The sequence below is a fragment of the Planctomycetota bacterium genome (assembly GCA_035384565.1).
Lineage (GTDB): Bacteria > Planctomycetota > PUPC01 > DSUN01 > DSUN01 > DAOOIT01.
Genome location: DAOOIT010000026.1, coordinates 36813 through 79889, shown reverse-complemented (window position 1 = coordinate 79889; position 43077 = coordinate 36813). Strand labels below are relative to the sequence as shown.

The window sequence follows — 43077 nt, the reverse complement described above, 5'->3', positions numbered from 1 at the left end:
GGGCTATCCTATTTCGCTCCTTCGGAGCTCCCGCAGCCACCCACAATTCCGGCCCGCACCCCGGGCGCCCCCACGAGCTTGACACCGCTGCCGCAATGTGATACCCCCATAGGGAAGACCACAGGAGGCCGGCCCGCGGGGCGCAGGCACGTCGTGGCCCCGTCTCACCGCTTCGGGGTGCATCTCATGCGCGAGGACCTGCGGCGACTCGGCGAACTGCCGGGTATCGCCAACGCGATTCTGGCCACCTACCGAGAGCAGAAGACGATCCACCACATCGGCGTCGTGCCCCTGCCGTCGAAGGACGCCACGGTGCGCATCCTCGACCTGCTCTTCGACATCCTCTACCCCGGCTACTTCGGCGAGCAGGGACTCGACGAGTCGAACGTGAGCTTCATCGTCGGGCACAAGCTCAACGACCTCTACGACCTGCTGACGGAGCAGGTCTACCGCGCCATCAAGCACGAATGCCGCCGCCTGGGGAGCGTGTGCACCCACTGCAAGGTGCGGGGCGAGGACCTGGTCATTGATTTCCTGCGGGCGCTGCCGGCGCTGCGCGAGCGGCTGGCCGAGGGCGTGCAGGCCGCCTACGACGGCGACCCCGCGGCCAAGAGCCACGGCGAGGTCATCTTCAGCTACCCCGCCACCGTGGCCATCACCACCTACCGCATCGCCCACCAGCTCACGGAGCTCGGCGTGCCGCTGCTGCCGCGCATCATGACCGAGCACGCCCATTCGCTCACCGGCATAGACATCCATCCGGGGGCGCAGATCGGCCACAGGTTCTTCATTGACCACGGCACCGGCGTCGTGATCGGCGAGACGACGATCATCGGCGACGACTGCAAGATCTACCAGGGCGTGACGCTGGGCGCCATGAGCTTCCCGAAAGACGAGGACGGCCAGCTCATCCGCGGCCGCAAGCGGCACCCCACGCTCGAGGACCGTGTGACCGTGTACGCCGGCGCCACCATCCTGGGCGGCGACACCGTGATCGGCCACGACAGCGTGATCGGCGGCAACGTGTGGCTCACCAAGTCGGTGCCCCCCAACAGCAAGGTGCTCATCGAGAACCCGCGCCTCATCATCCGCGGCGCCCAGCCCTGACCCTCGGAAAGAAGGCTCTTCCGTACCTCGCGATCCTGGTTCGACTGGCCTGGTGCGGGGGAGCCGGTTGCGGTGCACACTTTGGCCTTCGCCGGAGGCACTGACTGCGCCCGCAACCGACACGCGAGCGCCTCTCCCGGACGTTCCAATACGCTCCTACGCTCTGCTCTCCTCCTCGTCCCTACGCTCTGCGGGGGAACGGGCCTCCTGGCCGCTCCGCGGCCTCTTCTCCTCCGAGCGGGAACCTCCCGCGGGTTGCGAACCCGCGGGAGGCTGTTGGATGCGTGAGGGCTGTGGCAAGGGGCTGGCAGGCGCCGCCCGCCCATGCTGTATCAGCCCTGTGAGGGGGAAAGTGATACAGCATGGGTAGATGGGCGGGAATGGGCGATTCTCGAGGCTCCGGCCATACTCGTTCATCTGCGGAATGAGCAAGCATGGGGGCGGGAATGGCCGGAGAGCGTAAGGCGTTGGGGCATAGAGGGTTATGGGGTGGCCCTCGCGGGCGCCGCGGCACCGGCCCCACGCTCCCCGATGGCGGCTACGTCGGGGTCGCCAGACCCTGATGGGCCCGGAAAAAGCCTTTCTTGACACCCTTGCGGCTCTCGGTGTACCATAGGAGCTGGCGGCGGGAGCTCCTCACACAGCCAAGCCTTACTATGCCCCACCAGACGCCCGACTTCCAACTGCTGATCAAGCCTGCCGGCTCGTGGTGCAACCTGCGCTGCCAGTACTGCTTCTACTATGGCAACGACCGCTTCTTCGAACCGCCCGGCGATGCCCGCGGCCGAACCATGTCGCTCGAGACCGTGGACCGCTTGACCGCCGAACTCCTCGGCTATCGCATGAGGCAGACCGTCTTCTGCTGGCAGGGCGGCGAGCCGACGCTGTGCGGGCTGGACTTCTTCAAGAGGGTCGTCGAGGCCGAGAAGCGCCACGGCGTGGACGGCCAGGTGGTGGGCAACGCCCTCCAGACCAACGGCACGCGGCTCGACGCCGAGTGGTGCAAGTTCCTGGCCGAGTATCGCTTCCTGGTCGGCCTGTCGCTCGATGGGCCTCGGAAGCTGCACGAGACCTACCGCGGCAGGACCTTCGACAAGGTGATGCGGGCCGTCCGAACGATGCGCGAATACGGCGTGGAGTTCAACATCCTGTGCGTCGTGAGCCAGGCCAACGTGCGGCACGGGGCCGAGGTGTACGACTGGTTCGTCGCCCATGACTTCAATCAGATCCAGTTCATCCCCGCCCGCGAGATTGGCCCGGACGGCGCCCCCCTGCCCTTCAGCGTGAGCGGGGAGGAGTTCGGCGACTTCCTGCTCGCGGTCTTCGAGCGGTGGTACCCGCGCGACGTCGGGGCGATCAACGAACGGGTCTTCAACAGCGTGCTGTCGTACTTCGCCTGCGGCGAGCCGAACCTGTGCACGTTCCGCGCCCGCTGCGGCGACTACCTGGCCGTCGAGCGCGGCGGGGAGATCTTCCCGTGCGACTTCTACATCCGGCCCGAGCACCAGCTTGGCCGGCTCGGGGAGCGGCCCCTGGCCGAGCTGTTCGTCGCGGCGCGCCAGGGCTTCAGCCAGCTCAAGGGCAAGGTGGATGACGGCTGCCGCGAGTGCGAGTGGTTCACCCTGTGCAATGGCGGCTGCCCGCGCGACCGCGAGCCAGGCGGCCGCAATGCTCACTGCGCGGGGCTCAAGAAGTTCTTTGCCACGGCGGCGCCGCGCCTCAAGGGTGTGGCACGGCAGTTCCGGCGCGTGTGTGGCTACTGAGGCGTCCGTTCCGATCTGGGAGGGGCAACACCAGGAGCCTGAGAAACATGAAGCGAGCTTTGACGCTCATCGCCCTGGCGGCTGCGCTGCTGCTGGGCGGCTGCATGCCCAGCGGCGGATGTTCGGGCGGAACCTGAAGGTCGGAGAACCGCTCACCTAGTCGGGTGAGCCCTCCGCCCGTGCTCGTCGCCCAACTGCCCCGCTGAGCAGTTCGCGGGAAGGACGACTGAGCAGGCCGTACGACCGAACCGGCAGCATCAGCCTGCGCCTGTTCCGTGTTCCGGCGCCGGTGCGTCGGGACCCGCAGGGTGCAGGTCCCAGGGAACCCGTCCATAGGAGGGGCGGCATGCTTCTCGGCAAGCGGATTCGCCTCGAGCGCATCCTCAACCGCAACACGGGCCGCACGGTGATCGTGCCCATGGACCACGGGGTCACCGTGGGCCCCATCCGCGGCCTGGTGGACATGCGCACGATGGTCAACGACGTGACGGAGGGCGGCGCCAACGCCGTCCTCGGCCACATGGGCCTGCCCCTCTACGGCCACCGCCAGAGCGGCAAGGACGTGGGCCTCATCCTCCACCTCTCGGGCTCGACCGTGTGGAGCCCCGACCCCAACGCCAAAGTGCTCGTGAACTCGGTGCCGATGGCGCTCAGGATGGGCGCCGACGCCGTCTCGATCCACGTGAACATCGGGGCGGCCAGCGAGGCCGAGATGCTGCACGACCTGGGCCAGACCTCGGTGGCCTGCATGGAGTGGGGCGTGCCGCTGCTGGCGATGATGTACACGCGGGGCGCGAAGATCAAGAGCGAAAGCGACCCCGAGGCCGTGCGCCACGCGGCGCGCATCGCGGCCGAGTTGGGAGCCGACCTCGTGAAGGTCACCTACACGGGCTCGGCCGCCAGCTTCCGCAAGGTGGTCGAGGGCTGCCCCATCCCCGTGCTCATCGCGGGGGGCGAGAAGGCGGAGAGCGACCGGGACGTTTTCGAGAACGTCCGCGCCGCCCTCGCGGCCGGGGGAGCCGGCGTGTGCATCGGCCGCAACGTGTTCCAGCACGACAAGCCGCTCGCCATGATGCGGGCCATCTGCGCCATGGTGCACAACGACGCCTCGGTGAACGAGGCCGTCCGAATGCTCGCCCCGTCGCGCCAGCGCGCCGGGAGACGCCGATGAAGCCATCCCCTCTCCTCGCACGCATCGGAGCCTGCACGATGGCACTGGCCGCCCTGACGCCGGCGGCGTTCACGGCCGACGCGCCGAAGCCCCGCGCCCAGGTGGGCGCCTACTACTTCGACGGCTGGGCCGGCAGACACCGCCTCGCCGACAAGGAGCCCTGGGCGAAGAACGCCCCGACGCACCTCTCGAAGCGCATGCTCGACGAGTTCGCCGACCGCGAGCCGCTCTGGGGCTGGCGCGACGATTCGCTCGAGATCGTGCAGCGCCAGATAGACCTCGCCGCCGACCACGGCCTCGCCTTCTTCGCCTTCTGCTGGTACTGGCACGACACCCAGAAGGCCGTGGACGACGACGAGAAGCACACGGGCCTGAACTTCTTCGTGAAGGCCCCGAACAACGGGCGGATGAAGTTCTGCCTCCTCGTCGCCAACCACGCGGGCTTCGTCATCAAGGGCGCGGAGAACTGGCGCAAGGCCGCGCAGTTCTGGATGCCCTACCTCAAGCACAAGCAGCACCTCACGGTGGGCGGCAAGCCGCTCGTCATCATCTTCGACGCCCGCGGCGGCGAGAAGGACGGCTTCGCCGCCGTGCAGGATGAGGCCCGCAAGGCCGGCCTGCCCGGCGTGGCCCTTGCCGCCTGCGGCCCGGGCGGCACCGACATCGGTTACACCCACACCACCCGCTACAACATCGTGCCCGGCTACACGGGCGGCGGCGAGGAGCACAAGTTCCAGGAGATCGTCGAGGCCCACGAGCGCGCCTGGGGCGGCCGCCCCGAGCAGCCCTGCATCCCGTGTCTGATCGGGGGGTGGGACTGCCGCCCCTGGGAAGGCCCTGCCGGCGACCTGTTCGGCGGCGGCTCGGGCAAGCTGCCCGGCTGGTACTTCCCCGACCGCACGCCCGAGCAGTTCGCCGCCCACGTGAACCGCGCCATCGAGTGGATGGAGAAACACCCCGAGCAGGCCACCGCCGAGCGGCTGGCCGTGATCTATGCCTGGAACGAGTTCGGTGAGGGAGGCTACATCGCGCCCACCAAGGGCGACCCCGAGGCGAAATACCTGAAGGCCCTCAGGGCAGTCCTGTTCCCGAAGGACCGTTGAGCGCCCCGGAACCGTGGAATACGCCACTATGACCGAGCCGCGTCCCGTCCACGTGCTGGCCCTGGTCTCGGCCCCCGAAATGGGCGCCGGCGTGCTGCGGCACGCCAGCCTGCTCTCGCAGGCGTGCCGTGCGCGGCTCTCGGTGCTCTGCACGCCCGGCACCCCCTACCCATGCACGCCGCATGGGCCCCACGGGCTGCTCTATGTGGTCGGGGCGCCGGGCAGCCTGCGCGCCAAGGCGCAGCGCTTCGCGGCCCATGCGGACGTGGGCCTGATCGTGGCCGACTGGGGCCACGACCCCCGCGAACTCGGGGCCACGCTGCGCATGACGCTCGACCTGCGCGTCCCCGGCGTGTTCCTGCGCGAGAACCCCGCCGAGCCGACCCGCCGCGTGCTGGTCCCCACCACGGGCGGCCCGCACGTCGTCAAGCAACTCTGGATCGCCAACGAGCTGTCCCAGGCACTCAATGTCCCCACACAGCTCCTCCAGATCGTCGCCCGACACGACGTCCAGGAGCAGCGCGAGCACGGCGACGACGCGCTGGCCCATGCGCGGAGGCGTCTCGCCGGAGTGACCGAACCGCTGGAGCTCGTGGTGGCCGACGACGCGGTGGCGGGCATCCGCAGCTACGCGCGCCCCGGCGACCTGATCGTGCTGGGCGCGCCCAACTACTGGCGCGTCGCCCACGAGTTCGAGGGCTCGATCCCCGACCGCGTGGCCCAGGCGGTGCCGAACTCGCTGCTGATGCTGCTCACACCCAAGGCCGCGCACCTGCGGCTTCAGGACATTTTCTGGGAGGAGATGATCCACCTCGGCCTGTCGCCGCGCGACAAGCGCGAGGCCATCGCCCAGCTCGTCGGCGTGCTGGTTGAGCACGGGCAATTGCCGCGCCAGTGGGCCGACGCCGTGCTCGAAACCGCCGTGGCCCGCGAGGGCGTGCTCTCGACGGCGATGGACTGCGAGACGGCGTTCCCGCACGTGGCGCTGCCGGACTTCACCGGCATGATCGGGTGCTTCGGCATCTGCCCCGAGGGCGTGGCGTTCTCGGAGGGCGACGGCCCGCTGACCCGGTTCATCTTCCTGCTCGTCACCCCCGCGCGCGCCTATGGCGAGTATCTCAACGTGCTGGCCATGATCGCGCGGCTGGTGATGGCCCCCGAGACCCGCCAGCGGCTCCTCGCCTGCCGCTCGGCCGCCGAGGTGTCCGCCATCCTCGCCGAAGCCCGGCGATAGCACGCCGCGGCGCGGTCACGAGAAGTCCCACCCCTGGCGGTACTCGCGGCGGATGAAGCGGTCGGCCTCGGGGCAGTTCTTGGCCTTCAGATTCACTCCATCCCATTCGAGCTTCTTGCCCGCCCGGACTGCGACGTTGCCGAGGAGGACGACCTCGGCCAGGTGGCCGCCGTAGAGGGCGAAATCGGACCCCGCCGGCTTGCCCGTGCGGATGGCCTCCAGCCAGTCGAGCTTGTGGTCGTTCTTCGGGGCGCGCGGCAGAAACGGCTCGGGTTGCTTGAACTCCTTCATCTTCGCCTCGGGCACGAGGCGCGGGCTGTTGGTGTCGGCGATCACGATGGTGCCCTTGTCGCCGATCCACATCGAGCTGTTCGAGGGCAGATGGCGATCGGGTTCGAGGTCGGGCGGCCGCGGCGGCAGGTTCTGCACCGGCTTGCCGTCGGGGCCGGGCTTCCGGCCGTCCCACCACTTCACGGTCACAGCGGGCAGTTCGCCTCGCGCGGGGAACTGGTAGGTGATGACCGACCAGTTGGGGCCGGTCTCCTCCGAGTTGCCCTCCTGCTCGGCCTCCACGGTGTCGGGGTGGCCGAGCTTGAGAGCCCACACCGTCGAGTCCCAGAAGTGGCAGCCCATGTCGCCCAGCGCGCCGCAGCCGAAGTCCCACCAGCCGCGCCAGGCGAAGGCGTGCAGGTGGTCGTGATAGTCGCGGTAGGGGGCGGGGCCGATCCAGAGGTCCCACTCCAGCCCCTCGGGCACGGGCTTGGTGGGCGGGCGGGTCTTGATGCCCTGGGGCCAGATGGGGCGATCGGTCCAGATGTGCGCCTGGCGAATGGGGCCGATGGCGCCCGAGAGGGCCCACTCGACGGCGCGGCGCAGGCCCTCGTGGGCGTGGCCCTCGTGGTCGTGGTTGGTGGCGACCTTGTACTTGGCGGCGGCGAGGGCCATCTGGCGGGCCTCCCACACGCTGTGGGCCAGGGGCTTCTCGGTCGAAACGTGCTTGCCCAGCTTCATCGCGAGCATCGAGGCGGGGAAGTGCTGATGGTCGGGCGTCGAGACCATCACGGCGTCAATCTCTTTCAGCTCCTCGAGCATCTTGCGGTAGTCTGCGTAGCTCTTCGCGCCGGGATGGTCCTGCTCGGCGGCGGGCAGGCGCTTGCGGTCCACGTCGCACAGGCCCACGATGGCGCAGCCGGGCAGGCTCTTGAAGTGGTTGCGGTTGCCGTGGCCCATGCCGCCCACGCCCACGATGCCGAGGCCGATGGTGTCGTTGGCGGCGTAGGTGCGGGCGCGGCCGGCGGGCAGCAACGTGAGCGCGGCGGCAGCGCCGGCTGTCTTCAACAACGCGCGGCGGGAAACTTGTCCGGGCATCGGCTTCTCCTCTTGGGGTGAGTTGAGCGTGCAGACAAGATTCTACTATAATGAGGCGTCGGGAGGCAAAACCCAAGGGCAGGAGAATCGGGGCAATGGCCAAACTGAAGGTCGCGTTCATTGGCACGGGCAAGATGCCCGAGAAGCGCGGGCCGATGGGCTACGCGATGGCCTACGAGCACGCCGAAGGCTACCGGAAGCTCGACACGTGCGAAATGGTGGCCTGCGCCGATATCGTGCAGGAGAACGCCAGCGCCTTCGCCGCGAAGTTCGGCATCCAGCGGACCTATCTCAACTACCGCGAGATGCTGGAGAAGGAGCGGCCCGACGTCGTGAGCATCTGCACGTGGCCCAAGCTCCACGCCGAAATGGCCATCGCCTGCGCCCAGGCGGGCGTGCGGCTGTGCAACTGCGAGAAGCCGATGGACATCAGCTTCGGCGGCGCGCGCAAGATGCTCCAGGTGGCCGCCCAGTACGGTATGCATCTGAACTTCAACCACCAGCGCCGCTACGGCAAGCCGTTCCGCGAGACGAAACGCCTGATTGCTTCGGGCGAGATCGGCGCCCTCGTTCGCATGGAGGCGAACACCTGGGACCTCTACGACGGCGGCACCCACTGGGTGGACATGCTCAACTACTTCAACGACGAGGCCCCGCCCAGGTGGGTGATCGGGCAGATTGACGCGCGCCGCGAGGTGCGCGTGTTCGGCGCGCCGGTCGAGAACCAGAGCCTGGTGCTCGTGAAATACGCCAACGGCGTCTTCGGCGTGATCGTGACGGGCGGCGAGTGCGCGCGGGCGCTGGGCGCCTCGTTCCGCCTCCACGGCACGAGCGGCGTCATCGAGATCGCGTGGGACCCCAAGCCCGGGCCGCTCGTGCGCTACTGGAAGCAGGGTTCGCCCGACTGGATTCCCGTGGACTGCGGCGTCGAGCACCTGCACGGCCCCGGCTACATTGACCGCGCGATGGCCGATTCGGTGGCCTGCCTGCTCGCGGGCCGCGAGTGCGAGTTGTGCGCCCGCCACGCAATGAACGCCACGGAGATCATCTTCGCCTGCTACGAATCCAGCCGCCGCCGCGCGCGCATTGACTGCCCGCTCGATATCAGCGATAATCCATTGGACACGATGATCAGCCGCGGCGATGTGCCGTTTGCGCCCGCGAGCTAACAGGAGACGAAGGCGGAGGGGGCTTTCCGGCAGAAAGCTCCCCTCCGCACCGCCCCGCAAAGACCCTTGGATGAGAGGCCCAGCATGAGACGCAGAGAGTTCGTTCAGGCCATCGCAGGCAGCGTTGTCGGCTTCGGTGCCCTGCCCGGCCTTGCGGGCGAAGCACCCGCCGCCAAGCCGTCGGCCACCGACCGCGTGGCGCTCGGCAAGACCCCGGTGCGCCCCACCCGCCTGGGCATCGGCACGGGCACCAATGGCGGGAACACCCAGCGGTCGCTCGGCCCGGAGGGCTTCACGAAGCTCGTGCGCCACGCCTGGGACCGCGGGGTGCGCTACATTGACACCGCCGGCAACTACAACATGCACGCCCTCGTCAAGAAGGCCATCGAGGGCCTGCCGCGCGAGGAACTGGTCATCCTCACCAAGGTGTGGCTCAGCCAGGGCCTCGACGTGCCCAAGACCCTCGAGCGCTTCCGCGAGGAACTGGGCACGGACTACTTCGACGTCGTGCTGCTCCACTGCGTGATGAAGCCCACGTGGCCCGAGGACCTCAAGAAGCACCGCGACGACCTGTCGGCGGCGAAGGAGAAGGGCCTGGTCCGCGCCGTCGGCGTCTCCACCCACGGCATGCCCGGCCTCACGCAGGTCGCGGGCTGCGAATGGGTGGAGGTGGCGCTGCTGCGCATGAACCACAACGGCGCCCACATGGACGGCCCGACCGGCAAGTGGGCAGAGAAGGTGGACCACGAGGCCGCCGTGGCCGAGATCAAGAAGGTCAAGGCCGCCGGCAAGGGCGTGCTGGGCATGAAGCTCGTGGGCAACGGCGACTTCACGAACGCCGAAGACCGGCAGAAGGCCGTGCAGTTCGTCTTCGGCCACAAGCTCGCCGACGCCGTCACCATCGGCTGCAAGAGCCCCGCCGAAGTGGACGAGGCGCTCGACAACATCACCCGCGCACTGAATGCGTAGGGAAGAGCGAACGCGGCGGCGGGGGGCTTTCCGGCAGAAAGCCCCCCGCCGCACCTCCCCGCAAAGACTCTCACATTCCGGCTGCGGCTACTTGGTGCCCTGGAACAGCTCGGTGCCGGCTCCCTCGTAGATGCGGCGCTTGGAGGGCGGCGTGGGCTTCTTGACGGCCGGCCAACGGCCCGCCTGCGGCTCGGCGCCGGCCCGCGCCTCAGCGACCGGCTCGCTGTCGCCCATCACGGGCTGGCGGCGGACGTCCCGCCCCGCGACGTTCGCGCTGAACTCGATCGGGATGCCGTTCGGGTCGAAGGCGTAGATCGAGTGGATGAAGCCGTGGTCAATCATGTCCGAGCACTCGAAGCCGGCCGCGTCCAGCTTGTCCTTCAGCGCCCAGAGGTCCTCGTCGCTCTCCATCCCGAACGACACGTGGTCGAACACGAACGGCCCTTTGACCGGCTCGCCGTGTTCTTTGGGCTTCACGGGCTTGACGCCTTCCCACTCGAAGAACGCGATGAGATCGGTGGGGCTGATCTCGAAGAAGTAGTGGCGATAGCCTGGCTCGCCCAGGCCGGCCACCAGGCGCATCCCCAGCAGATCCCGCCAGAAGCGGATGGTCGTGTCCAGGTCCCCCGTCGCCATCGCCAGATGATTGATGCCGTTGAACCGCATTCGCGTCCTCCTTTCGCCTTGGGCTGAGACCGCTTGACGCCACGCATCGACTTTACCTCACCCGGCGCGCGGGTGCAAGGGTCTTGCACTCCGGGAGGCACGGGCGTATCATCGGCCATATATGCAATGGAGAGCTGCCACGGTGATCCCGTACTCCAGCATTCTGGTCTCGGCCACTCTCCTAGTCGTGGGGATAGGCTGGTGCGCCTACGTCGTCCGCCGCCTGCCGAGCGACCTGGCCGAACTGCGGGAACAGTGGGCGACGCTGCGGACGAGCCGAACCTCGGAAGTTGACAGGAGGTTCGAGACCACTTCCGCGCTGCGGCGGCATCAGAAGCAATGTGCTGCCGACTTCTGGAGCACCCTGGCCGTCCAGGTCTGCTTCTTCTGGCCCGTCACCCTACTGGTGATCGCCCTGTTCCTCGCGCCGGCGCTCTGGCACCTCGCATCCCGGATACTGGGCGCCGTCAGGTAGCCGGAGGAGGCACCAGGCGTTGCTTACGCCAGCAGGGGCTTGAGCACGTGGGCAGGAGACCCCGTGGGCAGAATGGACAGGGTGGAAAGGATGGACATTGCGGACGGAGCGGTAACGGATTGACAGTCATCTGTCCATCCGGTCCATCGTGTCCATTCTGCCCACCGCACCGGCCGCCGACACGCTACAGCAGCTTGGTCTGCCCCGGGATGTAGACGGGGTAGGAGCCGGTGGGGCCTGGCTTGGTGGGGGGCTCCATGTCGTTCTTGCAGTCCTCGGGCTTGGGCGGATAGAAGAAGTCGCTCTTGACCACTTCGTCCCACTTGACCTCTTTGCCCGTGTAGCAGCTTATCTGGCCCATGATGGTGACGAGGGTGCTGCGGGCCATGTGGTAGCCGCTGGAGATGGGCTCGCCCTTGCGGATGGCGCCGAAGAGGGCCTTGTGTTCCTCGACGTAGGGGCTGGGCTTGGGGCCGGCGTAGCGCCATTTGGTCTCGCCGTCAATGGTGCAAGCCAGGAGATTGGCGCGGCCCTTGGTGCCGAGGAGGAGGCTGGAGACCTCGTTGTAGCAGCCGGTGGTGGTGCGGCAGAAGGCGTAGATGCGTACGCCGCTGGGATAGACGTAGACGACGCTGTGGTGGTCGAAGACGTCGCCGTAGATTTCGTCGGTCATCGAGGAGCGGCCGCCCAGGCCGTGACAGGCGGCGGGGGGGACCTCCTTCATCGCCCACAGCGAGCGGTCAATGTTGTGGACGAGGGACTGGGGGACGTCGTCGCCGCTGAGCCAGGTGAAGTGGTACTGGTTGGAGCACTGGTATTGGACTTCGGTGAGGCCCGGCGCGCGGCGGTAGAGGCCGTAGGGGCCGCGGAGGAAGTTCTCTTCGATGGCCACGATGTCGCCGATGGCGCCGTCGTGGATGCGTTGCATCGTCTCCTTGTAGCCGGGCTCGAAGCGGCTCTGGAGGCCGGAGACAACGCACAGCTTCTTCTCAGCGGCGAGCTTGAGGGCGGCCTCGAGCATCTTGATGCCGTAGGGGTCAATGGCGTGGGGCTTCTCGACGAAGACGTGCTTGCCCGCCTCGATGGCCGCCTTGGTGTGGAGGGGATGGAACTTCGCCGCGTTGGCGATGCACACGGCGTCAACGTGCTTGAGGACCTCCTTGTAGCCGTCGAAGCCGTCGAAGCAGCGGTCGTCGGGCACCTCCACCTGCTCGGGCTTCTGCTTCTTGAGGTGGTTGCGGGCGTTCCTCGCTCGGTCCATGAACATGTCGCACACGGCCACGAGTTTGACGCCCGGGTCGGCGTTCATCGCGTCCATGGCGGCGCCGGTGCAGCGGCCGCCCGCGCCGATCATGCCGATCTTGATGGTGTCGTTGCCCTGGGCGTAGGCGCCCACGGGGGCGGCCAGGCCGGCCAGGGCCGCGCCCGAGGCCGTGACGGCTGAGGTCTTGAGGAAATCACGCCGCGAAGCCCGCTTGCTCGTAGAGGCCGCTCGCATCCCGACACCTCGCTTTCTGTGGCGGAGGTCCCGCGTGCAGGTATGCACGCCTCACCGGGTGACGCCCGCGGAGACGAGTATAGGCTTCGCCCGCCCCGTGTCAAGCGAGCGTGCCAACAGAGCGGGGAGGGGCCGCCTCGTCGGGCCGCCCCTCCCCCATTGCGTCCGCCACCCTGTTGCTCAAGGGCGAAGGCTATTCGTCTGCCTTCTCCTTCTTGAGCGGGGTGGTCCAGAAGTAGACCTTGTGCTCCACCCCATCCTCGCCTTGCACGGTCGCCACGACGTCGGGCTTCACGCCCCTCATGTCGAAGTCGTGCGACACGATGCGGCAGCCGGGCTTCATCTTCTCGAGCTGCGGGATCAGCTTGACGTTCAGGCTCGGCAGCAGGTAGAGCGTGATCACGCTCGCCTGGCTCAGGTCCAGGGTGAACACGTCCTTCTCCTCGATGGTCACGAGGTTCTCGACGTTGTTCTTCTTGACGTTTTCGAGCGACTCCTTGACGCGCACGGGGTCAATGTCGTAGCCCGTGGCCTTGCATCCGGCCTTCTTGGCGGCGGCGATGACGATGCGGCCGTCGCCGCAGCCCAGGTCGTACACGATGTCGTCCTTCTTCACGTCGGCCAGCCGCAGCATGATCTCGACCACCTCGTGCGGGGTGGGCACGAAATGGATGTCCGGCTTGCGCGCGGGCTTCTTCTCTTCCTCGGCGGCCCAGGCGGCCGCGACACACAACACGCCGGCGAGCAGCGCCGCCAGCACCCTCGTCCAACGCCACTGGCTCATGGGTCCCATTCCTTTCGCTCAGACGCTCTGCGGCGGGGCGGAGGACACTCCCCGGCCCGGGCCGCAGTCGGGGTTCGCTATTCCTTTTCCTTCTTCAGCGGGGTGGTCCACAGGTAGACCTTGCGCTCGTTGCCGTCCTTGCAGGTCACCGTGGCAATCACATCGGGCTTCACGCCGGCCATGTCGAACGCGTGGGAGACGATGCGGCAGCCGGGCTTCATCTTCTCGAGCTGCGGGATCAGCTTGACATTGAGGCTCGGCAGCAGGTAAAGCGTGATGACGCTGGCCTTGCTGAGGTCCAGGGTGAAGATGTCCTTCTCCTCGATCGTCACGAGGTCCTCGACCTTGTTGGTCTTGACGTTCTCGAGGGACTCCTTGACGCGCACGGGGTCAATGTCGTAGCCGGCGGCCTTGCACCCCGCCTTCTTGGCGGCGGCGACCACGATGCGGCCGTCCCCGCAGCCCAGGTCCATCACGAAATCATCCTTCTTCACGTCGGCCAGGCGCAGCATCACCTCGACCACCTCGTGCGGGGTGGGCACGAAGATCACGTCGGGCTTGCGCTCGGGCTTCTTCTCCTCTTCGGCGGCCCAGCCCGCGGAGCCCAGGGCCACGGCCAGGGCCAGAGCCACCAGCACCCTCATCCAACGCCACTGACTCATGACAGCCACTCCTTTCGCACGAAGCACGTCGGCGATCCCGGGGCGCCCCGGGAGGTCACCGCAGGAACCCGGGTCACGACCCGCGGGCCGTCCCGCTGCCCGGCCCGCCGCTGAGCAGATACAGCGGCACTCCGACGGCCAGCGGCACCAGGCCGAAGAGCGACACCTGCTCGGCATATGTGACGCTTGAGTAGAGCATGTAGCCGCACGTCAGGCAGAATACGATCGGGAAGACCGGGAAGAGCGGCACGCGGAAGGGCCGCTCCACAGCACGGTCGCGCAGCCGCAACACGATCACCGACACGCCGCTGAGCAGGAAGAAGAGCCAGAAGACCGGCGCCGTGCCGGCCACCAGCGTGTCGAAGCCGCCGAAGTACTTCTCCCACGGCACCTTGCCGGCGCCGAGGGCCGAGAGGGCCTGGTCGAAGGCATTCCGGCCCGCCTCGGTGCCCACGGCCAGGATCATCAGGATGGTGACCGCGCCCTGGGTGATGAGCGCCCACACCGGCGCGCCCGAGCGGCGGTGCCAGCGGCCCAGCGCCGCGAAGAGCCGATAGTCGGCCCCCACGGCCGCATGGACGCGCGAGCCCGTGAGGATCACGCCGTTGAGCGCGCCCAGGGCCGAGAGAATCACGAGCAGGCACATGCCCTTGCTGCCCCACTCGCCGAGCATCGGCTTCAACACGTCGGCCGCGGGCACCCACGTGTTGCGGATGCCGTCGAAGCCCAGCCCCGCCAGGTAGGCCAGGTTCACGAGCAGGTAGATCACGGTGATGGCCACCGTGCCCAGGAGCAGCGCGCGCGGCAGGTTGCGGCGCGGCTCGCGCACCTCGGCCGCCACCAGGGCCGAATCGTTCCACCCGCCGTAGGCGTAGAGGATGAGGATCATGGCGAACCCGAAGTCGGGGTTCTTCACGGGATGGCCGATGGTGAAGGCGCCGCCCTTGCCCCACAGGAAGCCGGCCACCAGGATTCCCAGCAGCCCCAGCACCTTGGCGGCCGTGAGCACGTTCTGCGCGCCCTTGCCGAACATCACGCCGAGCAGATTGATGAGCGTGAGCACGACCACCGCGCCCAGAGCGAACCACACGGCCTGGCTCTTCAGGTCGGCATCCGAGCCGCCGAACAGCCGCACCGCATAGTCGGCGAACACGTAGGCCAGCGCGCCCATGCTGCCCGTCTGGATCGCCGAGAGGCGCCCCCAGCCGAAGAGGAAGCCGGCCGCCGGGTGATAGGCCCGCGTGAGATAGGCGTAGTCGCCGCCCATCTTCGGGTAGGCCGTGGCCAGCTCGGCGTAGCACAGCGCCCCGATGAGCGACAACGCGCCCCCCAGCAGCCACGCCGCCAGCCCCACCCACGGGCCGCTCACGTTGCTGAAGATCAGCCCCGGCACCTTGAAGATTGACACGCCGATCACGATGCCCACGATGATGCTGATGCAGTCCCAGAGGCCGATGCGCGCCTCCGCGCCGCCCCCCTGGGTCGCCGACCCTGCAACATGCCTCGGGGCAGGTCCCGCCGCCGACGGTCCTGTGCTCATGCTCTCTTCCCGGGGGCTGATGAAAGGCCCAGACGCCACACCTAGGAAACTGTCTCAGAACCCACGCGGGCTGCGTTGCGGGCGTTGCCGCGCGTCGTCAATGATGCTCTCTGCTGCATCACCTCCCCCGTGCTCCTCGCCCGGGGGCGGAATCGCTGGCGTCGCAGTCCCCTGCCGGTTCTCAGGCAGTTTCTAAGGCAACAAGGTGTCGCATGATACGCCGAAGCCGCCCAAAGTCAAGTGGCTCGGCGGAATCGCAGCGGAGTCGAGTGCGGCCCTCGATCCCGGCGCCGGCGCCCCCACTCGCCCACGTTGTCTTGGGAACCAGACACGGCGCCGCCATACCTGCTCAGTTCTCCCGCCGCCGAGAGATGAGCAAGTATGGCGCTTTGGCGATCCGGGCGGCTCTACGGCCTTCCCGCCCATACTTGCTCAATTCTCTCCCCCTCGGGGTTGAGCAAGTATGGCGCTCGGGCGCTCCGAGGGCCGTCATGGCCGTTCCTGCCCATCGGCGTCCTTTCTTGCTCTCGCGGCGTGATATAAGCGGGCAACAGGCAGGGTTGGGACGCCTTCACGGCGAGGGCGGCCAGGTCTGGGGGCCGCGCCGGGCCGGCGATCTTGTGGCCGAGTGACCCGGGCGATGCGCCGAGGAGTCGCTGACCGCCTCATCTCCCTGTCGCGTGGACACTTGAGGTCACTTCGGCGCTCGGAGGTCGTAGGCGAACAACTCGTCCCAGTGGCGGACGTAGAGGCGGCCGCCGCACACGACGGGGTGGCCGAGGGTCTCCTGGCTGGTCTTCTTGGGGATGGTGAACTCGCTCAGGATGCGGCAGCCGGACGGCCGGGCGTCCACGAGGAAGACCCTGGCCCGCTCGTTGTGGCCCACCAGCAGGCCGTCGGCGACGGTGAAGGAGAACTTGTTGAGGGCCTTCTCGGTCCAGACGAGCTTTCCGGTGGCGAACTCCACGCACGAGAAGCCCCGGTTGTAGAGGCGGCAGCCGTGGCCGTAGAGGTGGCCGCCCAGGAGAGCCAGGCCGCCGTGGCAGTTGTCGAGTTCCTTGCCCGCCCACACCTCGGCGACGCTTCGGCTGTCGGCGGCGAGCTTGACCACCCGCGTGCCGGTGCTGTGGCCGCTGCTGGCGGCCACGAGGCCCTGGTGGTAGACGGGCATGGTCACGTTCTGGCAGTAGGCCGCGGTGTGGGGATGCGTCCAGAGCAGGGCGCCGGTCTCGGAGTTCACCCCGACGATCTGCGAGCGCATCATGGTGATGAGCTGCCGGGTGCCCTGGTGGGTGACGACGATGGGGCTGCAAAAGGCGGCGGCTTCGCCGAACTCGGTGTTGGCCCAGAGGGTCTTGCCGGTCTTCTTGTCCAGGGCCACGAACCGGCCCTTCGTGCCGCCCGGGGCGCACAGCAGGCGGGGGCCGTCTACGGCCAGATTCTCGCACAGGCCCCACAGGCCGAACTGCGCGTCGAACTCGCGCTTGAGGTCCACGGCCCAGAGCGGCTTGCCCGACCTGGCGTCGAAGGCGGCGATGCGGCCGGTGGGGTTCAGGTGGAAGACCATGCCCTCGTCGTAGGTGGGCGTGGTGCGTGAGCCGGGGTAGGCGCCCTTCCAGGCCTTGCCGTTCTCGGCCCTCCAAACGAGCTTGCCGTCGAGGTCGAGGGCGAGCACGCACTCGGCGTCGTCGAAGTCGCCCGTGGTGAAGATCAGGCCGTCGGCGAGGGCCACGCCGGCGTAGCCCCTGCCGCACTCCGAGAACTTCCAGGCCAGCGGCGGCCCGTCCCCGGGCCACTGCTTGAGCAGCCCGGTGTCGGGCGAGATGTTGTCGTAGTTCGGCCCGTGGAAGCGGGGCCACCACGGGCCGGGCTGGGCCTCGCCCGCGCCGAGGCGGGGCGCGGCGAGAGCGAAGAGGCCCAGGAACAGGCATGCGACGCGCGCGGTTCGGGTCACGGGCCGGCGTCCTCACTAGGGTTCATCGCGATGGGCTTCCCCGGCGCTCTGGGGCGAGTCTACGCGATCCGGGCGCGCGCGTCAAGCCGCCGGCGGATGGTCGAGGATGGCGCCGATGTCCAGGAGGTAGAGCTGGCGGCCCTTGTCCTCGTGCACGCTGTCTATGCAGAGCGTGCGGCCGTCGGGCGCGTGGCGCGGATGGGTGTCGCACCGCCACTCGCCGTCGTAGGCCCGCGCCGCGTAGAACTGGCCGAGGGTGACGACCCTGCCCGTGGGCACGTGGTAGAGGTAGACGGGGCGCTTGCGGTCGGCGCCGGGATAGCGGTCGTTGACGATCCAGTCGGTGTTCGGCAGGTAGGTGCAGTGGCCGTCGGCCGTCATCACGCCCTTGCCCACGGGCGCGGCGTTCGTCGTCCTGTCCTCGAACAGGTAGAAGCAGTCGCCGTGCGAGGCATGCCGCGCCCAGGCGAGGATGTGGGTGGGGTCGCGCCAGATGAAGTGCGAGGCCATGCCGCTGTCCACCACGCAGTGGAGGCCGGAGCCGTCGGGCCGCGCGGTGAACATGCGGGTGGCGAAGCCGCGGCCGCCCGGGCCGGCCCAGCGGTGCAGGAAGATGAAGCGGCCGCCGTCGGGGCTGAAGAGCAGGTGGTTGAACCAGTGCTTCGCGCCCTCGGGGTAGCCGGGGGCGTAGGGCACTTTCACGATGTCGGCCAGCGACAGGATGAGGTCCTGCCTGCCGCTCCCGAGGTCCATGCGCCAGATGCCGGCGTCCTTCGGCGCCGGGTCGTCCTTGTGGGGATCGGGAATGCCGTTGTAGCCGTAGCCGGGGCGCGTGTCGGCGATGCGGCGGAAGTCGGGCGCCACGGCGATCTTCGCATCCGGGCTGACCGTGTAGATGGGGTGAGGGAGCGTGCGGCGCCGGCCGGTCGCAATGTCGAGGATGTGACAGCAGTAGCGGCCGTCCGCTCGGCCGTTCCAGATGACCTCGCTCTTCGAGCCTGGGAGCCATTGGAGCATGCAGCCCTGCTGCCAGCACCAGGCCGTGGTCTCGCCCAGCTCGATCCAGCGGTCGTTGTCCTGGAGGTCCACCATCCCGACCTTGATCGCGTCATCGGGCCGGGGCGAGCGGTGCTCGAAGTCCACCTCCATCCCCAGGCAGTAGCGGCCGCTGGGGTCGAATTGAAGCTTGTCGTAGTAGGCGAACCAGTGGAACTTGGGGCCTTGGGTGATGGCGCGGAGCGGGGCGGGCGTGTCGGGCATGGGCTTCTCCTTCGCTTCGGCGGCGGCAGAGCGACGCGAGGCGGCGAGCGCCAGCGCGGCCCCGCCACCTTGGAGGAAACGCCGGCGCGAGAGACAGCGATGCGGCATGGACGCCTCTCCTGACGGTGGCCCCCCGCATTCTAGCCGGCCGCGGCTCCCTTCGCAACGAGCGGTCCCGCCCCTGCCTTGACACGCGGCGGACATCGGCGTAAGGTGGCCGCAGTGACCGAGCGCTCCCTCAGGAAAGGAGAGGCCCATGCGCCAGAACCCCATTGCCGCGTGGCTTGTTGTGACGCTCGCCGGCGCCGCAGGCCAGGCGGCCGATATCCGCCTCAACCGTCCCGAAGGGCTGGGCTACGACGCCGAGGGGCGCCTGGTCGTGGCCGACAGCGGCAACCACCGCCTGCTCGTCTTCGATGCCGAACTCGAGTGGCTCGCCACCTTCGGCGCGGAGGGCAAGGAGCCGGGGCAGTTCACCCGCCCGACCGACGTGGCCTTCGACTCCCAGGGCCGCCTCATCGTGGCCGACGCGGGCAACCACCGCATCCAGATTCTCGGCAAGGACGGCAGGCCGCTCAAGGTCATCGGCGGCCCGAACGAGGGCGACGCCGATGGCCAGTTCCGCAACCCCTCGCGCGTGGCGACCGATGAGAACGACCACATCCTCGTCACCGACACCTTCAACCACCGCCTCCAGGTCTTCGACCGCGAGGGCAAACACGTCTTCACCCTCGCCAACCGCACCGGCCCCATGCCCCTCGAGCTGGTGAAGCCCGACAAAGAGGGCAAGAAGACGCCGAAGGACTGGGAGCGCACCGACCCCGGCCAGTTCAACGAGCCGGGCGGCATCTTCTACGACCGCGAACTGAAGCGCCTGTTCGTCGCCAACGGCTGGAACTGCCGCTGCGAGGTGCTCGACTACGACCCGGCCACCGGCGAGATCAAGCGCCGCCCCGAGGAGACCGGCATCGTGTGGGGCTGGTGGGTCACCAAGGGCATCGCCGGCGACGCCCAGGGGCGCCTCCTCGGCTGCAACACCGGCTTCGGAAACGTCCTCATCTTCGACAACCGAGCCGCCCTCACCAACAAGACCCCCAGCTCGATGACCCTCACCGGCGGCCCCTACGGCCAGATGCGCGACCTGATGGACATCGCCGTCGCGCCCAACGGCGACCTCGCCCTCGCCGACGCGGGGAACAACCGCGTGGTCATCTTCCCGCCCGACCTCAAGCTGCCCGGCAGCCCGCGGGCCACCGACCTCACCCGCGTGGGCGCCACGATCCTGTGGGAGACGCCGCAGCCGATGAGCCCGGCCATCCTCCTCCGCAAGAGCAACACGCCCGAGCGCACGCCCGGCCACGAGAACCTCTGGCAGACCGGCGAACTCTTCCGCGTGCCCTCCGACGGCAGGCCCACCACCCAGCACGCCATCGCCATCAAGGGCCTCGACCCCGGCTGCCGCTACTACTACCGCCTCTCGTGCACTAGCCTGCGCAGCATCCCCGGCGGCGGCTACACCCGCGAATTCGCCTTCGCCACCCTGCCGCCCAAGGGCAAGACCATGTTCCTCCGCATCCCCGTCAAGGTCCTCCTTCTCCCCAACATCGTGAACCTCGACACCGTGAAGCCCGACACCCCCCTCCCCCCGCCCATGGGCCGCGAGGAGATCCGCCTCTACCGCAAGGCATTCGCCGAATCCCAGCTCTTCTACTGGTGCAACTCCTCGATGCGCTACTGGGTGGACTGCGACATCTACATAGACCAGACCCTGTACCGCACGGGCAAGGACCGCCCCGACTGCCCCGAGCTGATGAAGCTGCCCCGCGCCAACCACGACGAGTCGCTCAAGAAGCTCATCGCCGAGGAGCGCACCGAGAAGGTGGCCTACGTCGGCCAGGTCGTCTGCGAGGCCATCCGCAACTGGAACGAGGGAGCGAAGCGCTGGGACTTCGCGGGCTCGGGCGGCGGCACCTACGGCGTCGAGTGGCCCACGCCCGGCCGCAGCCACTTCCTCGGCGGCAGCGACGTGGCCTGGCTCATGACCCACGAGTACAAGCACCAGTTCGAGAGCCAGTACGGCAACAGCGGCCTCGACACCGAGGACGACCGCGACATCTTCTGCCACTTCTCACCGCAGTTCCCCGGCTGGCCGTGGTGCACCGCCTACGACCACGGCGAGCACTGGGACGGCATCGCCTGGCAACTCCGCCACCTGACCCAGGCCCAGTACTTCCGCAACCTCTACGGCGAGATCGTCCTCGCCAATGACGCCGATGGCGACGGCATCCCGGATGCCGACCCCCGTGTGCCGCTCGATGAGAAGCACTTCGGCTCCAGCCCACGCCGCGCCGACACCGACCGCGACGGCCTCGACGACCTGGGCGAGATTCTCGCCAGCCGATGGGTCACCGCCCTCAACGCCGACCTGCGCAAACGCGTGCCCGGCAAGTGGCACACCCCCGACCCCACCAACCCCGACTCCGATGGCGACGGCATCCCCGACGGCAAGGACAAGTACCCCCTCTACCCCTTCAAGCCCGAGATCGCCCGCGGCACGATCCGCGTGGACGGCAAGCTCGACGACTGGGGCGACAAGCCCGACTACTGGCTCGACCACGAGGGCATCAAGCTGCGCGGCTGGGCGCGGTGGGACAAGGATTACCTCTACTACGCCTGGACCATCGAAGGCGACTGGAGGAGGATCACCCTCGTCGTGGACCAGGACGCCGACGGCTTCTACGTGGGCGGCGACAACGTCTATGCCGAGTTCACCCCCGGCCCCGACGGCGTCCCCCAGAAGGCCAACGTCCGCCTCCACTACTGCAACCTGGGGCGCTGGCCCTGGTTCGACGATAAGCACGAATTCGTCAAGCCCGAAGCGTACCCCTTCGCCGCGAGCAAGAAGGGCGCGGTGGCCGCCTTCGAGGTCGCCTGCCCGCGCAACGAAATGTGCGGCCTGAGCCTCCAGGCCGGCGAAGAGGTGGGCATGGCCCTCTACATCGGCCTGCCCGACCGGGGCGCCATCAGCCTCTTCGAGCCCTGGAGCCTCTTCGACTCAGTGCTCAAGGAGTAACGCCCATCCCGAACGCCGCAATGGGTTCGGAGGGAAGCTGGCACGGCAGCGGCACCCGCTCTCTGCTCGCTAGCGCGCGGCTGCCAGCGCGTGCGCCGCGAGCCAGCCGCAGGCCGACACGGCCAGGACCAGCAGCGCATATCGCCGCCAGTGGGCCAGCGTGGCCGGTTGCCCGGTCGTGGTGGTGCCCTGGAATCGCGTGATGTCCAGGAACCGGGCCCCCAGCAGAAAGGCCACTCCCGCGGCGTACACGAGGTCGGCTGTCGAGAGCGATTTCCACGGGTGCTGGGTGATGAAGATGGCGGCGAACAGCATCACGCCGTTGCCCACGAGCATCCAGCAGAGCCTCAAGAGACAGCCTGTGGGGTTGGTTTCAGGGGGAGAGTTCTCGAGCTTCGGCTTGGCCATAGCGCGCCTCCAGCAGATCGCCAGGCGATTGGCTGGATGGCGGCCCGACCACCCAAGAGACCTGCGGCGGCGCTCGCTGCCGCACCCTTCATGGCCCGGTTGGCGGCCCCCTCCTCTTTTCGTATTATACACGCTGCGACGCGCGCGAACAAGCTCAGAGCCCGGGTAATCGGGTGCAGACCGTTTCGGAGGCAGGACATGAGAACATCGGCGGTCGTGGCGGCATTGCTTCTGGCAACGGCTTGGGGCGCGTTGCCGGGCGAGTACGAGGCCAAGCCCGACGGCGCACTGTCGCTGCAAGCGGCCTTCGAGAAGGCCGTTGCCGCCTCATTCGGCCCCGCGCCCCTTCGGCAGAACGCCAACGAGGCGGTCTGGAAGGCGGGCGACATCCTCAACAACGCTCAGGGCGCCGTGTGCTTCCGCATCCGAATCCCCAAGCAGGATAAGCCGCCCCAACAGCCCTTCCCCCTGATGTCGCTCTCGGGCACACAGGCGGGCGAATGGACGCTTCTCGTGAACGAGGCCCCCGAGCCGAAGCCGTCCGGCAAACCCAAGCCGCCCGACCAGCTCCCCGAGCCCGTAGCCGGCCCCCTCGACGATGGGGGTGCTGTGGGCGGGGCCTCCGTGCCCCGCGATCTGGATGACAAGGAGAAACGCGACCCTGTCAGCCAGTTCACCTGCGAGGTCCGCACCAGAATCTTCGCCGAGGGCAATATCGCTGGCAAGACGGCTGCCACGGCAAAGGTCTTCGAGTGGGGCCAGTGGCACCACGTCGTCTGGACCTGGCGTTCCGTCCACCACTTCATCTACATTGACGGCAAGCTGCGGGGGACGAGTCTCCAGGTGAGCCGCATGCAGCCGATAGCGAGCGCGGAGGCCTTCTTCCGCGTCCTCCTCGGCAAGGCCGAGCTGGCGGACCTGCGGCTCTACAAGCGCGCCCTCGACCCGCCCGACGCGGTCGCCCTCTCCGCTGCGCGCCCCGACCGGCACCTCCCGCCCTTTCCCGCGCTGCGCGTCTGGGCCGATTGGGGGCCGGCCACCGGCCGGGCCGTTGTCTACCTGGATGCCGCCGATCCATCCTTCGCCGAGTGCGAATTCCAGTGCGTTGAGGCCAAGTCGGGCAGGGTGCTCCACCGCTGGCCGATGCACGACTTCCCCTCGGGATTGGGCGAGAGATCGGTCGCGCTCACGGAGCCGCACCAGATCCCGGCCGGCGCATACCGTTTCGAGGCGGTGGCCCTCAACGGCGACGCCAAGCCCGTCGCCCGCGCTCAGTCGGCCGACTGGACATGTCGCGACGCGGCCCTGCCCTGGTTGGGCACACGCGTCGGGTTGCCCGATAAGCCAGCGCTTCTGCCCCCGTACACAGCCGTCGAAGCCAAGGGCGATTCAGTGCGCACCCTGTTGCGCGACCAGACCATTGACAGGACCGGCCTGCCGAAGAGCATCCTGGCAGGCGGCGCAGAACTGTTGGCGGCGCCGATGCGCCTTGAGGCCCTCGTCGGCGGCAAGCCCGTGACCTTCTCCGACGGGCCGGGCCTCCGCGGCGCCGTCAGCAAGGGCGCTTTCGCCGTGACGTGGGCAACCACGCGCACCCCCGAGGGGCACGAACTGACCGTCGAGGGGCGCACTGAGTTTGACGGCCTGACGACGTTCGACGTGGTCCTCGTGCCGGCCGGCACGCCCATCGTGGACCGCGTGGGGCTCGTCATCCCCTTCCGCCCCGAGGTGATGCAGCATTTTCATTGCGTGGCGTCGGGGTTCATCAATCGGTTCATGGCGGTGGAGAAGGATAGGGAGGGGCGGTTCCGCGCGCGGAATATCTGCTGGGATACGTATAGCCCCAAGGAGCCGAAGCGGCGCGAGGGGGTGATCTATGACGCGGACGACGTTCACCACATGGCCGAGGTGGATCGCTTCCGCTTCGTGCCATTCGTCCACGTGGGCAACAACCAGCGCGGCCTGGCCTGGTTCGCGGAAAACGACCAGGGCTGGGTACACGACCCAGGCAAGGTGCCGCCGATGGAGATCGTGGCGACGGAGAAGGAGATGGCGTTGCGGCTCAATATCGTCGCCAAGCCCACGACGATCACGGAGAAGGAGTCGCTCAGCTTCCGCTTCTATCTCCTCGCCAACCCCTTCAAGCCGATGCCGAAGGACTGGCGGTCGTGGGTCGTCGGCGATTACCGCAAGGACACGGAGTTCGCCAAGAAAGCCCCCTATCGCTTCTGGTGGCACTGGAACGAGTACGCCAAGAGCTTCGTGCCCTATCCAGGCGGCGTCCAGGGGAAGACGTATCAGGACTGGGTGGGGAAGTTCAAGGGCGACGACCTGATTCACTGCCCCTTCATCAACTTCGGCGTGCCCGCCGACAGCGGGCTCTACGGGCCGCCCTTCTTCGACGAGATGGCCGTGCTGCCCTACTCGTGGAAGCTCCACAACAGTCGCCCGCACCAGGACTACGTGGCCTACTGGCTCGACAAGTGCGCGAAGGAGATCGGCATCAAGGGCGTCTACGTGGACGAGCCGTATTGCGAGCCGTACTCGTATAACGTCCTGGCGAGCGACGCGCCCTACATCCGAGCCGACGGCACGCGCGCGGTCGGCTACAGATGGCTGGAGGCCCGCGACTACTTCCGCCGCATCAAGCAGACCTTTCACGACCTCGGCCTGCCCCACTCGCTCTGGGTTCACACCACCAACTACAAGGTGTCGCCCGCCCTGACCTTCGTGGACATTTCGATGGACGGCGAGCACCCGATGATCTGGGTGCCGTCGTTCCAGGACTGCCACGTTTTCTACAACGCCGAGCGGTCGCGGGGCTACATCAGCGGCATCCCCTTCGGCTGGGTCGGCACGCAGATGTTCCACGGCAACACCGAGCCGAAGGCGTTCCCTGGCCTCTGGGTGAAATCGCGCACCTATCTCGCCGTCACGCTGCCCAACCAGGTGCTGCCGCAGACGTGCGGCATTCCCGATGAGTTGGACCGCATTCACAACCTGTGGAGCTGGTTCGGCATCGGCGAGGAGGGGGTGGACGAATGGCCGGACGCGGGGCAGGGACGCCCCGCCCACAGCATCCAACCAGAGGGGGCGCAGCTTGCAGGCGTGGCCAATCGCAAGAAGGGCCAGGCGCTCCTCTACGCCACGGCGCCTTGGAAGGGGAGCCGCATCGAGCTTCCCGACGGCTTCAAGGGCCTCGACCTCGGCAAGCCCCACATCCACGCCTGGAACGCCGAGACCGGCGCGTCGCTTGTGGTGGACGGCAAGACCCTCGCTGACCTGTCCATGCCCAACGACGTGGCGGTGGTCGTCGCCCGCGGCGCCGGTACGCCGCAGGCATCGCGGTCTGAGGGCATGCTGCTCGGCGTTTCCTTTGACAACGGCATCGAACCCGACTTCGGCGGCGGGATGCTGCCCGCCAGCGGCGCGGGCGACGTGTCGGGCAAGGCCCTTGCCTTGGGTTTCGACAAGCCGGCCGTCGGCTATCCCGTTGTGCCATCGTGGGTGCAGGGCAGCGTGGGCTTTGACCTGACCGTGAGGTCCGTGAGCCGCACCCCGCTCCGCCTTCTGGCGCTCCAACACCATCTGGACCTCACGCTGTCAGCCGCCCAGAGCGGCGAGGAGAGGGGGTTGCTCCTCGTCGCCAACGAGGTCGTGCCCCAGGAGAAGCTACCCTACCAGAGCGGGAAGCTCCCGACTCAGAAGCGCGAAGCCTTCGTTCGCGTGCCGATTGGGGAGCGGGGGCGCGTGGCCCTGGTCTGGCGCTCGGGCCAATACGACCTGTATTGGAGCGGCAAACGGCTCGGTGGCATCAGCGCCCCGGCCGCCCCCAGGCTTCGCGACGCCGTGGCGCCGGCATTCGGCATCTGGATCGGCGATGGTAGCGGGACGAAGGAGCAGGCGGAGGCTGTCGTTGATTCGCTGCTCGTCTACGACTGGGCGCTGCGGCCGGAGGACCTGGCCGGACGCGGGCCGATGGTGCCTGCGAAGCGGCCGCCACGGGGCGAGGGCTTCGATATCCGCGCCTGGGGCGAGAAGCTGGGCGAACTGGCCGTCGGCATCCACCTGGCCGAGTTCAAGGACTGGGAGAAGGTGACGAGTGTGAAGTTCACCGTCTTCGACGCCAAGGCGCCGGCGGCCCCCCTCGGCACCGCAGAGCTGACGCCCTGGCTCGGCACGGGCGCGACGCGCCTCACTCTCGCCGTGCCCAAGGCCCCCGGCCCCGCTCTCGGCGAACCCAAGGGCGGCGATGCCCTCACCGACCTCGAACTGGAGCGCGACCTGATCATTCAGGCCGACCTCTTTCACAACAAGGACCTCCTGACGACCAGAAAGGCCCCCGTGCGTCTGGGCGGCTCCGAGCCCAGGCCCGCCCCGGCGTTGCCTTGACAACGGCGGCCCTTGTGGTATGCTGGCAGCAGAGGCGGTCCCACAGGGGGGAGGACAGGAGGCTCGGGCGGCCCCGGCAGAGCCAAGAGGACGCGGCGGTCCCACAGGGGGGAGGACAGGAGGCTCGGGCGGCCCCGGCAGAGCCAAGAGGACGCGGCGGTCCCACAGGGGGGAGGACAGGAGGGTGAGGCATGGGTACTCGAGGCAGGCTGACAACTTTCGGCAGGGCAGCCGCCATCGCAGCCGCCCTGTTGGCGTGCGGCTGCAACTTCTACATGCCGCCGGGATGGGGCCCAGGGCCCGGCCCCGGGCCGGGTCCGGGGCCGGGGCCAGGGCCGGGACCGGGTCCCGGAGGGCTGATCATCGGGGCCTCGCTCACGGCGGCCCCGCCCGTGCACCCAGGGCCGTTTCCCGCCACGGTGAACTTCAACGGCACGATCACTGCCAATGCCCCGTGCACGGTGCGCTACGTGTTCGTCCGCAGCGACGGGGTCACCTCGCCTGAGGCCATCGCGCACTTCATGGCCCCGGGCAGCCGCGCGGTGAGCACGAGCCGCACGTTCGCGGCCAACTTCACGGGCTGGATGAAGATCCGCGTCGTGTCGCCCGTCATGGCGGAGTCGGCGCCCGCGGCCTTCCAGGTGCACGTGGGCGGGCCGCCGCCCCCCGGGCCGCTGGCCGAGGACCTCGTTCCCTTCAACTGGGTGACCGCGCACGTGCAACACGTGGGCCCCACCTGGATCATCGCGGACGGCGGGATGTCGCTCCTGAGCTTCGGGGGCAACCTGGCCGAAGCCAATCGCGCCCTGGCGATCATCAAGCACTACAAGATGAACGCGCAGGGCTTCGTCCAACGCCCGAACCCTAGGATGACCTACTACCTGTGCAGCGGCAGCGCGCCGGTCGGGCCGTTCCCCGGCGAGGATGCCATTCCCTTCAACCCGGCGCTGCTCACCGTGCAGCCCGCGGGGCTCGGCTGGCAGCTCAAGTCGGGGGCATTGCTGCTGTTCACCTTCCCCACACAGGCCCAGGCCGACAAGGCCAAGGCCATCATCCAGCACTACGGGTTCACGCGCATCTGCTATGTCGGCCGGCCTGACCCCTCGATGACCTACTTCCGGAAGTGAAACGGGCGGGGCGGCTTCTCTGAGCGTCACAGCAGCGTGGGCGGCGAGTGCCGCCCACGCTCATGTTCCGCACAGCCAGCGTCGCAGAGGCCATTGGAAAGGAGACGGGCATGAGCGCTCGCATTCGAGTGTTTTCGTGCGCACTCGTTCTCGCGGGAACCGCGGCTTGTGCCACGGCGGGAGAGGAACTTGTCCCCGTCCGCCAGTCGAGCGTGCTGGTCGCGGCGCTGGTGGACGCGGCGCCGACGATTGACGGGAAACTCGACGATCCCGTGTGGCAGAAGGCCCAGCCGCTCCGCCACTTCGGCTTCCGCAACAAGGCCGTGCGCTACCAGACCGAGGGCTGGCTCTGCCGCGACGCGGCGAACTTCTACTTTGCCGCGCGGTGCTTCGACGACAACCTGGCCGGCCTCGTCACTGCCTTCGAGGGGCGGGCGCTCTGGAAGAACGACTGCATCGAGCTCTTCGTCGTCCCCGACAAGAAGGAGCTGTTCTACGCCCACCTCATCGTCACCTGCGACGGGCGGACGCACGGCTCGACCTGGGTGCCCGACGAATGGGGCGAGCCGACCCGCGGCAAGGACCTGAAGCTCGTCGCCGCCACGGGCCGCGAGCCTGCGGGCGGGGCCTCCGCAACTGTGGGCGGGGCGTCTCTGCCCCGCGATCCGCGGCGTGGGGACACGCCGCCCGCAATGAGCGCGTGGACGATGGAGCTGTCGGTGCCCATCGCGGCCTTCGGCCACGCCATCACGCCGGCGAGCGTCTGGGCGCTCGGCTTCTGCCGCGAGAAGCACAGCGACCCCGAAGAGGTGAGCAGCTTCCAAGGGGGCTTCAACCGCCCTCGCGAGTACCCCGACCTCGTCTTCGACGACCGCACCCTCGTCGTAGACGGCCTCGGCTTCCGCAACCTGGGCGCCACTGAGCAGAAGACCACAGCCGTCGTGCTTGCAGGCAACGCGCGCGCCGAACTCACTCGGACCCTGCCCCCCGGCGGCTGGGTTTCCGCGCCTTGGGAAGGAAAGGGCCTCAAACTGCCCCGTGAGGGACAGGAGTTTGAGACCGCCATTGAGCGGGATGGGAAGACGATCGTGCGAGAGCGTTACATCCTTGTTGTTCCGCCCAAGAAGGAGGAGCCGGTGGACGTGTCGAAGATTCCGCCGGCGAAGTTCGCGAAGACTGTGCTTGATGATCCCAGCTTCTTCCCCGTGAGCGTGTGGCTCCAGCCGGCGGGGCCGGCGGCGGCCTACAAGGCAATGGGCGTGAACGTCTACGTCGGCGGTGTGGATTCCTATCCGCGGCCGAAGGACCGCGAGTTCCTCGATGCGATTCAGAAGCAGGGGATGTACGCCATCTGCCCCTACAAGAAGCAATACGTCGAGGAGAAGCTCTTCGAGCATCCCGCCTTCATCGGCTGGATGTACGGCGACGAGCCGGACAACGTGAACGCGGCGACAGGCCAAGTGGGCCGCACGCCCGCCGACCTTCTGGCCGACCTCGCCCGCATCCGCCGCGACGACCCGGCCCACCGCGTCTACCTCAACCTCGGCTGCGGCGTGGCCCACGAGCGCTTCGTCGGACGCGGCGCCACGGACGAGCAGTACGCCGACTACCCGAAGGCCTGCGACATCGTCTCCTTCGACGTCTACCCCTGCAACAGCATCGAGCCGGACGGCCCGAACCGCCTTCACCTCGTGGCGAAGGGGATTGACCGGCTGCGGAAGTGGGCGGGGCCGGAGAAGAAGGTCTGGTGCTGGATCGAGGCGAACAAGATATCGAAGGGCGAGGGCCGCGCCCCGACGCCCGACGAGGTGAAGACGCAGATCTGGATGACACTGGTCCACGGCGCCGACGGCTACGGCTTCTTCTGCCACTCGTGGGCGGGGCCGCAGCCGAGTGTGGCCGCCATCTCGCCCGAGATGCAGGCCGCCCTCGCGCCCGTCAACGCCGAGGTCCACAGGCTGGCGCCCGTCCTCAACAGCCCGACGATTGCCGACGCCGCGACGGTCAAATGCTCGCTGGACAGCCGCGTGGACGCGATGGTGAAGCGGCACGAGGGGGCGACCTACGTATTCGCCGTCAACATGTTCCGCAAGCCCGAGAAGGCCGCAATCACCCTCAAGGGCATTGCCGACGTGCAGGCCGAAGTGCTCTTCGAGGGACGCACGATCCCGGTCAAGGGCGGGGTGTTCACCGACGACTTCGCGCCTTATGCCGTCCACCGCTACAGGGTAAGCCGATAGCTCGAGGCCACTGCCGGGGTACCCTCCCGGAGGCATTGGGACCTTCGGGAGCGGGCGGCTCACAGGAGCGGGGAGGCGAGGCGCGCGACGGAGCAGCGGAGCCGGTCGCGCAGGCGCCGTTCGTAGGCCAGCGGGTCCTCGATGGGCCGCGAGCGGCCGCGATACTGCTCGAAGAGGCTCAGAAGCTGCGGAATGTCCTGCCGCGAGTAGACGAAGCAGCTCACCTCGAACGACAGCCGGAAGCTGCGGCAGTCCATATTCGCCGACCCTGCCGCACACCAGTGGTCGTCCACGATCATCAGTTTGCCGTGGAGCATGCCGTCCTGGAACTCCCAGATGCGCACGCCGGCCTCGATCAGCTCGCGATAGGTCGAGCGGCCGGCCCACAAGGAGGGCGGCGAGTCGCTGACAACGGGCACGACGATCTCGACGTTCACGCCTGAGAGCGCGGCGGTGACCAGGGCCGAGTGCATGGACTCGGGCGGGACGAAGTAGGGGGTGACGATTCGCAGCGACTGGCGGGCGCCGCGAATGGCGAGCAGATGGCCGAACTCGGCGGCGCTGCCGAGGGGGCTGGGCTCGCTGGGCACCACCTGCACGACCTCGTGGCCCACGGCCTGCGGCCGCGGGCAGTAGCGCGCGGGGGCGAGGGCCTCGCCGGTCGTGTAGTACCAGTCCTTGAGAAACACCTGTTGAAGGTCGAGCACGGCGGGGCCTCGGACGAGGATGGAGAGGTCCTGCCACTCGCGCTCGCCCTTGCGGCGGCCGGCGTATTCGTCGCCCACGTTGCGGCCGCCGGTGAGCGCCGAGACGCCGTCGAAGACCGCGATCTTGCGGTGCATTCGGTAGTTGATGAAGAAGCGCTTGCGCAGCGGGTCTACCGGGTGGAAGAAGTCCACGTTCACCCCCGCGGCCCGCAGGCGCGTGAGGCAGCTCTTGTGGAACCACAGGGCGCCCACGGCGTCGAGCAACAGGCGGCACTCGACGCCCTCGCGGGCCTTCGCGCACAGGGCCTCGGTGACCGCGTTGCCCGTCTCGTCGTTCTGATAGATATAGAACTCGAGGTGGACATGGTGCCTGGCGGAGCGGATGCCCGAGAGGAGCGTCTCGCGAAAGGTCCGCCCGTCGGCGGTGAACTCGACGGCGTTGCCGGGACGCGCCGGGAAGCCCTCCATCCGTTCGAGGGCGTCGGCCAGGGCGCGGAACTCGCCGTGCGCGAACTCCTCGTCGGCGTCGCCGATGACGGGCCAACTGCCCGAGCGCCGGAGGAACGCGTCGTCGCGCTCGTGATAGCGCTTGCGCACGCGCTCGGGCCGCCGCCACGAGAGCGCGAAGAACAGCAGCAGGCCCAGATAGGGCATGAAGAAGATCGCCAGCACCCAAGCCACGGTAGCCGTGGGGTGCCGTCGCTGCACGAGCACCACGGGCAGCGCGGCCAACGCGAGGGCGAGAGCGATGGATTCCGCAATCCACAGCCACATAGTCAGCGTCCCGTATCCTTGCTCGGCTCGAAACGCGATTCGACCAGGAGCTTGCGGACGTGTCCAGGCTCGAGTCCGACGAAGCTGATCATCTCCCGCCGGGCTCCAATGGGCACGGCTTCGCCAGCAGGCGTTCGCTCGCTGGCGCGGGCGTTCATCCCGCCAAAGGCGATGGTGTGGGTCGGGATGATCAGCCTGCCCGCCGCCCCAGCATAGTGCCAGACGGCAGCGATGGCGCTGTCCCCGTCCTTGCCGACGACGGCGCGGACCTCGCTCCCGCCCGCGATCCTGGGCACGGGCTCGACCTCGATGAAGTGGAACGTAGGCGTGTCCCACACCATGAGAAGGAGATAGTCCTTGCCCTTCTCGCCCAGCCGTTGCCTTGTTTCTTCGGGCACCTTGCCGGACAGGCGAAGCCACTCGTACTTCCGAACGATCTCCAGGATGGCGGGGGTGAGGGGGTGGCTGTCCATCTGGCCGAAGCTGGTCTGGAGGCTGATCGGAGCGTCGTGGGCCAGGCTCTTGCACATCAGGTACTCGATTTCATCGAGCTGAAGCCCGTCGGTGTTCTTCCCCTTCGGCCAGATGCCGAACCAGCCGAGCTCGCCGGGAATGCGGTCCTCGCCGATGCTGAGCATGTAGGCCACGGAGCGGTCCACATGGCTCTTCACGGTGGGCCAGGTCTCCACCGTGCCGCCGGCGATGATGTGGCCATAGAGGGTGTTGAGATAGGTGTCCACCGTGCCGCTGCGGGTGAAGGAGTGGATGAGGTTGTGGGTCATGATCGTGCCCATGTGCACGAGCGGGCGCCTGGTGAACTTGGCCACCGCCGCGGCCTGGAACTTCGAGACGTAGTGGTTGAAGCGGCGGCGGTCCACGTCTTCCCCGCCGTCGAAGTAGACCATGTCGAATCCGCAGGTGTTGAAGACCTCGGCGAGGCGGGTGGTGGCCTCGTCGAGCAGGGTCGTCTCCTGATCAATGATGTAGCCGTTGATACAGCCGTCCACGCCATAGTGCCGGCAGTGCGTGGCGGCCTTGTGAGGCGCGGCCTTCGTGCCCCAGGCGCCGCGCTCGCAGCCGAGGAAGGTGTCGAACGTGCCCTCCCCTTCCTTCTCGTCCCCGCGCTCGTTACCCCCTTTCTCGTCCCCGCGCTCTGCGTGGGGACGCGCCGTCTTGGACGCTCCGCGTCCAATGGCCTTATACCGGATGATCTCGTCGTCAATGATGACCTCCTGGTGCTTGGCGACGCCGCCCTCCCAGGTCTTCTGCTTCGCCACGGGGCTGCCGGGCCACTCGCGGAGGTCGCTCGACGTGCGGATCGTGTCGTCGTTCGTGCCGATATCGGCCGCGAGCACGGCGTCGCGGTCCACCCAGAAACGGCGGTCGGGCACGGGGGTCACATAGGCGTCGGTCTTCGAGATTTTCGAGGCGAAGCAGTGCATGCCCACGAGGATGCCGGCCTCGTGCAGCTTCGCCACGGTTCGGCGCAAGCTCTCGACGCCGTCGGGATACCAGGCGGTGTTGAAGGTGTAGTGCCCCACGGTGCGGCACCATGAGCCGCTGTTCATCATCACCTGGCGAAAGCCGCTCTGCCTGCAAAGGTCAATCACCTTGTCGGCGTCCTTCTCGCCGAAGCTGAGGAACCAGTAGCTCTGGCGGGCGATGGGCAGCTTGCGCGAGGGGGTGCCGCTGTCATCGTTGCGCGGCAGGCCACAGGCAAGGGCGAGCTTCTGAAGGATGGTGTCGAGCTCCCTCGTCGGGCAGGCCACGAGCGCGAAAGCGGCGCCTTCGAGCCTCGGGCCGGGGGCGTCCTGAGTCGTGGCGGAGAGTTCCGCCACACTGCCCCGCCGTTGCGCGCGGCAGTCGCTCTGGAGGTTCGCCGCCATGAGGCAGATGGCGAACTGCTCGTTCCACGCGCCGCCGAGACGCGGCCCGACGTGTTCGGCAAGCGTCACGCCCAGTTGAGCGAGGGTCACGCGACTTGGCCGTGTGCCTTCGACGCGCTCGAGGCGGAAGAGGAGCCAGTCGGGCTCGGGCGTCACGGCGTAGACGAGGCGCGTGTCGCAGCCGTCGAAGGCCAGGGTGAGGCGGCCGCCATCGAGTGCCGCACCGCTGGAGCGACAGGTCCTCTCGGGCTTGTCGGACCTGTCGGACTTGTCCGACTTGTCCGACCCGTCCGATCCCCCTGGCCTCGCCGGCACGGTTACTGATGCGAAGGGCGCCCCCTTGCCCTGAGCGCAGTAATCTTTCGCTGTCGCCTTGTCGGCCAGGACGCGCACCGTGGCGTCCGCGCCCAGCACCAGCCGCAGGCGCGGGTTCTCGATGACGCTCTCGCCCGCCAGGGCGCATAGGCCCCAAGCCACGAAGGCTGCACCAGCCCGCCGCACCGCGTGTCTCCTGTTACTCCGGCCGCGAATCAGTTTGCCTTTTTCCGTGCAGCGACAAGCATCTCGCTGGTCGAAGACCACCGCAAGCGGGACGCTCGCGGCTACGTTAGAGGCCCCGGCCGACGCAGCGTGGCTCCAGCCACTGCAAACTGGTTCGCGGCCGGAGTAGTAAGAAACTATCTCAGAACCCACGTGGACTGCGTTGCCGGCGCCAGCGGGGCGGATGCAAGACGCGGCGACGCAGGCGATGCCCCGGAGAGCATCGCTGAGGAGCCGCAACGCGGCAGACGCCCCGCTGCCGCCGCAACCCGAAGGGACGCCGCGTCTTCTGGCCGCAGGCGGCGTCGTTCGTCGTCAGTGATGCTCTCCGCTGCATCGCCTCCTCCTCTCTCCTTGCCTGCGACCAGAACCGCGGGCCTCGCAGCCCTCGTGGGTTCTGAGACAGTTTCCAAGAGCGCCGTGGGCGTGCCATGCTGCGCGAGGCTCCGCAAGGGGGATGGCGTCCCTCGTCTGGCCGTGCGTGGGGATCACAACCCCGCGCCAGCGCCCTCAGGGCGCCGGAGCTTGCAGGTGACTGGCCAGGCGCTGAAGGCTCGCGGCCAAGCTCTGCTCCATCCCCCTCGCAAGCGCTTCCTCGCGGGCCTTCGACGAGGCGTAGAGGATTCGGCACGTGATCGTCGTCCTGCCCTGGTCCTCGGTGAACAGCAGGGTGTTCACCGTCTCGGGCCAGCCCTTGCCCCACGACTCGGTGGTGATGAGTCGCTCGGGGGCCTCGACCACCTGGAACTTGCCGCGCATCTCCATCGTGGCGCCATCGGGGCCGCTCCAGCCATAGCGCCAGGAGCCGCCCGGGCGGAGGTCAATCTCGCACACGGGCATCGTCCAGCCCTCCGGGCCGAGCAGCCAGCGCGAGACCTGCTCGGGGCGGGTCCAGGCCTCCCACACGCGCTCGCGCGAGGCGTCCAACACGCAGGTCAGGACGAACTCGCGGTCCGCCACGTCCTTGAGCGTGACCTCCGCGCCTTTCGTCGGAGCGCTGGACTTGGCCATGGTTCCACTCCTGTTGGCGGAATGCTCAGGTGTTGCGCTCGAGCCAGCGGAGCAATTCGTCGGCCTCCCGCTCGTTCTTGCACCCGACGTTGTAGAGGACGAGGTTGGGCTTGAGAGCGCGATGATAGACGGATTTCAGTTCGTCGGGCGTGCAGGTGACGAAGACATGCTTGCCCGTGGCCTGGAACTGCTTGAGGAGGTCGAGCCACTCGACCATCGGCGGGCCGCCGGCGGTGGGCGTCCACTGGATGCCATCGAGAGCCTGAATGCCCGTGATCGCGTCGAAGTGCTGGAGACAAGTCTTTCCGTCGTAATGATATACGGAGTGGTCGAGGAACTCGCACTCTTCGGCGAGGGCGGGGAGGACGACGCGGTTGAACTGCTCGGGCGACAGCAGGCACGAGAAGTCGCACTGCACCGTGCAGAAGCGTCCCTGGCAGTAGTACGGCAGCCAGCACGAGGTGCCTTGGGCGGCCATCCCGGCGGCGTCGTAGACGGCATTGTAGACCTCGCGGTAGAGGACGCGAACATTGGCCATCGCGCGCTCTATAAGCTCTGGGGTGTCAATGAGATCCATGCACAGGCGGGCGGGCTCGCGGATGGCGACCAGCCAGTCGAAGTTGCTGTGCAGGTCGGGGGTGCAAACGATCCACCTGCCTTTGGCCCGCAGGCCGGCCTTGCGGTGGAACTCCAGGAATCGCAGCCAGCTATGCCCGCCGAGCCGCAGGGGGAGGACCTGCTCCCACGACTCGACAAACGGCACCGACCACGAGGTGCCGGAGCTGTCAGGCGAGTAGTCGAGTCGGGCGCCCACGAAGGCGGCAAGTTGATCGGGGCCGAAGCACGGCTCGTAGCGTGGCATGGCCTCGCCCGCGAAGTACACGCTGGCGAGGCTCGCCTCCACCTGGTCCAGGATGGCGTCGAAATCGTCATCGGGCCGAGAGGGGTAACGCGGCCCCGGCACCCGACTGGCGCCCTCCTTCGGTGCCGTGACCACGGCGGCGGGGCGTCTGATGATATCCTTGTTCCAGAACGCCTGCCAGCGTTCGAGGGCGGGGGCGAGGTCGGGTTTGAGGGCGAGTTCCATCGGGCGCTCCTTGGGGTCTGGGGCGATGCGACTGGGGCAGTGTAGCCATTCGGCGCGGCATTGTCAACGGGCGGGGCGAACGCCGGCGCAAATCGGCTTGCGCGCGGGGCGTCGGGTTGCTATAAATTGACGGCACCAGGTTATCAGGAGCTGTGAATGGGCCGACTTGTTGCGTGCGCGGTGCTGTGCGCTCTTGCGGTCGTCTTGCCCGCGCATGCGGGTCTCGTGGCCTACTGGCCCTTCGATGGCGCCTACACAGATGCCTCGCCGAGCGGCTACCATGGCACGCCATCGGGCGCGCTGGCCTTCTCAACCGACGTGCCGCCGGTGCTCGGCGCGGGCAAGTCGGTGCTCTTCAGCGCCGGGCCGCAGAGCATCGCCATCAACACGCTCGGCAACACGCTCGCGGGCAGCTACACGGTGGCCACGTGGGCGCAGTTGGCCGACACCGGCAACCAGCGCGAGGTGCTGTCGAGCCGAAGCCCGTCCGACATGGGCTTCGACTTCAAGTTCCAGAACGGCAACCAGATCCATGGCGATATCGGCACAGGCTCGGCGTGGATGGCGACGAACGCCGACCTCAACGTCGCCTACTCGGCGGGCGTCTGGTACCACGTGACGTACTGCGTGCGCCCCAGTTCCTATGACATCTACCTGCACAACGCGGCCGGAGCCCTGGTGGCGCAGAAGCTCAACGGCACCTACGGCGTGGCAGGCACCCCCCTGCTCTTCGACCCGACGCACCAGCTCACCATCGGGCGCTACAGTTCCGAGCAGTTCCTTGGCCGCCTCGACGAGATGGCCATCTGGAACGTATCGCTGACCGCCGCCCAGGTGCACGCCCTGGCCAACGGCGTTTCCCCCACCCACCTGCTCACTGCGCTGCGCCCCATCCCCGGCCTGTTCAACACGGGCGTGGACGCCAACGGCGTGCCGCTGCCGAACGGGGCGGGGACGCTGGACCCGCACTACACCATTATCGCCGGTCCGGCCGGCCTCGGCCCTGCCCATCTCGAGGACGAGACGGCCTTCCCAATCGTCGCAGGCCCCTGGCTGGCGAACAGCCCAACTTCGAAGTGGATCGCGCCGCAGTTCAACACCGTGGGCGCGCCGGGCGGCGTCTACGACTACGAACTGCTCTTCGACCTCACCGGCCTCGACCCCACGACTGCCTACATCACAGGCTCCTGGGCGACTGATAACCCGGGCCTCGACATCTTCCTCAACGGCGTCTCCACCGGCCACACCAGCGGCGGTTTCGGGGCGCTCACCCCCTTCACGCTCTCGGGCGGCTTCGTGGACGGCGTGAACTCGCTTGTCTTCCGCGTCCGGAACGACAGCGACGGCTACACGGGCTTGCGCGTCGAGGGCATCCAGGGCTTCGCCTACTCGCCCGAGCCGGCCACCTGCCTCCTTCTCGCGGGGGGCCTGGCCGCCCTGGCGCGTCGTCGCCCCCGGCGCGCGTGAGTCCCAACTTGGCGTCGCGCGCGCAAGATGTGGTTGACGGCGAGCTGGCATTTCCCCTATAATCTTGGCCTTGCAGCCATCCCCGTCGGTGCTTTCCCACGCGACAAGGGTTGGTGAGAGGGCGATCTCGCGGGCAAGGGAGCCTGCTCAGGAAAGGAGTCTGTACGAATGGGCCGGATGGGCAGATCGTTCGGTGGCCGCGTGGCGCTCGGCCTCGCGTGCTGTGTCGTTGGAGTCGGCGGTCTGGCGCGCGGCGACGTGATCACCAACATTCCCGAGGTCACGCTCGACGGTTACCAGCTCGTCTACACGCTGCCGATCCCCGATTCCGCAACCTACAATACCAACCCCGTGCCCTACTCGGCAGACTATCGCTACAAGATCACCGGCCCCTACAGCCGGGTGGCCTACTACCTCGAGCTCCAGCAGGGCGCCAACCCGCTCCAGTACGTCTACGTCTCGATGGACACACTCACCGGCGACACATCGCGCATCGGTGTGCCCACCTCCTACACCAGCTCCGCGCCGCTCCAGCGCATCGTGAACAACATGAACGTCGTCTCCAACGTCCCTGGCATCGTCACCGGCGCCGGCATCGCCACAGGCAACGTGGAGTTCTGGAACAGCAACTACACTGCCGCCAACGGCCTCCCGATCCCAGGGGCGAGCGGCAGCGCCTACGACTTCGGCGACACGGTCTCGGCGGGCAACTACGGCTCGATGCAGATTCACAACTACGGCGCCGGCCAGACCCTCTTCGCCATGAACCGCTGGGGCGGCACCGGCGGCATCACCGACCTCGGCATCGGCAACCGGCCCGCCACTGTGGACACGGACTGGACCTTTGCCCAGAACGCCAACACCTACACGGTGAAGAACCTCCAGGTGCTCGTGAAGCCGAGCGCCAGCTTCGCCCCGAGCTACCTGAGCGACGTGCCGGAATCCAGCGACTACCAGATCGTCTACTCGCTGCCCATCCCGCAGAACAACTGCCGCTTCAACACGACGGGGGCGCCCTATGACTATGCCAACCCGGGCGGCATCGTGAAGCCCTACGACCGCGTGGCCTACTACCTCGAGCTCCAGCCCACCGTCGGCACCCGCCAGTGGGCGTGGGTCTCGATGGACACCTTCACCCGCAACCCCTACCAGCTCGGCGTGCCGACCACGGTGAGCGGCGGCGGGGCCTACTACTTCGACAACGTGGTCAAGAACATGACCGTCGCGTCCAACGTCCCCGGCGTCGTCACCGGCACCGGCATCGCCACCGGCAACCTGGAGTTCTGGCCGAGCAACTACAGCCAGAACAGCGGCGGCCGCGTGCCGGGCGAGAACACGGGCCGCTTCGACTTCGGCGACGGCGGCTACAGCACGGGCGCCGGCCACGGCTCGATGCAAATCCACAACTACGGCGCCGGCCAGACCATCATCGGCTTCAGCGACTGGGGCGGGAACAACCCCGGCTCGAACGTCGAGCTCGGCATCGGCAACCGGCCTACCGGCGAGCCGGACTGGACCTTCTCCGACTCGGCCGGCAACTACACCGTGCGCAACCTCTACGTGCTCGTGCACTACGCGCCCGTGCCCACGGGCAACACGGCGCCCGGCGGCTTCGAGCCCCTCGGCACCCCGCTGAACGGCGCCCTCTACTGGCTACGGGCAGACCAGGGCGTCACGGCGAGCGGCGGCGCCGTCTCGGCCTGGAACGACCAGAGCGGCAACGCCCGCGACTTCACGCAGGCCACCGCCGTCAAGCAGCCCCAGCTCGTGCCCGGCGTGCTCAACGGCCTGCCCGTCGTGCGCTTCGACGGCGACCTCACCGGCAACAGCGGCGGCGTGGCCCCCAACGCCGACGAAGTGATCCTCAGCGCCAGCACCACCCCGCGAACCGTCTTCCTCGTCAACACGCTCGCCGCGGGCAACGTGGGCCTCGCCGGCATCTGGGGCCAGAACGACGCCGACAGCGGCATCCGCAGGGCCAGCAACACCACCTGGCAGAATCCCGGCAACAGCAACGACTGGACGAACCCCGCCGGCAGCGCCATGTACGTGAATGGGCAGGCGTTCGCAGGAAACGCCACGGCCAACGAAGGCGTGCCCCACATCCTATCGGCCACCCGCGGCACCGCCACCGCCTGGGCCGCCACGAGCCTCGGCGACTACTTCCGCTCCGGCTCCGTCACGCCACGGCCCTACAAAGGCGACATCGCCGAGGTCATCGCCTTCGACCGCGTGCTCAACCTGGCCGAACGCCAGATCGTCGAGAACGCCCTTAGCGCCAAGTACGCCATCCCGCTCATCGCCGGGGACGTCTACGCCGGCGACATTCCCGGCCGCGACTACGACTTCGACGTGTTCGGGGTCGGGCGCGTGAACGCGACCAACTATGTCATCCAGGCCGGCGCGGCCGGCCTCGGCGTCGAGGCCGACTTCGGCACCCTCGGCGACAACGAGTGGCTGCTCGGCGGCCACAAGACCCCGGTCAATGCCGACCTCGACGGCCGCTGGGCCCGCGTGTGGTATCTCGACGTGACGGGATCCTTCGACGCCAAGCTCATCTTCGATGCCAGCGACGCCGGGATCGAGACCCCACCCACCATCGCCAGCCTGCTCTACAGCGCCACCGATGCCCCCTTCTCCTTCACCGAACTGGGCGTCACCCCCAGCTTCGAGGGCGACCGCATCGTCTTCAGCGTCCCGAGCAACCTGCTGGTCAGCGGCTTCTTCACCCTGGGCACCGTGCCCGAGCCGGCCACCTGCCTCCTCCTGGCCGGCGGCCTCCTCGCCCTTGCCCGCCGGCGCCGGAAGGCCTGAGCACGCACGCCCTCACCTCACAGGCGCCCCGGTGAGCCCACCGGGGCGCCTGGTCATGTCCGACACGCATTCAACGGTTGACAACCCCGCTCCCACGAGTAGACTCGCCCCAGCCAACGGAAGAAGGCCGAACCCGCACCATCGCGACGGGAATCCCAGTGGCGAAGATCCTGCACGCCCGCACGAAGGCCCGGCTCGAGCAGGCCCGCGCGCTGCTCACCGAATACTTCCACTCGCCCCGCTGCTCGATCTGCTTTCGGGATTTCGAGGCCGAGGCGGGCACGTTGCCGGGCGAATATGCTCCGCCCACGGGCCGCCTGCTGCTCGCCACATACCGCCGCCAGCCGGCCGGCCTCGTGGGAGTGAGCAAGGCAGATGGCGAGGACGGCGTGTGCAAGATGAAGCGGCTCTACGTCCGCCCGCGGTTCCGCGGCAAAGGCGTCGGGCGTGCCCTCGCCCTCGCAGCCATCGCCGCGGGCCGCCGGCTGGGCTATGCCCGCATGCGCCTGTGGACCTTCCCATTCATGAAGGAGGCCATCCGCCTGTACCAGACCCTCGGCTTCGACCTGGTCCAGGTTCACAAAGGCCACAAGGGCGGCAGGCTCTTGTGCATGCAGCTCGCCTTGAGGAAATGAGCGGCGAGGGGAAGCCCTTCTCCGCAAGAAGGGATTTCCGCCCACCCCCCTTGTCAGGGATTCCGCCTCATCAGTGTCTGGCGATCCCGACGTGGCCGCCATCGGGGAGCGCGGGACCTGGGCTGCGGCGCCCGCGAGGGCCACCCCATAACCCTCTATGCCGCAATGCCTTACGCTCTCCGGCCATGCTCCTTCCATGCTTGCTCATCCCGCAGATGAGCGAGCATGGCCGGAACCGCGAGAATCGCCCGTTCTCGCCCTTCTATCCATGCTGTATCACTCTCCCCCTCACAGGGTTGATACAGCATGGGCAGGCTGCGCCCGTCGGATCCCCGCCGCCTGCCCAGGAGGCTTTAAGGAGGGTGCGGGAGGGGCTTTCTGCCAGAAAGCCCCTCCCGCATCTTGTCTTCACAGCTCTTCGACGGGGATGATGCGCGGCGGGTGGAAGAGGCCGAGTTCGTCGGTGATGCGCTTCTGGGCGAGCTGGCAGTATTGCGGCGAGTTGTCGCCCAGGATGAAGTGTCGCCCCAGCCGAGCCGCCACCAGGCCCACCGTGCCGCTCCCCGCGAACGGGTCGAGCACCGTCTGCCCGCGGAAGCTCAGGAACTTGATGAGTCGCTCCGGCAGCTTCTCGGGGAAGGGGGCCGGGTGGCCGATGCGCGTGCGGCTCTCGGTGCCGAACTCCCACACGCTGCGCGTGCAGGCCATGAACTCCTCGGGCGTGATATCCACGTCCTCGGGGCGGCCCGCCAGTTTCCAGTCGCCCTTCGAGAAGACGATGATGTACTCGTGTCGCGGCACGAGGTGGGGGTTCGACGGGCTCTTCCACGAGCCCCAGGCGCAGTGCTTGGCGGCCGAATGCTTGTTCCAGATGATCGTGCCGCGATAGAGCATGCGCAGGTCAACGAGTTGCTGGATGAACGCACTGTAGTGCGGGTTCGAGATGTACTGGCGCTTGTTCTCGCCGATGTTGATGCACAGCCGCCCGCCTGGGACGAGCACCCTCTTGCACGCGGCCCACACCTGTTTCATCCAGGCCAGGTACTCGCGGTCCTCCAGGTCGTCGTGATGTTCGGCGTAGGGCTTCTCGAGATTGTACGGCGGCGAGGTGATGATGAGATGCACCGATCCGTGAGGCACCCGCGCCAGCACGGCGAGCACGTCGCCGAGAAGGATGTTGTCCAGCCCCGGAAACGCGCGCCTGGGGCTCGCGGCAGGTTTCTTTTCGCGTTCGTTCATCGCGGCTCGCATCAATGGATCGCCCCGCTGCGGGGCTCTGCAATCTCACACGTCGCTTCCCCCAGGGCTCCCGCTGGTCGCCCTGGGCTACGGCCGGTCGCCCGCTTCGCGGGCTGGCCAGGATGCCCGGCGGCCGGATCCCCCCCGCTTCTCTCGTCGTCTCACCGGGGCGCCCAGCGACGCGGCGCCAGCCCCGCCAGGGGCGTCCGGGCCGTAGCCCAGGGTGACCGAAGGGAACCCTGGGCAAACAGGCGCCAGCCCACCCTAGAGCCCCTGAAGGGGGCGATTCAATCCCACAGGTGCGCGGGATCGTACGCGATCCCGTGCTTCTTCAGCAAGGCGACGAACTCGTCCTCAAATGATCGCCGCCGATGGTGTTCCTCCTGGCCTTGGATGTACGCCCTCACGCGGAAGGCCAGCGAGGCGCTTACGGAGAACGCCCCATAGCCTTCCTGCCACGCGAAGTCCCGCAAATCGGGGAACGTCTCGTGAATCCACCCTGACGAAACGCTCTTGATGACGCGGATGGCGTCGGCCACAGCAACCGATTGGTGCACATCGAAGAGAACGTGCAGGTGGTTCGCCGTACCGCCGACCTCGCGCGCGAAGCCCAATTGATTGTTGATGGTCGAGACAAGGTAATGATACAGGCGGGAGCGCAGCCTGTCCTTGATCATCTCACGTCGCCCCTTGGTGGCGAACACGGCGTGACAGGTCAATTGGGTGAATGTGTGCGACACGGGTCGTCCCCTGCGGTGTGGTCCTGGTTCGTGAATCGCCCCGCTGCGGGGCTCTGCAATCCCACACGTCGCTTCCCCCAGGGCTCCCGCTGGTCGCCCTGGGCTACGGCCCGGTCGCCCACGTTGTGGGCTAACCCAGACCCTCCAATGTCCCGGCCGCAGCCCCGCCAGGGGCGTCCGGGCCGTAGCCCAGGGTGACCGAAGGGAACCCTGG

At 68.1% G+C, this 43077-nt stretch carries 30 protein-coding genes; 15 read left to right on the top strand and 15 right to left on the bottom strand.

Features of this window, described 5'->3' with window-relative positions:
- Positions 1-186 precede the first annotated feature (186 nt).
- From PLE19_11525 to PLE19_11505, 5 genes are all read left to right on the top strand, one after another.
- Positions 187-1107 (top strand): serine acetyltransferase, encoded by a 921-nt coding sequence (locus PLE19_11525; protein ID HPD15576.1) that lies wholly within the window; start codon positions 187-189, stop codon positions 1105-1107.
- Positions 1108-1763: 656 nt separating this feature from the next.
- Positions 1764-2870 (top strand): anaerobic sulfatase maturase, encoded by a 1107-nt coding sequence (locus tag PLE19_11520; protein HPD15575.1) that lies wholly within the window; start codon positions 1764-1766, stop codon positions 2868-2870.
- A gap of 346 nt (positions 2871-3216) precedes the next feature.
- Positions 3217-4041: a 2-amino-3,7-dideoxy-D-threo-hept-6-ulosonate synthase gene (locus PLE19_11515; protein ID HPD15574.1), complete on the top strand. Its 825-nt coding sequence runs from the start codon at positions 3217-3219 to the stop codon at positions 4039-4041.
- Positions 4038-5144 (top strand): glycoside hydrolase family 99-like domain-containing protein, encoded by a 1107-nt coding sequence (locus PLE19_11510; GenBank protein HPD15573.1) that lies wholly within the window; start codon positions 4038-4040, stop codon positions 5142-5144. The genes PLE19_11515 and PLE19_11510 overlap by 4 nt, the downstream gene beginning before the upstream one ends.
- Positions 5145-5172: 28 nt before the next feature.
- Complete coding sequence (locus PLE19_11505; GenBank protein HPD15572.1) at positions 5173-6378, top strand: PTS sugar transporter subunit IIA; 1206 nt, start codon at positions 5173-5175, stop codon at positions 6376-6378.
- A gap of 15 nt (positions 6379-6393) precedes the next feature.
- Here PLE19_11505 and PLE19_11500 read toward each other — a convergent pair whose 3' ends face one another.
- Positions 6394-7746, bottom strand: coding sequence for a Gfo/Idh/MocA family oxidoreductase (locus PLE19_11500; GenBank protein ID HPD15571.1), 1353 nt, complete (start codon positions 7744-7746; stop codon positions 6394-6396).
- A 95-nt stretch (positions 7747-7841) separates the two neighbouring features.
- Between PLE19_11500 and PLE19_11495 the strand changes: the two genes are divergently transcribed.
- Together PLE19_11495 and PLE19_11490 are read left to right on the top strand one after the other, a co-directional pair.
- Complete coding sequence (locus PLE19_11495) at positions 7842-8915, top strand: Gfo/Idh/MocA family oxidoreductase (protein ID HPD15570.1); 1074 nt, start codon at positions 7842-7844, stop codon at positions 8913-8915.
- An 84-nt stretch (positions 8916-8999) separates the two neighbouring features.
- The gene (locus tag PLE19_11490; protein ID HPD15569.1) at positions 9000-9884 is read left to right on the top strand and encodes an aldo/keto reductase; all 885 of its coding nucleotides are present in this window, start codon (positions 9000-9002) and stop codon (positions 9882-9884) included.
- Between the two features lie 87 nt (positions 9885-9971).
- On the opposite strand, the gene PLE19_11485 is transcribed toward PLE19_11490, so the two are convergent.
- Positions 9972-10550 carry a VOC family protein gene (locus PLE19_11485; GenBank protein HPD15568.1) on the bottom strand — a complete coding sequence of 193 codons (579 nt, stop codon included), beginning with the start codon at positions 10548-10550 and terminating at the stop codon, positions 9972-9974.
- Between the two features lie 142 nt (positions 10551-10692).
- Here PLE19_11485 and PLE19_11480 point away from each other — a divergent pair, with 142 nt between their 5' ends.
- Positions 10693-11025 carry a hypothetical protein gene (locus PLE19_11480; protein ID HPD15567.1) on the top strand — a complete coding sequence of 111 codons (333 nt, stop codon included), beginning with the start codon at positions 10693-10695 and terminating at the stop codon, positions 11023-11025.
- A gap of 184 nt (positions 11026-11209) precedes the next feature.
- Here PLE19_11480 and PLE19_11475 read toward each other — a convergent pair whose 3' ends face one another.
- The 6 genes from PLE19_11475 to PLE19_11450 all read right to left on the bottom strand — a co-directional run bounded on the left by PLE19_11475 (position 11210) and on the right by PLE19_11450 (position 18831).
- Positions 11210-12523, bottom strand: coding sequence for a Gfo/Idh/MocA family oxidoreductase (locus tag PLE19_11475; GenBank protein HPD15566.1), 1314 nt, complete (start codon positions 12521-12523; stop codon positions 11210-11212).
- A gap of 193 nt (positions 12524-12716) precedes the next feature.
- On the bottom strand, positions 12717-13307 hold the full coding sequence (locus tag PLE19_11470) for a 50S ribosomal protein L11 methyltransferase (GenBank protein ID HPD15565.1): 591 nt from the start codon (positions 13305-13307) through the stop codon (positions 12717-12719).
- Positions 13308-13384: 77 nt separating this feature from the next.
- A complete protein-coding gene (locus PLE19_11465; protein HPD15564.1) occupies positions 13385-13969 on the bottom strand; it encodes a 50S ribosomal protein L11 methyltransferase in 585 nt (194 codons plus the stop codon).
- A 73-nt stretch (positions 13970-14042) separates the two neighbouring features.
- Positions 14043-15509, bottom strand: a complete 1467-nt coding sequence (locus tag PLE19_11460) for an amino acid permease (protein HPD15563.1) — start codon at positions 15507-15509, stop codon at positions 14043-14045.
- Positions 15510-16203: 694 nt separating this feature from the next.
- Positions 16204-17463 carry a PQQ-like beta-propeller repeat protein gene (locus PLE19_11455; protein ID HPD15562.1) on the bottom strand — a complete coding sequence of 420 codons (1260 nt, stop codon included), beginning with the start codon at positions 17461-17463 and terminating at the stop codon, positions 16204-16206.
- An 81-nt stretch (positions 17464-17544) separates the two neighbouring features.
- Positions 17545-18831, bottom strand: coding sequence for a hypothetical protein (locus PLE19_11450; GenBank protein ID HPD15561.1), 1287 nt, complete (start codon positions 18829-18831; stop codon positions 17545-17547).
- A 148-nt stretch (positions 18832-18979) separates the two neighbouring features.
- Between PLE19_11450 and PLE19_11445 the strand changes: the two genes are divergently transcribed.
- Positions 18980-21796: a hypothetical protein gene (locus PLE19_11445; GenBank protein HPD15560.1), complete on the top strand. Its 2817-nt coding sequence runs from the start codon at positions 18980-18982 to the stop codon at positions 21794-21796.
- Positions 21797-21865: 69 nt separating this feature from the next.
- On the opposite strand, the gene PLE19_11440 is transcribed toward PLE19_11445, so the two are convergent.
- On the bottom strand, positions 21866-22204 hold the full coding sequence (locus tag PLE19_11440; GenBank protein ID HPD15559.1) for a hypothetical protein: 339 nt from the start codon (positions 22202-22204) through the stop codon (positions 21866-21868).
- A 198-nt stretch (positions 22205-22402) separates the two neighbouring features.
- Here PLE19_11440 and PLE19_11435 point away from each other — a divergent pair, with 198 nt between their 5' ends.
- The 3 genes from PLE19_11435 to PLE19_11425 all read left to right on the top strand — a co-directional run bounded on the left by PLE19_11435 (position 22403) and on the right by PLE19_11425 (position 29963).
- The gene (locus tag PLE19_11435; protein HPD15558.1) at positions 22403-26596 is read left to right on the top strand and encodes a DUF6067 family protein; all 4194 of its coding nucleotides are present in this window, start codon (positions 22403-22405) and stop codon (positions 26594-26596) included.
- 191 nt (positions 26597-26787) lie between these two features.
- Entirely contained in the window at positions 26788-27723 is a 936-nt protein-coding gene (locus PLE19_11430) for a hypothetical protein (protein ID HPD15557.1), read from the top strand.
- A gap of 110 nt (positions 27724-27833) precedes the next feature.
- Positions 27834-29963 carry a hypothetical protein gene (locus PLE19_11425; protein ID HPD15556.1) on the top strand — a complete coding sequence of 710 codons (2130 nt, stop codon included), beginning with the start codon at positions 27834-27836 and terminating at the stop codon, positions 29961-29963.
- 59 nt (positions 29964-30022) lie between these two features.
- Here the strand turns inward: PLE19_11425 and cls are convergent, their stop codons facing one another.
- The 4 genes from cls to PLE19_11405 form a co-directional block, all read right to left on the bottom strand.
- A complete protein-coding gene (gene cls / locus PLE19_11420; GenBank protein ID HPD15555.1) occupies positions 30023-31444 on the bottom strand; it encodes a cardiolipin synthase in 1422 nt (473 codons plus the stop codon).
- A gap of 2 nt (positions 31445-31446) precedes the next feature.
- On the bottom strand, positions 31447-33831 hold the full coding sequence (locus PLE19_11415; GenBank protein HPD15554.1) for a hypothetical protein: 2385 nt from the start codon (positions 33829-33831) through the stop codon (positions 31447-31449).
- A gap of 549 nt (positions 33832-34380) precedes the next feature.
- Entirely contained in the window at positions 34381-34881 is a 501-nt protein-coding gene (locus PLE19_11410) for an SRPBCC domain-containing protein (GenBank protein ID HPD15553.1), read from the bottom strand.
- Positions 34882-34906: 25 nt separating this feature from the next.
- Positions 34907-35968, bottom strand: coding sequence for a hypothetical protein (locus PLE19_11405; GenBank protein HPD15552.1), 1062 nt, complete (start codon positions 35966-35968; stop codon positions 34907-34909).
- Positions 35969-36124: 156 nt separating this feature from the next.
- Between PLE19_11405 and PLE19_11400 the strand changes: the two genes are divergently transcribed.
- From PLE19_11400 to PLE19_11390, 3 genes are all read left to right on the top strand, one after another.
- Complete coding sequence (locus PLE19_11400; protein ID HPD15551.1) at positions 36125-37435, top strand: hypothetical protein; 1311 nt, start codon at positions 36125-36127, stop codon at positions 37433-37435.
- A gap of 168 nt (positions 37436-37603) precedes the next feature.
- Positions 37604-40249: a PEP-CTERM sorting domain-containing protein gene (locus tag PLE19_11395; protein ID HPD15550.1), complete on the top strand. Its 2646-nt coding sequence runs from the start codon at positions 37604-37606 to the stop codon at positions 40247-40249.
- 158 nt (positions 40250-40407) lie between these two features.
- A complete protein-coding gene (locus PLE19_11390) occupies positions 40408-40884 on the top strand; it encodes a GNAT family N-acetyltransferase (protein HPD15549.1) in 477 nt (158 codons plus the stop codon).
- A 408-nt stretch (positions 40885-41292) separates the two neighbouring features.
- Here PLE19_11390 and PLE19_11385 read toward each other — a convergent pair whose 3' ends face one another.
- Both PLE19_11385 and tnpA read right to left on the bottom strand, forming a co-directional pair.
- Entirely contained in the window at positions 41293-42123 is an 831-nt protein-coding gene (locus tag PLE19_11385; GenBank protein ID HPD15548.1) for a site-specific DNA-methyltransferase, read from the bottom strand.
- Between the two features lie 287 nt (positions 42124-42410).
- Positions 42411-42863, bottom strand: a complete 453-nt coding sequence (gene tnpA, locus PLE19_11380) for an IS200/IS605 family transposase (protein HPD15547.1) — start codon at positions 42861-42863, stop codon at positions 42411-42413.
- Positions 42864-43077 lie beyond the last annotated feature (214 nt).

Excerpts from the sequence above, each read along its gene's own strand:
- PLE19_11525 (HPD15576.1), top strand. The coding sequence starts at position 187 with ATGCGCGAGGACCTGCGGCGACTCGGCGAACTGCCGGGTATCGCCAAC.
- PLE19_11520 (HPD15575.1), top strand. The coding sequence starts at position 1,764 with ATGCCCCACCAGACGCCCGACTTCCAACTGCTGATCAAGCCTGCCGGC.
- PLE19_11515 (HPD15574.1), top strand. The coding sequence starts at position 3,217 with ATGCTTCTCGGCAAGCGGATTCGCCTCGAGCGCATCCTCAACCGCAAC.
- PLE19_11510 (HPD15573.1), top strand. The coding sequence starts at position 4,038 with ATGAAGCCATCCCCTCTCCTCGCACGCATCGGAGCCTGCACGATGGCA.
- PLE19_11505 (HPD15572.1), top strand. The coding sequence starts at position 5,173 with ATGACCGAGCCGCGTCCCGTCCACGTGCTGGCCCTGGTCTCGGCCCCC.
- PLE19_11500 (HPD15571.1), bottom strand. The coding sequence starts at position 7,746 with ATGCCCGGACAAGTTTCCCGCCGCGCGTTGTTGAAGACAGCCGGCGCT.
- PLE19_11495 (HPD15570.1), top strand. The coding sequence starts at position 7,842 with ATGGCCAAACTGAAGGTCGCGTTCATTGGCACGGGCAAGATGCCCGAG.
- PLE19_11490 (HPD15569.1), top strand. The coding sequence starts at position 9,000 with ATGAGACGCAGAGAGTTCGTTCAGGCCATCGCAGGCAGCGTTGTCGGC.
- PLE19_11485 (HPD15568.1), bottom strand. The coding sequence starts at position 10,550 with ATGCGGTTCAACGGCATCAATCATCTGGCGATGGCGACGGGGGACCTG.
- PLE19_11475 (HPD15566.1), bottom strand. The coding sequence starts at position 12,523 with ATGCGAGCGGCCTCTACGAGCAAGCGGGCTTCGCGGCGTGATTTCCTC.
- PLE19_11470 (HPD15565.1), bottom strand. The coding sequence starts at position 13,307 with ATGAGCCAGTGGCGTTGGACGAGGGTGCTGGCGGCGCTGCTCGCCGGC.
- PLE19_11465 (HPD15564.1), bottom strand. The coding sequence starts at position 13,969 with ATGAGTCAGTGGCGTTGGATGAGGGTGCTGGTGGCTCTGGCCCTGGCC.
- PLE19_11460 (HPD15563.1), bottom strand. The coding sequence starts at position 15,509 with ATGAGCACAGGACCGTCGGCGGCGGGACCTGCCCCGAGGCATGTTGCA.
- PLE19_11450 (HPD15561.1), bottom strand. The coding sequence starts at position 18,831 with ATGCCGCATCGCTGTCTCTCGCGCCGGCGTTTCCTCCAAGGTGGCGGG.
- PLE19_11445 (HPD15560.1), top strand. The coding sequence starts at position 18,980 with ATGCGCCAGAACCCCATTGCCGCGTGGCTTGTTGTGACGCTCGCCGGC.
- PLE19_11440 (HPD15559.1), bottom strand. The coding sequence starts at position 22,204 with ATGGCCAAGCCGAAGCTCGAGAACTCTCCCCCTGAAACCAACCCCACA.
- PLE19_11435 (HPD15558.1), top strand. The coding sequence starts at position 22,403 with ATGAGAACATCGGCGGTCGTGGCGGCATTGCTTCTGGCAACGGCTTGG.
- PLE19_11430 (HPD15557.1), top strand. The coding sequence starts at position 26,788 with ATGGGTACTCGAGGCAGGCTGACAACTTTCGGCAGGGCAGCCGCCATC.
- PLE19_11425 (HPD15556.1), top strand. The coding sequence starts at position 27,834 with ATGAGCGCTCGCATTCGAGTGTTTTCGTGCGCACTCGTTCTCGCGGGA.
- cls (HPD15555.1), bottom strand. The coding sequence starts at position 31,444 with ATGTGGCTGTGGATTGCGGAATCCATCGCTCTCGCCCTCGCGTTGGCC.
- PLE19_11410 (HPD15553.1), bottom strand. The coding sequence starts at position 34,881 with ATGGCCAAGTCCAGCGCTCCGACGAAAGGCGCGGAGGTCACGCTCAAG.
- PLE19_11405 (HPD15552.1), bottom strand. The coding sequence starts at position 35,968 with ATGGAACTCGCCCTCAAACCCGACCTCGCCCCCGCCCTCGAACGCTGG.
- PLE19_11400 (HPD15551.1), top strand. The coding sequence starts at position 36,125 with ATGGGCCGACTTGTTGCGTGCGCGGTGCTGTGCGCTCTTGCGGTCGTC.
- PLE19_11395 (HPD15550.1), top strand. The coding sequence starts at position 37,604 with ATGGGCCGGATGGGCAGATCGTTCGGTGGCCGCGTGGCGCTCGGCCTC.
- PLE19_11385 (HPD15548.1), bottom strand. The coding sequence starts at position 42,123 with ATGAACGAACGCGAAAAGAAACCTGCCGCGAGCCCCAGGCGCGCGTTT.